We start from the raw sequence: 56,561 nt of genomic DNA, 5'->3' as shown, positions 1-56,561 counted from the left end.
GGACCAGAAGGGCCTGATGGTGGCCACGCCGGTGCTGGCCGGCGCGTTGTTGCGGGTGCTCAACGGCGTACTGATCGGCCAGTGGAAGGCGCGCCGGGTCGGTATCGCGATGCAACTGGTGGTGATCGTCGGACTGCTGCTGGCGTGGTGGCTGGGCCTGCACTCGTTCGGCCAGGTGCTGACGCTGGGCATCGTGCTGGGCGTGGCCGGCGCTTCGTTCGCCATCGCCTTGCCGATGGTGTCGTACTGGTATCCGCCGGAACGCCAGGGCGTGGTGTTGGGGCTGGCCGGCGCGGGCAACTCCGGCACCGTGTTCGCCGCGTTGTTCGCACCCGCGCTGGCGCTGGCGATCGGCTGGCGCAACACCCTGGGTCTGGCGGCCTTGCCGTTGCTGGTGGTGTTGCTGGCGTTCGTGTTGTTCGCCCGGGACAGCCCCAACTCGCCGCCGCCGAAAACGCTGGCGGATTACCGGCGCGTGCTGCGCACGGCCGATGCATGGTGGCTGATGTTTTTCTATGGCATCAGCTTCGGCGGCTTCGTCGGCCTGTCCTCGTTCCTGCCGATCTACTTCAACGACCAGTACGGCCTGTCCGCGGTGACCGCGGGTTACTTCACGGCGGGCTGCGTTTTCGTGGGCTCGTTCGTGCGGCCGCTGGGCGGCGCGCTGGCCGACCACATCGGTGGCACCCGCGCGCTGTCCATGGTCTACGCGTTTGTGGCCTTGATGCTGGCGATCATCACCTTCAGCCACCAGCCGGCCTTCGGCGCGCTGGCTGCGCTGGCGCTGGCGATGACGGCGCTGGGCATGGGCAACGGCGCCGTGTTCCAGCTGGTGCCGCAACGCTTCCGTGGCGACGTCGGCCTGCTCACCGGCCTGGTCGGCATGACCGGCGGCGTCGGTGGCTTCTGCCTGGCCGCGGGGCTGGGTTACGCCCGGCAATTCACCGGCAACTACGACTACGGCTTCGGCACCTTCGCGCTGCTGGCGCTGCTGGCCTGGGGCGGCATTGCCAGCGTGCGGCTGCGCTGGCGCGGCGCCGCGGCACTCAGCGGCGTGCGCGTCTGAGCATGCACGCCATGGCCGACAACACCTCCTCTCCCACACCCCACCGGAGCGACTCCATGTACATCAACGACGATCTCGCCCGCATCCCACCCATCGCGCAACTGGTGGTGATCGGCAATGGCATGGCCGCCATGCGCACGGTGGAGGAACTGCTCAAGCATGAAGGCGGCAAGCGCTATCGCATCACCGTGTTCGGCGCCGAGCCCCACGTCAATTACAACCGCATCATGTTGTCCAGCGTGCTGGCCGGCGACAAGCAACTCGACGAGATCGTCATCAACCCGCGCGAGTGGTACGAGGAAAACGGCATCCGCCTGATCACCGGCGACGAGGTCACCGCCATCGATCGGGATGCGCGCACGGTGACATCGGCGAATGGCATCTGCGTGCCTTACGACCGCCTGCTGATCGCGACCGGCTCCAAGCCATTGGCGCCGCGCATTCCGGGGCTGGAGCTGCCCGGCGTGTGTGCGTTCCGCGACATTGCCGATGTCGACAAGATGCTGGCCGCGGCGCGCACGCACAGGCATGCGGTGGTCATCGGTGGCGGGTTGCTGGGGCTGGAGGCGGCGTGGGGTTTGCGCCAGCGCGGCATGTCGGTGGCGCTGGTGCACTTGATGCCGACCTTGATGGAACGCCAGCTCGACGCCGCCGCCGGCCAGTTGCTGCAGCGTGATCTCGATCGTCGCGGCATTGCCTTCTTCACCGAGGGCCAGACCAAGGAGATCACCGGTGTCGATCACGCCGAAAGCGTTCTGCTGGAAGACGGGCGCGAGATTCCCGCCGACCTGGTGGTGCTGGCGATCGGCATTCGTCCGCGCATCGAACTGGCCGTTGCCGCCGGGCTGGAGATCAACCGCGGCATCGTGGTGGGCGATGACATGCGCACCAGCGACCCGCTCATTTTTGCGGTGGGCGAGTGCGTCGAGCATCGGGGACAGGTGTTCGGCCTGGTGGCGCCCATCTGGGATCAGGCCAAGGTGTGCGGTGCGCGGCTGGCAGGCGACCAGGCGGCCATCTTCGCCAGCAAGGCCTTGTCGACCAGCCTCAAGATCACCGGCGTGGAAGTGTTTTCCGCCGGCGCGCTGATGGCGGCGGACGAGTCCGATGAAGAGATCATGCTGCGCGACGAGTCCAGCGGCGTCTACAAGAAGATCGTGTTGCGCGATGGACGCCTGGTCGGCGTGGTGCTGTACGGGCACGTCGTCGATGGCCAGTGGTACCTGAAATTGATGCGCGACAAGGAAGACGTTTCCGCCTTGCGCGAACGGCTGGTATTCGGCAAGGCCTTCGCCGAGGCGGAAAGCGGCGGCGCGCAAGCGGTCGATTACGAGGCCATGCGCGATGACACCCAGATCTGCGGCTGCAACGGCGTGTGCAAGGGCGACATCGTCAAGGCGATCCGCACGCTCAAGCTGACCACGCTGTCCGAAGTGCGCGCGCACACCAAGGCCTCGGCCTCCTGCGGGCAGTGCACCGGCCAGGTCGAGGAGATCCTGGCGTACGCCGCCGGCGTGGATGCCAAGGCAACGAAGAAGACCGTATGCGACTGCACCGAGGCGGATCACGACGAGGTGCGCGCCGCCATCCGTACGCAGCAGCTCAAGAGCATGGATGCAGTGCGCGCCGCACTGGCGTGGAAGAAACCCGAGGGCTGCCACAAGTGTCGCCCCGCTTTGAACTACTACCTGTTGTGCGAATGGCCGGGCGAATACCAGGACGACGCCAGCTCGCGCTTCGTCAACGAGCGCCTGCACGCCAACATCCAGAAGGACGGCACCTACAGTGTGGTGCCGCGCATGTGGGGCGGCCTGACCACGCCGGCCGAGCTGCACGCGATCGCCGACGTGGCGGAAAAATTCAAGATCCCCACGGTCAAGGTCACCGGCGGCCAGCGCATCGACCTGCTGGGCGTGAAGAAGGAAGACCTGCCCGCCGTGTGGAGCGACCTGGGCCAGGCCGGGCTGGTCTCAGGCCATGCCTACGCCAAGGGGCTGCGCACGGTGAAGACCTGCGTCGGCAAGGAATGGTGCCGCTTCGGCACGCAGGATTCGACCGGTCTGGGCGTGAAGCTGGAAAAGATGTGCTGGGGTTCTTGGACGCCGCACAAGGTGAAGTTCGCCGTCTCCGGCTGCCCGCGCAACTGCGCTGAAGCCAGCATCAAGGACCTGGGCGTGATCTGCATCGACGCGGGCTACGACCTCCTGGTCGGCGGCAACGGCGGCGTCGACGTGCGCGTCACCGACCTGCTGGTGCGTGTATCCACCGAGGACGAGGTGCTGCAGTACGCCGGCGCCTTCATGCAGCTGTATCGCGAGGAGGCGCATTACATGGAACGCAGCGCGCCATGGATCGCCCGCGTCGGCATCGACTACGTCAAGCGGCGCCTGGTGGAGGACGCCGAAGGACGCGAGCAGTTGTGCCAGCGCTTCCTGTATTCGCAAACCTTCGCCCGCGTCGACCCCTGGCACGAACGCGCCAGCGGCGTGGCGGCCGAAGCCTTTCAACCCCTGCCGGAACTCGCGGGAGCCTTGGCATGAGCGCACACGACTGGAAAAACATCGGCCCGCTGGAAAGCATCCCGCGCAGCGGCAGCCGCCGCCTGTGCCTGCGCCAGGCCGGCCGGCCGATCGCGGTGTTCCGCACCCGCGACGACGAGGTGTTCGCCCTCATCGACGAATGCCCGCACAAGCGCGGGCCGCTGTCCGAGGGCCTCGTCTCGGGCAAGACCGTCACCTGTCCCTTGCACAACTGGGGCATAGCGCTGGACTCCGGCGAAGCCGTGGCGCCGGACGAGGGCAGGGCAGGGCCGATACCGCTACGCGTGGTGGACGGCAACATCCACGTCTACCTGCCCGAGCCGGCGGTTGAGGCCATCGCGTGAGCACCATCCGCTCCACCTGTCCTTATTGCGGCGTGGGCTGCGGCGTGACGGTGGAGGGCGGCGTGCCGCGCGGCGATCGCGAGCACCCGTCCAATTTCGGGCGGCTGTGCTCCAAGGGCGCGGCGCTGAAAGATGCGTTGAACCTGCCGGACCGGCTGCAGCAACCCACCATCGGCGGACGCATTGCCGGTTGGGACGAGGCGCTGGATCGCATCGCCGCCGAGTTCACCCGCATCCGTGATGAGCACGGGCCGGACGCCATCGGCTTCTACGTCTCCGGCCAGTTCCTCACCGAGGACTATTACGTCGCCAACAAGCTGATGAAGGGTTTCATCGGCGCGGGCAATATCGACACCAATTCGCGGCTGTGCATGTCATCCACCGTGGCCGGCCACGTGCGTGCGTTTGGCGAAGACGTGGTGCCCGGTTGCTACGAGGACCTGGAGGAAGCCGACCTGGTGGTGCTGGTGGGAAGCAACATGGCGTGGTGCCATCCCGTGCTGTACCAGCGCCTGATGGCCGCGCGCGAGAAGCGCGGCACGCAGTTGATCAACGTCGACCCGCGCCGCACCGCCACCGCCGACATGGCCGACCTGCATCTGCCGCTGGCCCCCGGCGGCGACGTGATGCTGTTCAACGGCTTGCTGGTGCATCTGGTGGATGCGGGGAAGGTCGATCGCGACTGGGTGAGCGAGCATGTAGCCGGTTTCGACGAGGCCGTCACCGCTGCCCGCGCCACAGCCGGCTCGGTGGAGCTGGTGGCCGCGGCCACCGATCTCGACCCTACCGACGTGCTGCGTTTCTACGACAGCTTTGCGCGCACCGAGCGCGTGATGACGCTTTACTCGCAAGGCGTGAACCAGTCCGCCAATGGCGCCGACAAGGTCAACGCCATCCTCAACTGCCACCTGGCCACGGCACGCATCGGCCGCGCCGGCATGGGACCGTTTTCGCTCACCGGGCAACCCAACGCCATGGGCGGCCGCGAAGTTGGTGGGCTGGCAAACCAGCTGGCTGCGCACATGGGTTTCGAGCCGGAAAGCGTGGATCGCGTCGGCCGCTTCTGGAACGCGCCGCAGGTAGCCCGCACGCCCGGCTACAAGGCGGTGGACCTGTTTGAGGCCGCCGCCGATGGCCGGCTGAAGGCGATCTGGATCGCTGCCACCAACCCGGCCAACAGCATGCCGCGCGCGGATCTCGTGCGCGAGGCCTTGCGCGCCTGTCCGCTGGTGATCGTCTCCGACGCGTGGCCCACCGACACCACGGCGCTGGCCGACATCGTGCTGCCTGCCGCCGGTTGGGCCGAGAAGGACGGCACCGTGACCAACTCGGAACGCCGCATCTCGCGCCAGCGCCGCTTTCGCGCGGCGCCCGGTGAGGCGCGCCCGGACTGGTGGATGTTTGCCGAAGTCGGCAAGCGCATGGGTTGGCGCGAGGCGTTTGCGTTCGAGACGCCGGCGGCGATCTTTCGCGAGCATGCCGCGCTCACCGCGTTCGAGAACAACGGCCAACGCCGGCTCGACCTGGGTGCGCTGGCCACGCTGGACAACGACGCCTACGAGGCGCTCGATCCCGTGCAGTGGCCGTGTCCCGCATCAGGGCAGGGCGCCAGCCACGCGCGGCTGTTCGCACGCGGCCGCTTTTCCACCGCCGACGGACGCGCGCGCATGCTGCCGCTGGCGATCCGCGCCGACGCGAAACTGGCCGGCTTTCCGCTGATTCTCAACACCGGTCGCGTGCGCGACCAGTGGCACACCATGACCCGCACCGGGCGCATCCCCCACCTGATGACGCACAGCCCCGGCCCGCGACTCGCGCTGCATCCGCGCGACGCGATGCTGCGTGGCATCGTCGACGGTGGCCTGGCGCGGGTCAGCAGTGCGCAAGGGCAGACCAGCCTGCGGGTGGAAATCGATCCGGGCCTGCGCCAGGGCCAGGTGTTCGCGCCGATGCACTGGACCGACCAGTTCGCCTCCAGCGGTCCCACCGACCGGCTGGTGCATGCGCTGACCGATCCGGTATCGGGCCAGCCGGATCTCAAGGGCACACCGGTGCAGGTCACCGCATTGAGCGAAACCTGGCGTGGCGTGCTGCTGCGACGTCGCGACGGGCAACTGTCGCTGGGTGACGACGGGCTGTGGAGCAAGGCGCCGATCGCCACGGGTTCCCGCTACGAGCTGTCCGGCCTCACCGCATTGCAGGCGCTGATCGATTCCGAACAGACGCTTCGCCACCTGCTGCAGATCGATGCCACGGCCGAGCTGATCTCCTACGCCGACCCCAGGAAATCCGTCTTCCGCTACGCCGGCCTGGTCGATGGAAAGCTCGACGCCTGCGTGTTCTTCGCCGCGCCGCAAGCCACGTTTCCCGAAGCCGAAGCCGCCAGCGCCTTGCTCGGCCAGCCGCTCGACGCATTGAAGCGACTGGGCCTGCTGGCCGGCCTGGAAGCAGGGCCGCAAACATCAGGCAACATCGTCTGCTCGTGCATGTCGGTCAGCGAGGCCAGCATCCGCAAGGCCATCCGCGAACATGGCTTGACCAGCACGGCCGAGATCGGCGCGCTGCTGGGCGCCGGCACCAACTGCGGTTCGTGCCTGCCCGAGCTGAAGAAAATGCTGGCGTTGAACGTCATCGAGACCGGAGTGCAGGCATGACCAGCGGACCGCTCGACCAGTTGCGCATCCTCGTGCCGGAAAGCCGCGAGCTGGATCTGTTCGCCGGCATGCTGGAGAAAAAGGGCGCCACCACGCGCCGCTGTCCGCTGGTGCAGATCCTCGATCTCGAGGACAGCACCGAGGCCGAGACGTGGATCGGGCAGCTGCTGGCCGGCGATTTTCGCGACGTGATCTGGATGACCGGCGACGGGCTTCACCGGCTGGTCGGCATCGCCGAGAGAATCGGCCGGCGCGATGTGGTGATCGCCGCGCTCAAACGCAGCCGCGCCATCACCCGCGGTCCCAAGCCCACGCGCGCCCTGCGCGAACTGGGCCTGCCTGCACCGTGGCTGCCGGCACCGGAACCGACCTCGCAAGGTGTGTTGCAGGCGTTTGCCGCCGAGGATCTGAGCGGCCGCCGGCTCGGCCTGCAGCTTTATCCGGGTGATGGGGGCCTGCCGCTGCTCGACGGTTTGCGCGCGCGCGGCGCCATCGTGTTTCCGGTAACGCCCTACCGTTACGCCTCGGACAGCGACACCACCGAGGTGCTGCAAGCCATCGAGGAACTGGTCGGCGGGCAACTGGACATGGTGGCGTTCACCAGCTCGGCCCAGCTCACCCGGCTGCTCGGCGTGGCCAGGGACGCTGGCCTGCGCGACACGCTGCTGCACGCGCTCACCCGCATGCCGATCGCCGCCATCGGCCCGGTGATCGAGACGACGCTGCGCGAGCTGGGTGTCCGCACCATCCTGCGCCCCGAGCGCAATTTCCACCTGAAACCGCTGGTCAACGTGATCGCTGCGGCATGGCAGGCATCGCGCTTGCCGCACGGCGGTTCAGCTTGATGAAGAGCCTGCTGAGCGTTGCCGAAGCGGAGCAGCGCATTCACGCGCACATGCCGTCGTTCGGCACCGAGCGCGTGGCGCTGGATGCAGCGACGGGTCGGGTGTTGCGCCAGAGCGTGCAGGCCGAGCGCGACCAGCCGCCGTTCGACCGGGTGATGATGGATGGCATCGCGATCGCTGCCGGTACGGGCACCTTGTGCAGCTTCCGGCGCGCCGGACTGGCGCTGGCGGGCATGGCCGAGCAGGTGCTGGACGATCCCGCCGCCTGCATCGAAGTGACCACGGGCGCGATGCTTCCGCGCGGCTGCGACAGCGTGGTTCCCATCGAGCAGACGCGGCGCGAGGGCGAACGATTCGTGCTGAGCGATGGTTATGAACCCACACCCGGCCAGTTCATCCATCCGCGCGGTGCCGACTGTCGCGAAGGCGAACTCCTGCTGCGATCGGGCACGCGCATCCGCTCGCCCGAGGTCGCCGTGCTGGCAGCCAATGGCGTGGCCCAGGTCGAGGTGGCGAAGCGGCCGTCGGTGACGATCGTCGCTACCGGCGACGAATTGCGTGAGGTCGATCAGGCGCTGGCGCCGGGGCAGATTCGTCGCTCCAACGACCGCGCCCTGGCCGCGGCTTTGGCGACGCGAGGCTTCGACGACGTGGGGCGCACCTGGCTGCCGGACGATCTGAAGATCGCCACGCAGGTGCTTGCCGGTTTGCTGGCAACCCGACAGGTGCTGGTATTGAGCGGCGGCGTCTCGGTCGGCCAGCGCGACTTCGTGCCCGCCGCGCTGCACGCGCTTGGCGTGCAGGAAGTGCTGCACGGCATCGCACAGCGGCCGGGCAAGCCGATGTGGTTTGGTATCGGGCCACAGGGGCAGGTGATCTTCGCGTTGCCGGGCAACCCGGTGTCGGCGCTGGTGTGTGCCGTGCGTTACCTGCTGCCGGCGCTGGAGCACGCCATCGGCCTGACCGCGGCTGCGCCGGTCAAGGTCGTGCTGGCGGCCGCGGCCGCCACGCATCCGTCCCTCACCTGTTTCGTTCCGGTGGACGTACAACACGACGACCACGGCCGGACCATGGCGCGGCCGCAACCCAGCCTCACTTCGGGCGACTTTTCCTCGTTGCCGCAAACCCACGGCGTGGTCGAGTTGGCGCCCGCAGCTGGCGCCGCGCCCGTCGGGACCATAGCCGTTCTGCATAGGTGGTGACATGAGCGTTCCACTCGCCCGCACCGATATCTTCCCCGCGTCGCCCGCGCTGAGGGATCAGCGTGGCCGGCCGCTGCACGATCTGCGCATATCGGTGATGGACCGCTGCAACTTTCGCTGTACCTATTGCATGCCCGAGTCGATCTATGGCGACCACTACACCTTCCTGGACAACCAGCAACGGTTGAGCTTCGACGAGATCGAGCGGCTGTGCCGCATCGCCGCGTCGCTCGGCGTCAGCAAGCTGCGACTGACCGGCGGCGAACCGCTGCTGCGCCCGAAGCTGCACGAGCTGGTGGCGCGCCTGCGCGGGATCGACGGCATCACCGACCTGGCGATGACCACCAACGGCGTACTGCTGGGACGCCATGCCACCTCGCTGCGCGAGGCCGGGCTGGACCGGGTGACGGTGAGCCTGGATACGCTGGACCCGGCGCTGTTCCACCGCATGAGCGGTGGTCGTGGCGCACTGGACGAGGTGCTGGCAGGCATCGAAGCGGCGCAGGCGGCCCGTTTTCCCGGCGGGATCAAGTTGAACACGGTGGTGCAGCGCGGCGTCAACGACCACACGGTGCTCGACCTGGTGCAGCGTTTCCGTGGCAGCGGCATCGTGCCGCGCCTGATCGAATACATGGACACCGGCAACCGCAACGGCTGGCGCCGCGATGCGGTGGTGCCATCGGCCGAGCTGATCGCGGCCATCGACGCGCGCTGGCCACTGGATCCGCTGCCGCCCCGTTGCGAAGGCGAGGTGGCCACACGCTTCCGCTTCCGCGACGGGCAGGGCGAGATCGGCGTGATCTCCTCGATCAGCGAACCGTTCTGCGGCGATTGCTCGCGGGCACGGTTGTCGTCCGAAGGCTCGCTCTACACCTGCCTGTTCGCGGCACAAGGCACCGACCTGCGCCGCCTGCTGCGCGACGCCAGCAACGACGAGGCCTTGCGCGAACGCCTGCGCCACACCTGGCTTCGCCGCAACGACCGTTACAGCGAGGAACGCAGGGAGCACCGCCTGCGCGCCGTGCGCAAGATTGAAATGCATTACATCGGTGGCTGACTTCCCCCCACGCACTCCTGTCCGAGGACGCCCATGACCGTTGCCGCACAAACGCTTTCCCACGTCGATGACGCGAACCGGCCGGCGATGGTCGATGTCGGTGCCAAGGCGGTGACCCGGCGCACCGCGCAGGCGTTGGCGCGGGTGCGGTTTCCGCCCGAGGTCGCCGCGCAATTGCATCGCGCCGGCCATGTCACGGCCAAGGGCGCGGTGCTCACCGTGGCCAACATCGCCGGCGTGATGGGCGCCAAGGCCACCGCGCAGCTGATACCGCTTTGCCACCCGCTGGCGCTGGACCGCTGCCACATCGACATCACCATGCAGGGCGACGACGCACTGATTGCGTGCTCCGTGGCCTGCCAGGGGCGAACCGGCGTGGAGATGGAGGCGCTCACCGGCGCCAGCGTCGCCGCGCTCACCATCTACGACATGTGCAAGGCGCTGTCGCACGACATCGTGATCGCCGAGATCCGCCTGCTGGCCAAGACCGGCGGCAAGCGCGATGTCGACCACAGCGCGGAAACATCCGCATGAGCGCCGCGCCACTCCACGGCCTGTTGTTGTGCGGCGGTGCCAGCCGTCGCATGCGGCGCGACAAGGCGCAACTGCACTACAGCGGCGAGCCGCAACTGCTGCGCGCATGGCGCTTGCTGACGGCGTTCACCGAACGCGCCTTCGTTTCCGTGCGCGACAGCCAGCACGACGAGCCATTGCGCGCCAGCCTGCCGCAACTGATCGATACGTACGACGCGGTCGGCCCGGTGGCCGGCATCCTTTCGGCGCACGATGCCTTCCCGGAAGCCGCCTGGCTGGTGATCGCCTGCGACCTGCCATTGCTGGATGAAACCACGCTGCGCACGCTGATCGCCGCACGCGATCCGGCGAAGGAAGCCACCGCCTTCGCCAGCCGCTTCGACGGCCTGCCCGAGCCGCTGTGCACGCTGTGGGAGCCACCGATCCACCAGCGGCTCAAACAACGCCATGAGGCCGGCAGCTATTGCCCGCGCAAGGTGCTGATCCAGGCCGACATTCGCTTGCTGCCGCCGCCTGGCAACACGCTGGACAACATCAACACGCCGCAGGAATTCGAACAGATGCAACGCCAGTTGGAGGTGCTTTCATGAGCCGGATCACCGTGCAGTACTACGCCCAGTTGCGCGAACAGGCGGGCGCCAGCATCGAACAGATCGATACCGCGGCGGCCACGCTGCGCGACCTCTACGACGAACTGTGCGGCCGGCACGGCTTCACGCTTCCTACCGACGCGCTCAAGGTGGCGGTGAATGTCCGCTTCAGCGATTGGGGCAGGGCGGTCGACGACGGCGACACCATCGTCTTCATTCCACCGGTGGCCGGCGGATGACGCGCTTCACGCTCGCCACCGAACCCGTCGACGTCGCCACCTTGCGTGACGCCCTCAAGCATTCCGGCAGCGGCGGCTTTTGTTCTTTCGAAGGCTGGGTACGCAACAACAACGAAGGGCGCGAAGTCAGCGGCCTGGCCTATGAGGCCTATGCCGAGCTGGCCATCAGCGAAGGCGAACGCGTGGTGGACGAGGCCGTGGCACGCTACGGCGTGCTGGCCGCCCACTGCGTGCACCGGGTGGGCGACCTGAAGATCGGCGACCTGGCGGTGTGGATCGGCGTGTCCGCCGCGCATCGCGACGAAGCGTTCCGGGCCTGCCGCTACATCATCGACGAGATCAAGCACCGGTTGCCGATCTGGAAGAAAGAGCACTACATCGATGGCGATACCGCCTGGGTTGCCTGCACGCACGCGGCACATGTCGAAGCAGACGACCATCCAGACGGCCACTCGCACGAGGGTCACCTACGCGTGCCATCCACCTTCATGCCCGACTATTCGCGCCAGACCCGGCTGCGCGAGGTTGGCGATACCGGCCAGGGGAAACTCGCCGCGGCCCGCGTGCTGGTGATCGGTGCGGGTGGGCTGGGTTGCCCGGTCATCAGCTACCTCGCCGGCGCGGGCGTGGGCACGCTGGGGATCGTCGACGACGATGTACTGGAGGCCAGCAACCTGCATCGCCAGGTGATGTACGACGCGCGCGATATCGGTCAGCGCAAGGTCGATCTGGCGGCGCGCCGGGTGGCGGCGCTCAATCCTGTCGTGAAAGTGCAGACCTTCGCCGAGCCCCTGCGTGCGGACACCATTGCGGACGTGTTCGCGCAGTTCGACCTGGTGGTCGAATGCACCGATGACCTGGGCAGCCGCTATCTCGCCAACGATGCCGCCGTGCTCACCGGCACGCCCCTGATCCTCGCCAGCGTCTACCAGTACGAGGGCCAGCTCCAGGTGGTCAGCGCGCTCCCCGGCCACGCCTGCCTGCGCTGCCTGTGGCCCGAGCCACCCTCACCAGCCCTGGCCGGGAGCTGCGCCGAGACCGGTGTACTGGGTCCGGTGCCCGGAGTGCTCGGCACCCTGCAGGCGATGGAGGCGCTGAAGCTGCTGCTTGGTCTGCCTGGCGCCGGCGATCCGTCACTGCAACTGGTCGACCTGCTCGAAGGCACCCGCCAACGCCTGCCCGTCGATGTGGGCAGCGGCTGCTCCCTGCATGGTGGCTGCACGGTCGTGGCACAACGGGCACTCGATACCGCCATGGTGGATATCGATCGCCGTTTCGACGAGCTGGCTGATGCGGTGGCCCGTGGTTTCGTGGTCGTCGACGTGCGCGACGCGGACGAAATCGATGCGTCACCGCTACCGGTCGCGTCGCCATGCATCCCCGCCAGCGAGATCGCCAGGTGTCCGCTCGGTCCCTTCCACGGCGACGTGCTGCTGGTATGCGCCAGTGGCAAGCGCAGCCACCATGCCGCGCGGCAACTGCGTCAGCGCGGCGTCGAAGCGTACTCGCTGGTTGGCGGCCTGAACGCGCTGCGCGACAGCGCCGTATGCGCATGATCGGAGCGTTTGGACGGCCATGATCTCCTACCGCGACGCCATCGAACGCCTGCTCGCGCCGCTGTCGGTCCTGCCATCGGAAACCTGCGCGCTCACCGATGCCACCGGCCGCGTGCTTGCCGATACGGTAACCAGCCCGTTGGCCTTGCCGTCCTTCGATCACGCAGCCATGGACGGCTACGCGCTGAAGGCGGGCGCGTCGTCGCACGGCGGTTCCGAGCATCACGTCCACGGTTCGCAGGCGGCGGGCGACGGCGGCCACATCGCGGGATCGGGTGTCTGCGAAATCATGACCGGCGCCCGACTGCCGCAGGGATTCGACGCGGTGATCGCGGTGGAGCGCACCGAGATGCTGCAGGCGCGGCCTGATGGCGCGCCACATCGCATCCGGCTGCTCGATGACATCGCGCACGGTCGGAACGTGCGGCGGATGGGCACGGACGTGCCGCGTGGTGCGAACGTGCTGGCCGCGGGGACGTGCATCGAGCCGGCGCAGATCATGTTGCTGGCGGCGCTGGGTGTCGCCCACGTCGCCGTGGTCCGTCGTCCGCGCGTGGCGATCATCTGCACTGGCAAGGAATTGCAGACCGGTCCGCCCGCACCCTTGCGCGATGGCCAGATCCACAACTCCAACGGCCCGTACCTGACGGCGGCGCTCCAGCGCGCGGGCGCCGACGTGGTGTCTTGCGAAACGGTCGACGACACGGTGCACCCGTACCTGGAAGCCTTGCAGCGCGCCGTCGAGGCGGGCGTCGACCTGGTGATCAGCACCGGTGCGGTATCCATGGGCCGATACGACTTCGTGCCTGCAGCACTGCGCCACTTTGGCGCGCAGGTGCTGTTCCACAAGGTCGCAATGCGTCCGGGCAAACCCCTGCTCGCTGCGCGCCTGCACACCGGCCCACTGGTGCTTGGCTTGCCGGGCACGCCGATGGCGGTGGCCGTCGGCGCCCGTTTCTTCGTGGCGCCCGTGCTGCGTGCGATGGGCGGGCAGGGCAGTGAGCCAACCCTTCGCGCCGTGCTGGCTTCGCCGCAGCACCCCAAACCCGGGTTGCGCCATTTCCTGCGCGCCACGCTGTGGCTGGACGATCGCGGCCAGCTGCAGGCACGCCCCGTCGAGCGACAGGAGCCGTTTCGCATCCAGCCTTTTGCAAACGCCGACGCCTGGATCGTGCTGGATGAGCAGGCCGGCGACTGCGCTGCCGGCATGCCGGTGAAGATCGCCAGTCTTGAGCTGGCGACACCGCTGTGCCTGAGCGCCGGACCAGACTTCAGCCCGTAACGTCTGCTGTTCGCGAGTCCGCGTGGATGCGCCCTTCGCGGATCTCCAGCACGTGTTCGCCCAGTGCCTCCACGTCGGATGGGTCGTGGGTAATCATCAGCATCTGCAGGCCCAGCCGCGATTGCAGCGCGAGCAGATGCTCGCGCATGCGTGCGCGCAACGGTGGGTCCAGCGCGGCGAAGGGTTCGTCCAGCAACAGCAGCTGAGGGTCCGGCGCCAGCGCGCGCGCCAATGCCACGCGCTGCTGCTGTCCGCCGGAAATCTGCCAGGGGTAGCGATCGGTGAGGTCATCCAGCTCGAACGCCGCCAGCCAATGCCGCGCCGCGTCGGGCAAGGAACGACGCGACGGATTGCGCCAGCCCGCGCCAAGGCCGAACGCCACGTTCTGGCCCACGGTGAGATGGGGAAACAGCGCGTAGTCCTGAAACAGATAGCCCACCCGACGCGCCGGGGCGGGCAGGCAGATGTGTTGGTCGGTATCGAACCAGGTCTGGCCATGCACCGCGATGCGGCCTTGATCGGGCGTGATCAGTCCCGCGATGGCGCGCAGGGTGAGACTCTTGCCCGAGCCGGACGGTCCGTACAGAACGATGCGCGCATGCTCCGAGCGAAACCGCACGTCCAGCGAAAACGGTCGATGCGGGCCAGCCAGCGTGTGGCGAATGTCGACGTCGATCACCATGCTCAAACCACCCGCTGCGGGGCATGCCCCCGGGTGAGTCGACCGGCCAGCAACAGCACCACGATGCAGGTGAGCGAGGCGACGACCACCAGGGTATTGGCGCCGGCTTCATCACCGGCTTCGATCGCCGAATAGATCGCCACCGACAACGTCTGCGTGCGTCCGGGCAGATTGCCGGCGATCATCAAGGTGGCGCCGAACTCGCCCAGCGCCCGCGCAAAAGCCAACAGGGCGCCGGCCACGATGCCGCGCGATGCCAACGGCAGCGAGACCCGGAAGAACACCGCCAGTCGCGACAAACCCAACACCCGCGCCGCGCTTTCCAGCTGCGGATCGACACTCTCGAACGCCGCCCTGGCAGCCTTGTGCACCAGTGGAAACGCCGCCAGGGTGGAGGCGATCACCGCGCCCTGCCAGGTGAACACGGGGTTGATCCCCCAATGCTCCAGCCACGCGCCGAACGCCCCGCGCCGGCCCAGCAGCACCAGCAGGTAGTAACCCAGCACGGTCGGCGGCAACACCAGCGGCAGGGTGAACATCGCATCCAGCAGAGGGCTCAGTCGCGATCGCCAGCGCGACAGGGCGAACGCGGTGGCCACGCCCAGCAGCAGGTTCAGGCCGGTCGCCCACAGCGCCACTTTCAGCGACAGCAACAACGGCTGCCAGATATCCGGTGCCATCAGTGCGGTTTCAGGAAACCGTACTTCGCCAACAGGGCCTGCCCGTCAGCGGAAAGTACGAAGTGCTGGAACGATCGCGCTGCGGACGCATGCGCGGCCTGCGCCACGATCGCCATGGGATAGGTGATCGGCGTGGGCGAATCCAGCCGCAAGGCGATCCGCACCCGCTCGCGCGCCATCGCCGCATCGGTGGCATAGACGAAACCCGCATCCACTTCGCCACGGCGGACGTAGTCGAGGCATTGGCGCACGTTCTGCGCCAGTACCGCCCGCGACTCAAGCGCACCGGCAAGCCCCGCATCTTCAAGGACGCGCCGCGCGTAACGTCCCGCCGGCACCGAGGCGGGGTTGCCCCAGGCGACGCGCTTGAACGTTGGCCCGAGCAGATCCTTCAGCGCGTCGACGCGTGCGTGGCTGGAGGAGGGCACGATCAACACCAGCTGGTTGGCCGCGAAATCGACGCGGCTGCCGGCGCTCAGCACACCCTGCGCCTGCGCGCGATCCATCGCCGTCTGGTCCGCCGAGGCGAACACGTCCACCGGCGCGCCCTGCACGATCTGGCGCATCAAGGTATCGGACGAGGCAAAGTTCAACACCACATGCGTTTCGGGATGGACGGCCTCGTAGGCGCGCGCCACCTCCTGGAAGGCGTTGGTGAGGCTGGACGCCGCGGAAACCACCAGATCCGCTGCGAAGGCGGTAGCGCTGATGCACGCCATCGGCAGCACGAAAAGCAGCGCGAGGCATCGACGCCTGGTTTGTTTCATGCGGCCATCCCGTTTGAATGTCGTTGAATATATATCCCCCGGAATGTGCGGTCATCCGCGCTCGCGATGGCATGCATGTCGCGGCGGCGGCGGTGTGGCGCGTTGTCACGCCGGCCGCTTTTTTCGTGCGGATTTGACGGCCGTCAAACGGCATCACCCGGACCGCGCAGAGACTGCTCCCCATCCACAAGGGAGCATGGTGATGAAGGTGAAGCACAAGGTTCTTTCGGCAAGCTGCCTGCTGGCAGTGGGCATGCTGACGTTGCCCGCGCACGCGGCAACAACCGATGCAGCAGCGACCCCACTGCAACTGGAATGGGATATGCGCGCCCGCCACGAGCAGGTCGACAACGACGCCTTCAGTCGTGACGCACGCGCCGATACGCTGCGCCTGCGGTTGGGCCTGCGCGCCAGTTTCGGCGATGGCTGGAGCGCACTGCTGGAAGGAGCCGGCGTGGCCAGCGCGGGCAACGACTACAACAGCGGTGCAAACGGACGCACGCGTTATCCCGGCATCACCGATCCTCGCGGCAGCGAGCTCAACCAGGCCTGGCTTGCCTGGCAGGGTGACACTTTCGGTGTGACCGCCGGGCGCCGCCGCCTGCTGCTGGACAACCAGCGCTGGGTGGGCAACAGCGGCTGGCGTCAGCACGAACAAACCTTCGACGGCATCGGCGTGCAATGGCAACCGGCCAGCGGCTGGACCCTGCGCTACGACTGGCTCGATCGCGTGCATCGCGTGGCCGGTCGCGACGCGTTGAACCCGCAGGCCCGCGAACGCCGGCTCGACACCCATCTGCTCAACGCCGGTTACGTGCACGGCAAACAACAGTGGAGCGGCTACACCTACCTGCATGACGACCGCGATGTGGCCGCTGCCTCCAGCGTGACCTCGGGTCTGCGCTGGACCGGCAAGCCCGCCGCGACCGATGGCGGTTTCGGCTGGGCACTGGAAGCGGCGCAGCAACGCGATTACGCCAACAACCCGCAATCGTTTGTCCACACCTACTGGCTGGCGGAGCCGTCGTGGACGCAGTACGGCGTCACCGCGAAGCTGGGCTGGGAGCACCTCGGTGGCAACGGTCACCACGCCTTGCAAACGCCGCTGGGGACGCTGCATGCGTTCAACGGCTGGGCCGACCAGTTCAACGTGACGCCGGCCGGCGGGCTGGATGATCGCTACGTCGCGTTCAACGGCAACCTCGGCCAGCACGGCGTTGCGGCGCGGCTCGGTTGGGTGGTGGGCTGGCATGACTATCGCGCCACGCATCGCACGGACGGCGACAGGCATTACGGCAGCGAGTGGAATGCGTCGCTGTCCGCGCCTTTGACAGACGGGCTCAGTGCGCTGGTGAAGGTGTCCGATTACCGTGCCGATGGTTTCGGTCGCGACGATGCGCGGCTGTGGTTGCAGCTGGAATGGCATGGGAGGCAACCCCTGCTGCGTTGACCCAGATCAACGCGCGGCCGTGGCCATGCCGTTGCAATGACGGCATGGCTTTCTTCCCGAACCGATCCGCTGTCGCCTCGCCGGTTGCCGCGCCTGTCGACGAACTCGACCTGCGCGCGCTGCCCATGCCCGAACCGATGGAACGCGCGCTGGCCGCCGCCGACGCGCTGCCACCCGGCGGCGCGCTAAGCGTGCTCACCCCGTTCATGCCGCTGCCGTTGCTGGAGGTGTTGGCCGAACGTGGCCTGCACGCCGAGGCGGAGCTGCTGCCCGACCAAGGTGCGCGCGTGTGGATTCGTCGCCCCGATCCGCATGGCCCGGCTGACGATTGAGCGGGCGCCTGCGCCCGCCTTGCCGCGACGTTTCCTGCTTTGCATGCCGTGGTGGGGCATGTTCGCGGGGCTGTTGCTGATCCTCGATGGCGACGCGCTGCTGCGCTCACGCTGGAACCCGGGCACGCTGGCGCTGGTGCATGTGTTCACGCTCGGCGTGCTGGGCAACGCGATGTTCGGCAGCGTGCTGCAGTTCCTGCCCGCAGCCGCCGGCGTGCAAGTGCGCGGGCTGCGCTGGGGCAGGTGGCTGCACGGCTTGTTCAATCTCGGCAGCGTGTTGCTGGTGGTCGGTCTGCATCATCACTGGCGCTTTGCGCTGGGTGCTGCCGGCGTGGTGTTGCCCGCAAGTTTCCTGCTGCTGGCCGGCATGACCTTGCCCGGTTTGCTGACCGCGGCTGCACAACATTTGTTGCGGGCGGGTTTCGTCGTGGCTTTGTTTGGCGCGGTCTTTACGGCACTACTGGGCGGCGGCCTCACGCTGGCGTTGGGCGGCTGGCTGACATGGCCGGCGTTGGCGCTGACCGACGTGCATGCCAGTTGGGGTGTGCTGGGTTGGGTGGTGGTGCTGATCGCCACGGTATCGCGCGTGGTGATGCCGATGTTCCAGGGCACCGGCACGCTGCCTTCGGCCGTCCAGACGGCCTGGCTGGTCGGCGTGGTGATCGGCCTGCCGCTGGCGGCTGCATGGCGCCTGCAGCAGGGCGACAACATTGGCCTGCGGCTGATGCTTGGCGTGTTCGGCGCGCTGCTGGCGGCGGCGCTGCTGTGGTTGCAATGGCGTGCGCCGCGACCGCGACGCGGCCCCTTGCTGCATGGCTGGCGCGCGGGACTGAGCGTACTGCTGCTGGCATCGCTGGCACTGCTGCTTGGCGACGGCCGCCTTGCCGCGGCGCTAGGCGTGGGTATCGCGTTGCCGCTGCTGGTGGCGTGCATGGCGATGGAGATCGTGGCGTTCATCGGCTGGATCGAGTTGCACCGCCACTGCGGCCGCGGCGTGCAGGTGCCCGGCGTGCAACGGCTGCTGCCGGACAGCGACAAGCACCGGGCGCTGCTGGCGCATGTGCCGTTGCTGCTGTTGCCGGCGGTGGTGCTGTGGCCGTCGCCATGGCTGGCACGGCTTGCCGGCGCGGCGGTCGTGCTGGCGTGGCTGGGTGTGTGGCTGGCGATGCGTGGCGTACACCGCCGTGCCCGCGGTTTCGTGTCGAGTCGAGAGGTGTCAACGATGGAGAACAATGCATGAGTACTTCAATGCCGCTGGTCTATTCCTGCTCGGGCTGTTCCAGCGCCGCGCAGATGGCCAACGATCTTGCGCTGAAACTGGATCGCGAAGGCGTTGCGGAAATGTCCTGCATCGCCGGCGTCGGTGGCGGCGTCACCGGGCTGGTGCGCACCGCGCAAAGCGGCCGCCGCATCCTGGCGCTGGATGGCTGCGTACTTAAATGCGCCTCGGCCTGCCTGGCCAATGCTGGCGTGGTGGCCGATACGCATCTGGTGCTGTCCGACTATGGCGTCAAGAAGCGCAAGCACGCCGACTTCGATCCGGGGGAAGCGCAACACGTCTACGTCAACAACGTATTGCCGGCGGCGCATGCGTTGGCCGTGGCGGCGGGGCACGTCATCGACGCCACCGATTGACGCAGGGCGCGCATGCTTGCCGCGTTGTTGATGTGGGTCAAGGCAACACCCTGCGAATCGCGGCGATGATGCGCGCCATCATGCCCACTGCCAATTTTTTGCCACAGCCATCCAAACGCTTCGCGCCGCGACTGCTGCGCTTGCTGCCGCCGCCACGGCGTCTGCAGCCGGTGCTGCGCATCGTCGTGCCACAACGCTGGCAACGCGCATGGCTGGAGGCGGCCATGGCGCGCGTGCTGGCCACGCCGATACACGACGGTTCACTCGACTTCATGCGCGGGCGCAAACTCGCCATCGAAGTGACCGACCTGGGCCTGCGCTGGGTGCTGACCCTGCGTGGCGATCGCCTGGGCGTCGTCGATGAAGAGCCCGAGGCCAGCGTGCGCGGCAGCGCCACCGATCTGTTGCTGCTGGCCAGCCGACTGGAAGACGCCGATACGCTGTTCTTCCAGCGCGCATTGGTGCTTACCGGTGATACCGAACTGGGCCTCACCGCGCGCAATCTGCTCGAACGGCTGCCGTGGGAATCGGTGCCGCTGGGCCTGCGTATCGCGCTGAACCGGGGCGCGCGATTTGCCCGCAGCGCCCGCGCCGCCCATCGCTGCGAAGCTGTCTGACATCCACCGTTCCCCCTGTTGGCGAAACGCATGACCGTGACTGACACCTTGCCCGTGCCCGCCTGGCGCGATGACTTGCCACTCGAATACGCAGCATTGGTCGAACGCCTGGAACCCTTGCTGCCGTGTCTGGAGGTGCCGATGCACCTGCCGTGGATCGACGCCATCAACGCGCTGAAACAGCAGCGTGGCGCAGTGATCATGGCGCACAGCTACCAGTCGCCGGAGATCTTCCACGGCGTGGCCGACATCACCGGCGACTCGCTGGGCCTGGCCCAGGCGGCGGCCGATTGCGATGCGGAGCTGATCGTGGTGTGCGGCGTGCACTTCATGGCCGAGAGCGCCAAGATCCTGGCGCCCGGCAAGACCGTGCTGATTCCGGATCTGGAAGCCGGCTGCTCGCTGGCCTCGTCGATCACCGCTGCCGATGTGCTGGCCTTGCGTGCGCAGCATCCGGGCGTGCCGGTGGTCAGCTACGCCAACACCTCCGCCGCGGTGAAGGCGGAGTCCGATGTCATCTGCACCTCGGCCAATGCGGTGCAGGTGGTGGAATCGCTGGGCGTGCCCAAGGTGATCTTCCTGCCCGATGAATTCCTCGGGCGTCATGTCGCCGGCCAGACCAAGGTCGAGCTGGTGCTGTGGCATGGCCGCTGCGAGGTGCACGAGAAGTTCACCGCGCAGCAGGCGCGGCATGCACGCGAGCAATTCGATGCGAAGCTGGTGGCGCACCCGGAATGCCCGCCCGAGGTGCTGGCCGAAGCGGATTTCGTCGGCTCCACCACGGCGATGGGCAAGTGGCTGGAACGCGAGAAGCCAGCGCGGGTGGCGATGATCACCGAGTGCTCCATGGCCGACAACCTGCGCGCGCAGTTTCCCACCACGCAGTTCATCAAGCCGTGCAACCTGTGCCCGCACATGCAGCGGATCACCCTGCAGAACATCTACGCCTGCCTGCGCGACCTGCAACACGCCATCGAGATTCCCGCCGATGTCAGCGCACGAGCGCGCGCCGCGCTGCAACGCATGCTGGCGGTGGGTCGGCGCGAAAGCGTGTGAAACATCCGCGCGCACCCATCGTGGTGATCGGCGGCGGCGTGGCCGGGCTGGCCACGGCGCTGGCGGCGGCGCCGGCGCCGGTGCGCCTGTTGTGCCGCGCCATCGACGGCACCGGCAGTGCCAGCGCGCTGGCCCAAGGCGGCATCGCGGCCGCGCTCGACCCGGCCGACAGCCCGCTGGCGCACACCGAGGACACGCTGGTAGCCGGTGCCCATCACAACAACGTGGCCATGGTCCGCTGGCTGTGCGCGCAGGCGCCCGAAGCGATCGCCTGGTTGCAGGCGCAAGGCGTGGCGTTCGACCGTGACGCGGGCGGCGCGCTGAAACTGGGCCGCGAGGGTGGTCATCGGGTGGCGCGCATCGTCCATGCCGGTGGCGATGCCAGCGGTGCGGTGCTGTTGCGGGCCTTGCTGGCCAAGGCGCAATGCGCCGCACATATCCAGTGGCGCGGTGGGCTCGATGCCGATGCCTTGCTGCTGCGCGACGGCGCGGTGTGTGGCGTGCGCGCCATCGACGGGCAGGGGAGGCAGCACGTGATCGAGGCCTCGGCGGTGGTGCTGGCCACCGGCGGCATCGGTGCGCTGTTCGCATGCACCAGCAATCCATCCGGCGCCGATGGCAGCGGGTTGGCACTGGGCATGGCGGCCGGCGCGCGTACACGCGACCTGGAGTTCGTGCAGTTCCATCCCACCGCGCTGGACGTGCCCGGCGCACATTGCCTGCCGCTGATCACCGAAGCCCTGCGCGGCGCCGGCGCGCGCCTGCGCGATGCCGGCGGCCGCTTGCTGATGGAAGGCCTGCATCCGCTGGGCGACCTTGCGCCGCGTGACGTGGTGGCGCGGCGCGTGTGGCAGGCCCGGCGCGATGACGGCCGCGTATGGCTTGACGCCAGTACGATCACGGCCGAGTGGGAGAGCGCTTTCCCCACCGTGCTGGCGGCCTGCCTGAGACACGGCATCGACCCGCGTCGACAACCGATTCCGGTGACGCCTGCCGCCCACTTCCACATGGGTGGCCTGGTGGTGGATGGCGATGGCCGCACCAGTGTCCCCGGCTTGTACGCGGCGGGTGAGGTGGCCTGCAACGGCGTGCACGGCGCCAACCGCCTGGCCAGCAACTCGCTGCTGGAAGGCATCCTCTGCGGCCGCCGTCTCGGTGCCGTGCTGGCGGCAACGCCGGCGGTCGTCGGACGCGGGGAACACCGCTGGGCGGAACGCGGCAGCGCGCTGGCGGCAACCGATCTGTCCCGTCTGCGCGACCTGTTGTGGCAAGCCGCCGGGCCGGTGCGTCGAACCGAGTCGCTGCGCCATTACCTGTTGCAGCTGATGGCATGGCAAGGACAGGGCTGGCAGGCGCGGCTGGCGCAATCGCTGCTGGACGCGGCCCTGCAACGCCATGAAAGCCTCGGCGCCCACTACATCGCAGCACCCGAAATGGACGTCTGAACGTCCAGTCGTTGACCTCCCACACCCACAGGCCTGCCCATGTCGACACCTGCCACACCCGCATCGCGCCCCTCGACCATGGGCGAGGAAATCGCCAACAGCATCAGCCACGGGCTGGGCGTGCTGCTGGCGATCGTGGGTTTGCCGATCCTGGTGGTCAACGCGGTGCGCATCGGCAGCACGGCGGCGATGGTGGGAGCGGCGGTATTCGGCGGCAGCGCCATCCTGCTGTACATGGCCTCGACCCTTTATCACGCGGTCTCCCACGTGCGTGCCAAGGCCTGGCTGCAACGCCTCGACTACGGCGCCATCTACCTGCTGATCGCCGGCACCTACACCCCCATTGCGCTGGGCGTATTGCGCAACAGCTGGGGACTGGCGCTGCTGGCGGTGATCTGGAGCCTGGCCTTGCTGGGGCTGGTATTCAAACTGCTGGTGGGCGCGCGCTTCGAGCGGCTGTCCACCGCGCTGTACGTGGGCATGGGCTGGATGGCCCTGATCGCCATCCGCCCGCTATGGCAAAACATGCCCGCTGCCGGGTTGACGTTGCTGTTCGCTGGCGGTGCCGCCTACACGCTGGGCGTGGTGTTCTTCCTGCTGCACGAACGGCTGCGCTACAGCCACTTCATCTGGCACCTGTTCGTACTCGCCGGCACCGGCTGCCACTATTTCACGGTGCTGGGTTATGCGTTTTAAGTAGGGTGCTGGCTCAAGCAGGCAGGTACCGGCAAAACTGGCATCATCCAGCATCGAGCCACACCATTGACCGAGAAGATCCCATGAAACATCGCTTGCCCCGTTTGCTGCGTACCCTCGTCCTGGGCGCGGCCCTGTCACCTGTTGCCGCCGTGGCCATGACCAGCGCCATCGAGGTCTACCACGACCCCTCGTGCGGCTGCTGCGTCAACTGGATTCGCTACATGGAATCGCAGGGCTACACCGTCAACTCGCACGAAGATCCGGCCATGGCCGCCGTCAAGACCCGTCTGGGCGTGCCGGCCGACGCTGCGTCCTGCCACACCGCGAAAATCGGCGGCTACGTGATCGAAGGCCACGTCCCCGCGGAAGACATCCAGCGCCTGCTCACCGAACACCCCGACGCGCGCGGCCTGGCCGCACCCGGCATGCCGATGGGTTCACCCGGCATGGAAATGGGCGCGCCGCAGCACTACGACGTGATGCTGATCGGCAAGGATGGAACCACGCGGGTGTTTGCCAGCCACGGGCCGAAGGCTTGAGCGCCGGCCAGCGCGCGGTTATTGGTGTATCGGGACAGAGAAGTGATGTTCGCATCACGCGGAACTAACTCGGTGTTCTCCGTGCAAAATGACCCCGGCCCTTCAGCTATGTCGGGGGCTTGGACTTAAGCAGAAGGAATCCGCACAGCGGGTTTACATCCGGTTGAGCGAGCAGTCATGCCAAATTGCACGGGCGCAGCGTACCGGGCAGGCTCGCGGGCAGCCAACGACCACGACGAATGCGCTGCTGGACGAATTGTTTGTACGCCTCAGGCTCGGGAGCAGTGAGCCGTGCGTGACGCTTGTGATTGCAGAATGCGCAGGCTGCAACGATATTGACTGAAGACGCAGTACCACCCATAGACCTTGGGATAAGGTGCTCCGCTGTGCATTGGAGTTGAAGCGCTTGTCTTCGCGAAAGGCCGTATTTGGCGGCAAACGACACTACGTTGTTTGACCACATTGGGAGGCCGCAGTAGAAGCAGCGGAAGCTTTGGTGGTACGCAGCGATTGCTCGCGCGCGAGCAAGTGACTTGCACATGGCATGGACTCCAGAGGAAAAATGAAGTCCCGCATGTCTTTAGGATCAGAGGCGGGCACCGGCCGGTATTGGCATCGGTGACTGACCGAATTGCTCGGACCAGCTCTGCTCTCGCAGCGACTCGACGTTAGTGCAACGACACGCTCGCATCAAGCGCTTTGCTTCGAAGGCACGACGTTTGGGTTGATCGGCGGCGTAACCATCCGCTTGGACAAGTAGCTCGACGGTTGCGACACGCTCGCGCGGGTGACAACGACAACCAAGACAAATGCGCCACGCGAAACTGCTCTGCTTGGCGTGTCCGGACCCCGTCGTGCCCGGCCTGGCGCAACACGCCTTGCCACATACGGCCAACCTTCAACTAATGGAAACAGCCTGCTCAGCCACCACCGGCCGCATCCCCGGCTCGCCATGCCAGTAGCCATTGCGGGCGCCGATGCGCGGTGGTGGCGATGGGGAGCGACGGACGAGGTGGTAGTGGTCGACGATGTCGGCCATGCCTTCGGCCTGGGGATACAAGCGCAGCACGTCGACGCCGAGTTCGCGCAGTTGCAGGATTTCGGGGCCGAGGTCGGTCACTTCCTCGCCCTGGATCTGGATGCCGTTGATGCGCAGGAAGGGGCGTCCCTCGCGGGTGGCCAGCGGCATGCCGTCGGGGTATTCGATGCAGCGGAAGTCGCATTGGTCCTTGGCCACGTCCAGGGCGCGGGCGGTGAAGCAGCGTGCGGAATAGGCCAGGGGCAGGCGGCCGAACGCGATCACCTCGAGTTCGGGCATGGGTTGTTCCTCGGTCTGCATCGCGTCGCGCAGTTCGCGCAGCAGGGTGTAGCCCTGTTCCACGCCGGGCACCCAGCGGCGCAGGCCGTCGTCCATCAGCATGGTCAGCGCGTGGTGGTTGTAGATGTTGAGCGTGGGGCCGGCCACGAACGGCATGCCGCGCTCGCGGCACAACTGCACGGCGGAGAGATCGTTCGCCTCGATCCAGCAGCCGCCCTCGTCGATCAGCCGCTGCAGCACGCCCAGTTCGGACTCGGCCTCGATCAATGCCAGCGACGACAGCACGATCTGCTTGCCGCTTTCGGCCAGCTCCGCGGCCAGCGCAATCCAGTCGCGCGTGCCCAGCTCGCGGCGTTTGCTGCACACCGTCTCGCCCAGATAGATGATGTCCAGTGGCCAGCCGGCGGCTTCGCGATAGAACGCCAGCGTGCGTTCGCGTGGCCAGAAATATTGCAGCGGGCCCAGGCTCAGTTTCATCGTCGTCATCGGTTCAATGCCAGGAGCGGTGATAGGGGCCGAGCGTGGTCTGGTGACCCTCGGCGTGGCGGGACAGTGACGATTGCCACTCCGACTGCAGTTTCCACGCGGCGGGCGCGGCGCCGTGGCGGTCCAGCGCCTCGCGCCAGGTGCGGGTGACGGATGCCACATAGGCGACGCCACGTTGGCGGCCTTCGATCTTCAATGCGGCGACGCCGGCCTGCGCCAGGCGCGGCAGCAGCTCCAGCGTGTTGAGGCTGGTGGGCTCCTCCAGCGCGTGGAAGATCTCGCCGCCGACGTCGAAGCGGCCCTTGCACACGGTCGGGTAGCCGGCCGGTTCGGCGGGCTCGAACTTGTCCATCAGCACCTGGTTCAGGCGCACGCTGCGGCGGCCGTCGTCGTGCTCCTCCCAGCGCACGAAACTGGCGGGCGAACACACGCCGTGCCGGTTCGGCGAGGCGCCGGTGACATAGCTGGAGAGCTGGCAGCGACCCTCGACCATGATGCAGAGGCTGCCAAACGCGAACACCTCGATCGGCACCGGCGAGCCTTCGCACAGGCGCTCCACCTGCTGGATCGACAGCACCCGCGGCAGCACCGCGCGACTGATGCCGAAGCGCTCGTACGCGTAGCGCAACGCCGGCGCGGTGGTGGCCGAACCCTGCACGGACAGATGCCGCTTCAGCGACGGATGCCTGCGCGTGGCGTAATCGAGCACCGCCATCTCGGCCGCGATGATCGCGTCGCAACCGAACTCCGCCGCCTTGTCCACCGCCGTGTACCACTGCTGCAGCCGCGCGCTGTCGGGGTAGGTATTCAATGCGAGGTACACCTGTCGCCCGCGCTGGTGCGCGTAGGCGATGCCCGCGCGCAGTTCCTCGTCGCTGAAGTTGAGGCCGGGGAAGGCACGCGCGTTGGTCTGGTCGCGGAAACCCGCGTAGACCGCATCGGCGCCGGCATCGATTGCCGCTTGCAGCGCGGGCAGGTTGCCGGCAGGACAGACCAGTTGCATAAGCACCTCGATACCGTGAATTCGGCGCGCATCGTGGCGGTTGTTCCGGATGGCTGTGTTGATGTGGATCAGCTCAACGCGTGTCCGCGCCATCCCGCCTGCATCGAATTGATCAGAATCAACTCCTCGCCGATACCTGCAGACCATGCTTTCAACACCCACCAGGCGGGAGTCCATCATGCGTGGCATCTTTTCCATGGAGGCGGGCCGGACTGGCACAGGCCGGGGGACCGCATATCGCACGCGATGTGGTTGCATCCGGTCAGGGTTGCCATCAAGGATGATTTGATCCACAAGAACCGTATAAGCGAAGCTGCTCAAATCAACGGGGGAAATACCCGTAGCCGTCGCGTCACCACTTGAACGTCGCCCTGAAACCCCTTGCCAAAGAGCATCCCGATGAACTGGAACAACACCACCCACCGCTACGGCTCGCTGTCGATCAGCCTGCACTGGCTGATGCTGGCGCTGCTGATCGGCGTATACGCCTGCATCAACCTGCACGAACTGGCGCCGCGCGGCAGCGACTTGCGCGCGGATCTCAAGACCTGGCATTTCATGCTTGGGCTGACGGTGTTTGCGCTGGTGTTCCTGCGCCTGGCGGTTCGCTTCGTCACACCGTCGCCGCAGATGAATCCGCAGATAGCGGCGTGGCAGCGACATTTCGCGCACCTGATGCACGGCGCCTTGTACGCGTTCCTGATCCTGATGCCGGTGCTTGGCTGGCTCACGTTGAGTGCCGAGGGCAAGGTGATCCCGTTCTTCGGACTGGAGCTGCCTGCGCTGATCGGGCCGGACAAGGCGTTGGGCAAATCGATCGAGGACATCCACACCACGATCGGCACCGTCGGCTACTACCTCATCGGCCTGCACGCGGCGGCGGCGCTGTATCACCACTATTTCGTGCAGGACGACACCTTGCGCCGGATGCTGCCGCTGCGCAAAAGATCCTGAGGTATATGTCCGCGCGTCCAGGCGACGTTCGACCGCAGCCAGCAACATTCCTGCATGGTGCCGAAAATGTGCGGCATGGTGTCGCGGTGGATGTCAGCGTGCGCGACGGGAACGGCGCCACACTGCATGCCAGCGGCGGTTCCTGAACACGCGCGCCGCCACGGGGCGAGGGCATTGACGTGGGTCAGCCGTCATCCGCGCCTGGTGCACTAGCATCATTTCATCCGCGGCATTCATGCCGCATGCCGGAGTACTCCACATGAAACTCGTGAAGTCGGTTCTTGCGTTGGCCTGTGGCCTCGGCCTCGCTGTTTCGGTACAGGCAACACCGCAGCACGCGCATGGCGATGTTGCGCACGCGGCTGCACATGGCGCCGCACACGACACCGTGCCGGTGCCGGCGCAACGCTGGACACCCGATGCGCCATTGCGCGAAGGCATCCGGCGGGCACACGTTGCGGTCGACCAGCTGAGTCATCATGAAAAAGGCCACATGAGCGATTCGATGGCCGTCGATCGTGCGACGGAGGTGGAGCAGGCGGTGATATTCATGTTTGCCAATTGCAAACTGAGCGCCGAGCCTGACGCTGCCTTGCACGGCATCCTGGTGCCCTTGCTCGCCGCCGCCCAGTCGCTGAAGGCCGACCCGAAGAACGTCGGGTCGGTGGCGGAAATGCGCGAAGCGCTCTCCAGCTATCCGCGCTATTTCAACGACCCGGGTTGGGACAAGCCGGCGGCGGCCGATACGCAGGACTAGCGGTGAGGCCGTTGCGTCAGCGCGGCGGAACAGTCGCCTGCAATGCCGCCCACAGCGCATCCACGCGCGCCTCCACGGCGGCATCCGGCACGATCGGCCGGCTCCAGGCGCGCGTGGTTTCAGACGGCCATTTGTTGGTGGCGTCAATGCCGAGCTTGGAGCCGAGCCCCGCCACCGGGCTGGCGAAATCGAGATAGTCGATGGGGGTGTTTTCCACCAGCATCGCATCGCGCGCCGGGTCCACCCGCGTCGACACCGCCCAGATCACCTGCGACCAGTCGCGCACATCGATGTCGTCATCCACCACGATCACGAACTTGGTGTAGGTGAACTGGCGCAGATACGACCACACGCCCATCATGATGCGCCGCGCATGGCCGGCGTACTGCTTGCGGATGCTGACCACGGCAATGCGGTACGAGCACGCCTCCGGCGGCAGGAAGAAGTCGACGATCTCGGGAAACACCTTCTGCAGGATCGGCACGAAAACATCGTTCAAGGCCATCGCCAGCACCGACGGTTCGTCGTGCGGCGCGCGGCCCATGTAGCTGCCGTGGTAGATCGCATCGCGGCGCAAACGCATGCGTTCGATGGTGAATACCGGGAAATGATCCTGCGCGTTGTAGTAGCCGGTGTGGTCGCCGAACGGGCCTTCCAGCGCGGTGTCGTCTGGATGGATGAAACCTTCCAGCAGGATCTCCGCGCCAGCCGGCGCGTCGAGCCCCGTCAATTCGCTATGCCATACCTGGGTGCGTTGACCGCGCAGCAGTCCCGCGAATTCGTACTCGGACAAGGTATCGGGCACCGGCGCCACGGCAGCGAGCAGGGTGGCCGGGTCCGCACCGATCGCCACCAGCACGGGGAAGGGTTGTTGTGGATGCGCGGCGCGCCAGTCGGCGTAATCCAGCGCGCCGCCGCGATGCGGCAGCCAGCGCATGATCACCCGGTTCGGCCCGATCACCTGCTGGCGGTAGATCGCCACGTTCTGCCGCGGCTTCCCGGTGCCGCGCGTCACCACCAGACCGAAGGTGATCAGCTTGCCGGCGTCGCCGGGCCAGCAATGCTGGATCGGCAGACGCGAGAGGTCGATGTCGGCACCGCGCAAGGTCTCCTCCTCGAACGCGGCGTCGCGAACCCGTCGCGGTGCCACGTGGGCGAGTTGCGCCAGCTCCGGCCAGGTGGACAAGGCCTGGCGCAGGCTGGATGGCCAGCGCGGCTCCTTGATCGCGGCAAGCAACTGGCCCAATTCGCGCAGCGAGGCCAGCGGCCGCCCGGCCAGTGCCAGCTCGATCCGTCGACGATGGCCAAACAGGTTGCCGAGCAGGGCGTGGTTCGATCCTGTCGGTTGCGTCATCAGCAGGGCAGGGCCGCCTTCGCGCAAGGCACGCAATGAGAGTGCGGTGGATTCCAGGTGCGGGTTCACCGGCGCGTCCACACGCTGCAGCAGACGCTCGCGTTCAAGCCTGCCAAGAAACGCGCGCAGGTCGTGGAAGCTCAACTCGGCACGCTCTGCGTCATGTCAACCATGCAACCAACCCAACGGGTGATGCATGCGCGCCACGCCCAGCATGAAGATGTAGGTAGCAAGCGCCAGGACGAAGCAGACTGTCCGCGCACGTTGGCTGTTCGCGCGCTTGAGCGCCAGGGTACCCAGCACCACGTAAACGACCAGCAACACCATCTTGGTAGTGAGCCAGCCATTGGCGAACAGCGCGCCTGGCAGGATGGTCAGCAGCATCAACGCCGCAGTGAGCAAAGTGGTGTCGATGCTGTAGCTGAGATAGCGCACCGGCGCCCATTGCGCGGCACCGTTGCGGCCCGCCAGCACCAGCGTGCCGCGCAGCGCGAACAAGGCGCCGCTGAGCAGGACGCAGAGGATGTGTACGGCCTTGATCTGGGGGTAGAACTCAAGCATGGGAATCGGTACTCGGGGTCTGGGGTTTACTCACTCGCTTGGGAGCCTCGAATAGCCACATCACGCAGAGGGAAAAACGCACGAGATCTGCTCCTCCCCCTGCTCGCAGGGGGAGGTTGGGAGGGGGTAAAGCTCTTGCCGCGCACTTGCCACCAAGAGCGACCCCACCCCAACCCTCCCCTGCGAGCAGGGGAGGGGGCACAAGCGCACGGCTTCGTCGCCAGGCGCAGGCCCATTCCGAACAATAGCGAGCGAACGCTGGAATGACGGAGCCTTTCGAGATCCCAGGACATCAGGCTTCTTCAAGCACCTTGCGCTCGACCGCTACCAGCACTGGCTGCCCGTACACCTGCGGTTCGATCGGCCGGCGGCGGTCCTTCAGCAGCCATAGCGAGGCGACGAAGACCGCAATCAACACCGCGCCCACCGCGAACAAGGTGTCGCCCGGCACGCGCATCCACACCAGCATGTGGATCAGCGGGCGATCCATGAACTCGGCCGAGCGGGCGAACCAGTAGCCGTGCTCCAGCACCGCCTTCAGCTGCAGGATGCCCAGCGGCAGCAGGGTCAGCACCGCCATCAGCGAGAGGCCGATGTTGAGGCACCAGAACGAGCCGCGCAGCCAGCCTTCGCGCCACGGTGCCTCCGGCTTGATGCCGCGCAGGCAGAACAGCATCAGGCCCAGGCCGAGCATGCCGTACACGCCGAACAGCGCGGTATGACCGTGCGTGGCGGTGAGGTTGAGGCCTTGCATGTAGTACAGCGCCAGCGGCGTGTTGACCAGGAAACCGAACATGCCCGCGCCGACCAGGTTCCAGAAGCTCACCGCCACGAAGAACATGATCGGCCAGCGGTAGCGCGCCATCCACGGCGCGACGTGCTGCTTCTTCCAGGTGTCGTAGGCCTCCAGTCCGATCAACGCCAGTGGCACCACTTCCAGCACCGAGAAGCTGGCGCCCAGCGCGATCACCGCGGTGGTGGTGCCGGTGAAGTACAGGTGGTGCAAGGTGCCCAGCACGCCGCCGGCCATGAACACGATGGTGGCGAACAGCACGCCGACGGTGGCGGTAAGCGGGCGGATCAGGCCGAGTTTCAGGAACAGGTAGCTGATGACCGCCGTGGCGAACACTTCGAAGAAGCCTTCCACCCACAGGTGCACCACCCACCAGCGCCAGTATTCGACCATCGCGATGTGGGTGTGCTCACCCCACATCAGGCCGGCGCCGTAGAGCAGGCCGATCGCCACGGTGGAGAGGAACAGCAGGCCCACGATCGACGACGTCGCCGTCTTGCTGCGCATCACCGGCCACAGCGCGCGCCCCACCAGGAACACCCACAGCATCAATCCGATGAACAGGAAGATCTGCCAGAAGCGGCCGATGTCGGTGTATTCCCAACCCTGGTGACCGAACCAGAAGTTGTGTTCCAGGCCCAGCTTGTCCATCACCGCCAGCCACTGGCCGGCGAACGAACCGACCACGATCACCAGCAGGCACACCCACAGGAAATTCACCCCGAAGCGCTGGAATTTCGGCTCGTAGCCGGAAATCATCGGCGCGATATACAAGCCGGTGGCCAGCCATGCGGTGGCGATCCACAACACCGCCAGCTCGGTATGCCAGGTGCGCGTCAAAGAGTAGGGCAGGTAGTTGGCCAGCGCGAAACCGTAGGCCTCCTGTCCTTCCACCTGGTAATGCGCCGTGGTAGCGCCCAACAGGATCTGCGCCAGGAACAACGCCAGCACGGTCCAGAAATATTTCGCCGTGGCCTTCATCGACGGCGTCGGCTTGAGATCGGCCAACGGATCGCGCGCGGGAATGGGCGGCAGTGGTTCATCACTGACATGACGCGCGTGGTGCCATGCCAGCAGGCCGATGCCCATGATCATGAACAGCACGCTGAAGATCGACCACATGAAGCTGGTCGGCGTGGCCACGTTGCCCACCACCGGGTCGAACGGCCAATTCTGCGTATAGCTGATGGTGCTGCCCGGACGCTCGGCGGCGGCCGCCCAACTGGTCCACCAGAAGAACGCGGTGACCATGCGGCGGTGTTCCATCTCCGCGATGGTGTTGTCGCGCATCGCATAGTTTTCGCGCAGCTTGGCGGTGGCCGGATCATTGCTGAACAGGCTCATGTAGTGCGCGCCAACGATGGCCATGGCCTGCGCGCGCAGCGGCGACACGGTAATGGTGTCGGTGGCCGCGTCGTAGGTGTTGTGTCGAAGCTCCGGCTGGATGCGCGCCTTCAATGCGGCCTGTTGTGCCGCATCGAGGGACGCGAACGAGGCGGCGCCTTCGTCGCGCGCCAGCAGCTCCAGCATCGCCATCGCTTCGCGATGCAGCCAGTCGGCGCTCCAGTCCGGCGCGAGCAGGGCGCCGTGGCCCCAGATTGAACCCAGTTGCTGGCCGCCGATGCTTTGCCACACCTGACGGCCTTCCTGCAGGTCGGCGCGGGTATAAAGCGTTTGGCCTTCGCTGGTGACAACCGCTGCCGGCAGCGGCGGCGCCTCCTGGTGCACCACATCGCCAACCCACAGCAATACGGCAAAAGACGATATCAGCAAGGCCGCAAGGCCCAGCCAGAGTTTTCGAGTGGTACTCATCGCGCATCTCCCTGTGATGCGCGCATGCTGGCGGCAAGCCCCGTCGGCATTCTTGATTCAAGTCAGGTTGCGCGGGCCGGTCGCTGTGAGAAATTGTCGCAGGCCGTGATCGGCAGACAGGCGCCATGACGACAGGCATCGCTGCTGCAGATTGCCGCATACGCTTTCACGGCGACGCTCTGCCAGCCGCGAACCCGATAGCATGATTGCGCGATCGACGAGCGAAGCCACCCGATGCAGCAACGTGCGGTGACAGGGGAGTGGGTGCACCTTGAGGCGGAGGCAAGGCACTCTCGGTCACGAAACAACAACACGCAAACAAGAGTCCGAGCAACGATGAACCGTCCGCTGATATCCAGGTGGCTGCCGTTGGCAGTGCTTGCCTTCGCACCACTGGCACATGCCCAACTGCTGACCGACACGCAACCGAAAACCGTGCAGTCGGTGCTGGAATCGGTGAATCGCTACTGCAGTGGCTGCCACAAGGTCCCGTCCCCCAGCGTCATGCCTAAGAGCGGCTGGCCGCGCGTCGTGCAAGGCATGGCGGACATGGCCGCTTCAAAAGCCGGCCATGAAGCGATCCCCGCGGACGTGGTCAGGGACATCACCGCCTTGTATGTGGGCAGCAGCCCGGCGAGCCTGCCGCGGCTTCCCTATTTCACCCGCGAAGGCAGCCCGCTGACATTCGGCATGACGGAGCTGGGGGAAAAATCGGCGGTGCCGCTGATTCTCAACATCAACGCAACGCCGCTGCACGACGACACGACCCCCGGGTTCATCATCTGCGACGGCGCCGGCAAGAAGGTGGTGCTCTTGCAGAAAAAGGGGCGCGCCTGGCACGAAACCGCGCTCGCGGATATCGACATTCCCTTGCATACCGATGTCGCGGACATCGATGGCGACGGATACAAGGACATCATCGTGGCGGACCTGGGCACGTTCCCGCCGTCACCGGCGCTGACCGGAAAAGTCGTCCTGCTGCGACAGCTGCCGTCGGGGAAATTCGAGAAGCAGGTGTTGCTGGACAAGGTGGGCCGGGTGACCGATGCGCGCGCGATGGACATCGACAACGACGGCGACCTCGACATCGGCGTGGCCATCTTCGGCGGCGGCGACGTGGGCGAACTGGCGTGGTTGGAGAATCTTGGTGACGGCAAGCTCGGCGGCGGCAAGTTCGTGCCGCACCGGATACTGAAGGTCACCGGCGCGCTGAACCTTTCCCCGGTCGATCTGGACAACGACGGCAAGATCGACTTCGTGAGCCTTATCGCGCAACAGCACGAGGCGGTCGTGGCCTTCATGAACAAGGGGCAGGGCAGTTTCGCCTACACCGCGCTGTACCGCGGGCCGCACCCCATGTTCGGATCGACCAGCATGAAGGTGATCGACATGGATGGCGACCAGGACCCCGACATCCTGTTCACCAATGGCGACGCGCTCGACTACCAACCCGATCCCAAGCCGTATCACGGTGTGGAATGGCTGGAAAACAAGGGCAACCTCACGTTCGAATTCCGCGACATCGGCCGCTTCTACGGCACCGCCATCGCCGATGCCGGCGATCTCGATGGCGATGGCGACATGGACGTCGTGGCCGGCAGCTGGCTCAACTATTGGGACGACCCGCAACGCCAAAGCCTGGTGTGGTTTGAAAACGACGGCGCCCAGAACTTCACGCCGCACGCCATCATCAGCCGGCCCGCCGGCGTCGTCTCGCTGGCGCTGGCCGACGTCAACCACGACCACCGCCCGGATATCGTGGCCGGCATCTTCGAGCTGGATCTGCTGGGTGAATTCGTGAAAAAGGATGGCGCGGATGAGGGCGCCCAAGACATGGCCCAGAACACCGCCAAGCCCGCCAAATCCGCATTGAAGCCGCGACTGATCCTGCTGCAGGGCGAACTCGCCAAGCCAGCGCATTGACCTGAAGCGAGTGGCGTCGGCGCAACTGATCCGGATCAATGAGCTGCTGTCCGTGACTCCGCATCATGCGCGCTGCGCATGATGCGGCAACGCTTTCGAACCACACACATCAAGCCACCACGTTCACCGCGGGCCGAACGGGTGGCCGCTATCCTCATCCGAGTAAACGCATGAAGTTCAGCCTATTGCCGGTGCTGGTGAGCCTGATGGCCACCCAGGCCATCGCCGCCACCGACGAAGTCATCGTGACCGGTACCTACAGCCCCGTAACCGCCGAGCAGATCGCCTCCTCCGTCACGGTCATCGATCACCAGCAACTGCTCGCCCTGAGCAACCACAGCCTTGCCGATGCCTTGCGGCAAGTACCCGGCGTATGGGTCGCGGCGCAAGGCGGCCCCGGTGGCCTCACCACCATCAGCCTGCGCGGCGCCGAGGCCAATCACACCCTGGTGCTGGTCGATGGCATCGAGATGAATGACCCCACCAACACGCGCGGCGGCGCGTTCGATGTCAACGACATCAACATCGCCTCGATCCAGCGCGTGGAGATCATCCGCGGCGCCCAATCCGCCATCTACGGATCGGACGCCCTGGCCGGCGTCATCCACATCATCACCGCCGAACCCACGCCGACCATTCAACAGCATCTTTCCCTGTCCGGCGGCGAGCATGGTTACCGAACCGGCAGCTTCAGCAGCACCGGCACGGTGGACAACACCGGCTACGTGTTGCGACTGCAAAACAAGCATGCCGGTACGCCCATTGAAGGCAGCAGCGCCAACAACCGGGAAGCGCTGATAAAACTCGACTCGGCTCTCGGCGCGCATCAACTGGACTTCACCTATCGCCACACGAAGGGGGAAAAAACCACCTTCCCCGAACAAAGCGGCGGTCCGCTGTTTGCACGCAACCGTGACCTGGATCGAAGCCACTACACCGACCAGAACGCCGCCGCTTCATGGGCCTGGGCGATCAGCGACGGCTGGACCAGCACACTCGCCGCGACATGGTTCAACCGCGATCAGGACATCGACTCCCCCGGCATCATCCCTTTCGACGCCGTGCCACCCAACGGCGCCCGGACGGATTTCACCCGCACCGACATCAAGTGGATCAACACCCTGGGCGACAGGCAGGGCACCTGGGCCAACATCGGTTTCGAAGGCAGACACGAGGCCGGGGAGAGCAGGGGATACCTCGTCTACGGCGAGCGGATGCCCACGGACTTCCGCCTCAGCCGCTCCACCCGAAGCGCCTTCCTCAACCTCAACAGCTACCTCACCGGGAAGTTGTTCGTGGGCGCAAGCCTCCGTTCGGACAGCAATGCCCATTTCGGCACACGACAAAGCGTGCAGGGCGGTTTCCGCTATCAGCTGAGCGACAACGTCAGCTGGTTCGTCAACGCCGGCACCGGCTACAAACTCCCAAGCTTCTTCGCCCTGGGCCATCCGCTCACCGGCAACAAGGACTTGCAGCCCGAACGGTCGACCACCCGCGACACCGGCATCGAATGGACGGCCAGCAACACCGTCCTCAACCTCAGCTACTTCGTGAACGACTACAAGGACCTGATCGACTTCGACAGCGAGCTGTTCCGCAACGTCAACCGCGCCCACACCCGAATGAAAGGCGTCGACATCGACGCCCGCTGGCACTCCAACGACCAGAAATGGACCTTGGGCGCCCACGGCAGCTACACCGACATCGACGCGGAAAGCCCCCTGCTGGGCCGGCCGCGAATCAAGGCCGGCGCCACCGCCGCTTATGCACCCAACGACCACTGGCAATTCGACCTCAACTACCTCTGGACCGGCCACCGCTTCGAAGCCAGCCGCTACCGCGGCGACGTCGTCAACGAAACCATGCCCGAATACGACCGCCTGGATGCCCGCGTGAACTACCGCGTCAACCCGCAACTGGCCATCAACCTCAGCGTCGAGAACGTCACCGACAGGAAGTACATGGACGACATCGGCTTCCCGGCCGTCGGCACGACCGGCTTCGTCGGCATCGATTTCGATTTCTGACGATGCAGACCGAAGCCGGGAATCGACCCGGCGGCACAGCTCGCCGACCGCGTCCAGCAGAAGCTGGAACACCACGGACGCAAAACTCCACAACGAAATAGCAGGTCGCTCGCAAGCAGGGCATCGATCTGTCGAGACCCAGTTTCTGGCCGCCACGCGGGCTGTAGTCCCATAGGAGCCATTTTCGTAATTTGACATAATATACATTATGCGAAGTCGCGGAAGGTGCCGATGAAGGACCACGAACCGCCGTGGCTCGGCCCGTGGGCCGTCTTGCTGGTCGCCCTGTTGGCGGTGGTCGCCGTCCACGGCGTCGGCTCTGGCATATCAGCCCGGACGGCTTCCGCGAACTGCGGCACGCTTGCCTGCTGAACCGTAAGGCCTGCGCGGAGTATCTGGGTGTGAGCCTTCGCACCGTGCGGTATTGGGACGCCGGCCGCAGCCGTGTGCCGTGGTCGGCCGTGCGGTTGCTGCGCCTGCTGCGTACCGGTGACCTCGGTGCATTGTGCGACGAGTGGGCCGGCTGGACGATCAACCGGCTGGGTCTGCACGCTCCGGCAGGACGGACCTACCGCGAGGGCGACATGCGCCGATGGTGGCTGACCATCGAGCAGGCCCATCTGTTCCTCAAGCACTACGACGCCGCAACCCGGCCGGCGGCCGGCCGTACCGTGCCAGCCGCCGCGAAGGTCGCGGCCGGTGACCTGCTTCAACCCGAAGCCGGTATGGGGGCCAAGCAAGCCGAAGCCGCGCCCTCCCATCCGATCGAAGCCGTATCCACGTCGACCGCTCTTGCTCGCCGCCGCAGGTCGGCAACGCCGGCGGCGGTGAGCATGGCGGGCGACCTGGCCACGGGTGCCGAACGGTTCGGCAGAGCGGCGGCGGCGCGCAGCGGCGCGGGGCTTGTCAGCTCTTCTAAACAAGTGGAACGCCACTTTGGTCAGAGCCGCTTCCAGCGCCGTTTGGCGGGGGTGTGGCATGCAGGCTGACGTGGTGGTGATCGACCCGCGCAAGGCCCGTTGTCAGCGGCTACGCCGCACGATCACGGAAGCGGCCAAGCTCCACGAGCGTGAAGCCCGCTGGGCCTCGGACCGTCTCGGTCGCTCGGCCTACCGCAAGACCTTCATCACCCTGACCTATCGACCGGGCGAAACGTGGGAACCGCGGCACGTGTCCCGCTTCGTGCGATTGATGCGCCAATGGTTCCAGCGTCGTGGGCACGCCTGCCGCTTTGCATGGGTCGGCGAGTTGCAGAAGCGCGGTGCGTTGCACTACCACGTGCTGGTGTGGGTGCCGCGCCGGTTGCGCCTGCCCCGCCCAGATCAGTGTGGCTGGTGGCCGTACGGGATGAGCAACATCGAGACGGCCCGCAACCCCGTGGGCTACATGGTCAAGTACGCCACCAAGACCCGCCCCGAGGACGTCAAGCGCCTGCCCAAAGGTGTGCGCCTGCATGGAAACGGAGGCCACGACCCTGCCCGCCGCGTGGAGCTGCGCGAACGCCTGTGGCCCATGTGGGTGGCCAAGGCGTGGGACCAGCGTCGGGGCGAAGCATGCTTCGCCGACCTGGAAGCGCAGGAAGCATGGAACGCCCGCCGCATCGAGGTGCGCACGCCGCAACCCGACGGCTCCGTGTGGCTTCGTTACGTCGACCCAGTACGCCCGCCCGAAGGTAGCGCCGCATGGTGGGATCTGCGCGTCGCCGAAGAAGAACGCCGGATCGCTGAGGAAGAACAGTGGTGCATGTACGCCCGCCGCTACGAGCGGCGGGGCTTCCCCAAGTTGCAACGGGTGGCCGGGGGCTTCGTGGACCTTGTCACCGGTGAGCTGATCCCTACCCCTTGGTGCGTCGATGTGTCTCGCGGCGTGGTGAGGGCTTACCTCAAGACGGAGACGATGCAGTGAATTTTCCAGTGGACGAAGGCGACTGGGTGATGAGTGGCAGCAAGGAGCCGGGGCTGCTGGCCTACGGCGTGAGCGAACCCGACGTGATCATGTGTGCTGTCGACGGCATCCATTACGCCATGGACAAGGCCGAAGGGAACCGGGACCGCTTCGTGGTCGAGCTGGTGGGCGAGTTTGAGATGGCACTGCGCGAACGCATGGGGGTGGACCTGCCGCCCGAGGAGTGACACCCGTGGTGCCTGCTGGGCTTCCGGCGCCGCGCCGGAACCCCAGCCACCACGGCGCACAAAAGGCGAGGCCCCTGCAAGCCGGCAAGCTGTTCAGGGGCCTCTGGTACAACACACCGGGGCCGAAGCCCCAAGGAATAATCGCATGAAAATCGACTATGCGGCGCAATGCCGCTTCTTCTCGGCCGAGGACGCGTGCCGCGTCGCGCTTCAGTCTTACTACGCTGCCTCCCGCCACCTGGAGCCACCACCCGGCGAGCCGTGGATGGTCGACGGCGACCCGTATGCCTCGGCCACCGACTTCGCCGAAGCCTTCAACGGTGAAGTACAGGCCCGCCTCGGCTTGCTCGCGCTGGACCGCCTCGGGGACTTCCACCGGTGCAGCGTGGAATGGAATATCTGGAAGATCGCGGCGGACGCTGCCCCGGAGAAAATGGCCCCGATAATCGCCGAACGCGAGGCCGATCACGCCCGCAGGATGGTCGAAATTTTTGGCGATGAATTGAACGGTTTGCCACCGGGAGATAATCAGGTTAATAATCACCAATCCAACGGTGTACAAAATGCCTGAGTCAGCCAAAACCTATACATTATGCGAAATTACGTAGGATGGATGAGCCAGGCCACCAGCGGCCACACCCCGACCTGAAATAAGGAAACATTGTTGTCTAAGGACGACGAACTGCCGCCGCAGAGCCGAAGAAACCGCCTCCTGGCGACCAACAAGCTTCCGCCAAAAACGATACGGGCCAGCAACCAGCCGCATTCTCACCGTAGACGCTGACAAACTGCCGCGAATATGGTCCTTAAAACACACACGGCTGAACCCTATTAAGTGGCGCCCGATTCGCGTTTGGCCGTGCGTACACATGTGTAGCGAATTCTGCATATTCGAGATTGCTTGCCATAGTTAGTCTCCTAAATCCGCTTTACGAGAGATCACAGAAATTCGCTTCCGCACGGCCCCACTTGCGCAGAACTAGCTGATACATCCTTCCAGATGATCGCTCGCGAAACTCTTTGTCCGCGATCGTCACAAGGTCCGGCTCGCCATCCGTGCGAGGCCCCGTCAACAAGTTTGCTTCCCGACCGATGAGTCTTTCTTCCAATGGCACGCGCTTCCACGGGGAACCCTGGACCGACTGGTACTCGATATAGGGCGGTATCGGCCTTCCCAGCGCGTACCACGTCTCGCAGTAGTAATACGTCGCCACCATTGACCAGGACTTTGCCGGGGCGTCGTAATCCAGAAGCATTGCCACATAGCCATCGCGCCACTCGGGCGGCGGTTTGATGCCGTCCGGTGCCCGGGTGATCGATACTGACATGTTCACGGGGTCCTTCCAGCCCCCCATCCCGCCAAGCTCCGAGAACGTCCGGCCTTGCGCGGTGCGCTCGACTCTGATCATTTGCCCGTCTTGCAGACGAACCTCTTCAGCCCATTGAATCGTTGTTGGGCCGCACCCAGCCAGCGCGATGGCACCCACCACAACCCATCCGTGCATCAGCCACGGAGCCCTCCGGGAAGTTGGTATCAGAGGTCTCCGGCATGGCCCTTTTGTACAACGCACGTCCGTTCTCCCCATGGCTTTGGTTCTGGCCAATACCATGCGCCTGCTGGTAGATGTAGCGATACATGGGCAGGGTCGCCAGCAGCAGGGCACCGGCAACAGCGTAGTAGGTTCCAGCACGCATGGAATCCCCTTCAGGCTTTCTGTTTTGTCACAACAGCAATACCACCCACCCCACTCTGCTTCCGTTCTGCAACATGACCTGGCCGATGCCGCGCATGACGGTGTCGAGGAAACGCAGCAGGTTCTGCATCGGCTGCTGGCCGTCCAGCACCAGGCCGGTCGAGGAAAGCCGTACAGGCATGGAGGAAGGTACGTGGATGGGATGTCACATCCTAAAGCGGATATCCACCAACCGCCCCTTCCGTCGCAGCTCCACGCGGTACCGCCCTACCCCAAACCCCTTTGGCCGTTACACGCGGCGACTCCAGCGAGCCGGCGCGTTCGAGGACAAAAGCCTAGGCCACGGCTGCGTCGTCGGATTCTGCATTGGGGTGCGCGTAGTGCCCCAGGCGGGTCGTAACTTCCGGGCTGACCAGATCCACGGAAGCGGTCAAGCCGGTCAGCCAGTGATGATCCCGTGCCAGCTTGCGGGCCTCGGTGATGGCTCGCGCCAGGGTGAGGCGATTCATCACGCAGACCTGCCCGCGATGGATGCGCCACATGCCAGCCTCATCTTCCCGGATCGCGAACAGGACGGTCATCGACAGGTGCCTCGGTTTGAGTCGAAAGAATGCCTCGGTCAACGGATGCCGTGGATCGCAGGCCTGTCGCCAAAACTGCAGGACAGACGCAAGAGTGCACCAACGGCAAAAGGGTCGATGTCAGCCTTCCCTGACAGAGTTGTCAGGTAGCTCTGCGCCAACCTGTGCGTTCCAGGAACTGACGCACACAGTGCATACGTATGCACCTACAGCACCTGGTGGCCCGATCGGCGGGCACGCCCCTTACCTGCGCCTGCCGTTGATGCCCGGATGTACCCTCAGCCCGGCAACAACTCGTCGTGGATATGCAGGCTGCCGGTGAGCGTGCGGTGGACCGGGCATCTTTCGGCGACGGCGAGCAGGCGGTCGCGTTGTGCGGGGGTGAGGTTGCCGGTCAGTTTCAGGCGGCGGTAGATGGCCTGCACGCGCGCATCGTCCTGCTCGCAGTGATCGCAGTCCTTGGCGTGGTTGCGTTGATGCGAAAGCGTCACCTCGACCTCGTCCAGCGGGATCGATTCGCGGCCGGCCACCATCCGCAGGGTCATCGCGGTGCAGGCGCCGAGTGAGGCCAGCAGCAGATCGTAAGGTGTGGGGCCGGCGTCGTCGCCGCCGACTTCGCGCGGTTCGTCCGCGATCAGCTGGTGATGACGCGCATCGATCGCCACGGCAAGTCCGGAGGCGTTGTTGGCGACGCGTACCGTGCCGGGTTCGAGTGCTTCCGCAGCCGGCACCGTTTCGAGGAAGCGGTCGGCCCAGCAGGCGATCATGCGCGCCGCGTAGCGTGCGTCGGCCTCTTTCGACAACAGGTGGCCGGCCTGATCGAGACTGAGGAAGGTCTTGGGGTGTCGGGCCGCTTCGAACAACCGGCGTGCGTGGTCGATGCCGACCACGGTATCGCCCGGCGCGTGGGCGATCAGGATGGGGTGATGCAATTGCTTCACGGCGGCGAGCACGTCGGCTTCGCGCGCCGAACGCACGAAGGCGGCGCTCAACGGAAAGCGGCGGCCGGCAATGGACACTTCGCCGCTGCCCTGTGCCTCGATCGCCTGCAGGTCGCCGTCGATGCTGTCCAGCACATGGCTGACATCGGACGGCGCGCCGATGGTGGCCACCGCGCGCGCCGATGGAATGCGTGCGGCCGCCGCGAGTACGGCCGCGCCACCCAGGCTGTGGCCGATCAGCAACTGCGGCGCACCGATAGTGGCGGCCAGGTGCTCGGCCGCGTCGACCAGGTCATCCACGTCACCGGGAAAACCCACACTGGCGAAATCGCCTTCGCTCGATCCCAGCCCGGTGAAGTCGAAGCGCAAGGTGGCGATGCCCAGACGTGCCAGCTCGTCGGTGATCCTCACCGCAGCCAGGCTGGCGCGAGTGCAGGTGAAGCAGTGCGCGAACAACGCCACCGCGCGAACCGGCCCCACCGGCTGCACCACGGTGCCGCTCAGCACGTGCCCGGAACGGGTGGTAAAGCTGCTGTCGGTGCGGGACATGGGCGATCTCCTGGGGTTGAGGGAAGGCCGGCAGATCGCTGCGCCGTTTCGGCAGGAGCAACCTGCCCTGGTTGTGCGCCATGGCTTGCGCGCCAGCATCATCCTAACGTGCAATGGCCCCCTCACACGGCTTCTGGTGTGATGGCGTCTGCGGCACGAAGGTCTGATGACACAACCCGAACGATCGGGCGAGCACACTGGCAAGCCCACTGACCCAGGAGCGACTCATGAGCAGTTCCAGCAACCCGCCCCGGAATGATTCGTCCGCCGCCGGCTCGACCACCGGCACGGGCGCACCCGCGATCAGTGATCGCAACTCGCTGACCCTGGGGCCCAACGGCCCCATCCTGCTGCATGACGTGCACCTGCTGGAGCAGCTGGCGCACTTCAACCGCGAGAAGGTTCCCGAACGGCAACCGCATGCCAAGGGTGCAGGCGCGTTCGGTGTGCTGGAAATCACCGAGGATGTCACGCGCTACACCTGCGCGGCGCTGTTCCGGAAAGGCGCGCAGACCGACATGCTGGCGCGCTTCTCCACCGTTGCCGGCGAATCGGGCAGCCCGGATACCTGGCGCGACGTGCGCGGCTTCTCGCTGAAGTTCTATACCGACGAGGGCAACTACGACCTGGTCGGCAACAACACGCCGGTATTCTTCCTGCGCGACCCGATCAAGTTTCCGCATTTCATCCGCAGCCAGAAGCGGCTGCCGGATTCCGGCCTGCGCGACAACCACATGCAGTGGGATTTCTGGACGTCCAACCCGGAAACCGCGCATCAGGTCACCTACGTCATGGGCGAACGCGGCCTGCCGCGCACATGGCGGCACATGAACGGTTACGGCTCGCACACGTACATGTGGATCAACGCCGCGGGCGAGAAGTTTTGGGTGAAGTACCACTTCCACACCCGCCAGGGCATGGCGTTTTTCAACAATGCCGAAGCCGCCGCGATGGCCGGAGCGGACTCGGATTTCCACCGCCGCGACCTGTTCGAAGCCATCGCCCGCGGCGAGCACCCCGCGTGGGATCTCTCGGTGCAGGTAATGCCGTATGCCGAGGCAAAAAACTACCGCTTCAATCCGTTCGACCTGACCAAGGTATGGCCGCACAAGGATTACCCGCTGATCAAGGTCGGCACGATGACGTTGAACCGCAACCCGGAAAACTTTTTCGCGCAAATCGAGCAGGCGGCGTTCTCCCCCGGCAACACGGTGCCGGGCATCGGCTTGTCGCCGGACAAGATGCTGCTCGGCCGCGCGTTTGCCTACGCCGACGCACAGCGCAACCGCATCGGCACCAACTTCCACCAACTGCCGGTAAACCAGCCCAAGGTGCCGGTGAACACCTATATGTTCGACGGCCAGATGGCGTATCAGCACCAGGGCAACGCGCCGGTGTACGCACCCAACAGCGGTGGCCACAGCTGGTCCGACCAGACCGGCCCGGTGGCCGATGGCTGGGAGGTCGATGGCGAGATGACCCGCAGCGCCTACACCTTGCATGCGGAAGACGATGACTTCGGCCAGGCAGGCACGATGGTTCGCGATGTGTGGAATGACGCCCAACGCACGCAGTTCGTGGAACAGGTGGCCGGCAGCCTGCTAGCCGGCGTGCGCAGCCCCGTGCTGGAGCGCGCGTTCGATTACTGGAAACGCGTCGACAGCGATATCGGCCAGCGGATCGAAGCCAGGGTGAAAGCCGGCAGCGCACCGGAGCCGGTCCAGGGCATGGGCGACGGTTGACGTAGCCCTTCGCAGCATGACGACCGCCGGGCGTGGACCTGGCGGTCGTCGACCCGGTGCTTCATGGCTGGGGCTTGGATGCGTGACTGCAAGAAGGCCGTGACGTCCTCCATCAGCGTTTGCGTGCGCCCCCGACGGCGTCGATCTCGTCAGGCCCGGAGGGAATGCCGACGCGATCTTCGTTGGCGCCCTCGTTCTCACCGCTCCCACCTGGCGCGTTACCGGCGTGGCCGGGCTGGCTACCGAGATGCGGTTGGCTACCTCGTTGGCTGGGCGTGCTGGTCGCTTCGCCGCTGGCGATACCGCCGGTGCCCTGTTGTCCATCGCCCGAACTCTGCCTGCCTGCCAATTCCTGCGCGCTCGCCTGCTTGCCGTCTGACGGGCTTGATGGCTTTGGCATGTCGACGTCGGTGCGCGCGCTGGCACCTTCGTCACGATGGTTGGTGCGCAGATGCCCGTGTTCGTTGTCACCCATGGTGGTCGCTCCGGTTCGGTGAGCCGAAAGCATCCGCTCCAGCACGTCAGCGCGATGAGAACGCAGCGACACATCCCGGGCGAGCAGCACCTCGTTGATCATCGGCCGGTTGCTTTGACACTTCGCACACCTTTTGTTGAACGGGCCCCGTGCAGTCTCGCCAGACACGACGCGGTCGATCGATCCGCGCCTTTTGCGAAGCAGCCAGGAGAAAGCATGAACGTTCAGAGCATCATGACGCCGCGTCCACGCGTGTGTTCCGCCGACGCCCCGCTGGCCCATGCCGCCCGGCTGATGCTGGAACAGGATGTGGGCGAGATCCCTGTCACCGACGGCGAGATGCGCCCGATCGGTGTGATCACCGACCGCGACATCGTGCTGCGCTGCGTGGCCGTAGGCGGCAATGCGCAGAACGATACGGTCGACAGCTGCATGACCGCGCCGGCGCAGACGGTTCGCGACGATGCCACGCTGGAGGAATGCGCCCAACTGATGGCCAGGCATCGCATTCGCCGAGTGCCCATCGTCGACGCGAATGGTGCGATTTGCGGCATCGTGGCACAGGCTGACCTGGAGGCAACCGACGCCCGCTCGTTGAAACAACAGGTGGCTGAACGCGTCTCGACCCCGCACTGACCCGCGAACTGCCGAGGTCAGCGACCGCAACCCGCCGATGGCCCTGCCCGCGCGTCGGGCAGCAGAAGCCCTCGCCGGATATGCCTTTCGTGCTGACTGCCCGACGTGGTGCAGCACGCCAGCACGCAAGGATCCCCGATGGGCTTTACTGCATGGTCTGCGTTGATTGGCGGCTTGCTGTTGCTGATGTCCCTGGCTTCTGGCTGGATCCGTCGTTTGCCAGTGACGTCATTCAGCCTTTACCTGCTGGCGGGCGTTATCACCGGGCCATGGGTGCTTGATCTGCTGGACGTGGATTTCGCCGGCCATGCGGTGCTCACGGCACAGCTGACCGAAGTTGCGCTGGTGGTGTCACTCTTTCTGGCGGGTTTGAAGTTGCGGGTGGGCTTCAAGGGTGCCATGTGGCGCACGGCGGCGCGGCTGGCATTGCCGGCCATGGTGCTGACGGTTCTTGGCGTATGCGTGATGGCGCATTGCATGTTCGCCGTGCCGTGGCCGCTGGCGCTTCTGCTGGGCGCCATCGCCGCGCCTACGGATCCCGTGCTCGCCAGCATGGTGGCCGTGGACGACGCCCGCGACAGGGACGCCATGCGCCTGGCGTTGTCCGGCGAAGCGGGATTGAACGACGGCACCGCACTACCCTTCCTGATGCTGGCACTACTGTTGCTGGACGGTCCGCATTCCACAACGGATCTCGGCTCGTGGGCTTGGCGCGATTTCGGCTGGCCGCTGCTGGGTGGATTGGGCGTCGGTTTCGCGCTGGGCTGGGCCATCGGCTTGCTCGGCGTGCGTTTGAAGTCCACCAGCCGGGACACCAGCCCCAGCGATTTTCTGGCGTTGGGGTTGATGGCGCTGGCCTACGCCGCCGCCCAGGCGTTGTCTGCGTCCAGCTTCCTGGCGGCCTTCGCAGCGGGGCTGGGATTGCGCCACGCCGAAATACGCGTGGTCGCGCAACATCCGCATCCACGCTTCGATCGCGACCGGGCGCCACGCGACCACCCACCTGCCGAGATGCTCATCAACCCCAACCGGGTGGGGCCGGACGAGATCAGCGAGCCGGCCACGTCTGCCGGCATGGTGATGTCGGATGCACTCTCCTTCGGCGCGACCCTGGAGCGCCTGATGGCCGCAGGGCTGGTCGTCTTGCTTGGCACCGCTTTCGCCCGCTATTGGCATGCGCAAGGCGCGGTGTTGGCGCTGGTCCTGTTTGTCGGCGTGCGACCGCTGTCCGTTTACCTGGCCACCATCGGCAGCGGTCTGCCGCGGACACGTCGGTTGTTGATTGGCTGGCTTGGCGTGCGCGGTATTGGCAGCCTGAACTACCTGGCATTCGCACTCGCCCACGGAATCGAGGGCAAAGCCGCCGCCCTGGTGGCGGATTTCGCCATCACGATCGTCGTGCTCAGCATCATCGTCCATGGCATCTCCACACCACCGTTATTGGCATGGCGCCAACGGCGTATCGCCCGTGCGGCGTCGGGGACGAACGCCTGAGCCGCGATCGGCAGATGTAGCCGCCTGCTCGACGAAAAGGTCACGCGTTGTTACTGCCCGATGGGTTCTGCTCGCATGACGCCAACGGGTTACGCCGCACCAGCGCGCCGGCCTGCGGGCAGTCGGTGAACACGCAATCTGGCCGACGCCCTGCCCCGCCCCAAAGGCCATGGGAATACCGCAGGCTCACCGGCACCACCATGACCATGACAAGGACACCTCGATGAACGCAAACGCCAACCACCAATGCGCCCACCCGGCTTGCCATTGCAGCGTCCCGCTCGGTGAGGCTTATTGCAGTGAACACTGCCGCAAGCGGGTCGAATCACCGGTGTCGGATCAGCCTGACGGCTGTCATTGCGGACACCCTGCCTGCGAGCTGCCCGGCGGTGCGGACATGGTCGCCCCGACGTAGCATCCGCATCCCAGTCCAGCCGGTGAGTTGAGCGGATGCACGACGGTGGTGGCACCACCATCCGTTTGACAACCCGTGACGCGGCCACTCAAGTGTCGACACTGCCCCGCCACGGGTATCCATCAGCCGCGGCTGGGAATCTTCAGGCCGCGCTGCACCGCGGGGCGTTCCAGCGCCCGATTGAGCCAGCGCCCCACGCTGGCAAACGCGTCGTAACCGACCAGCTCGCGCGCCTCGTAGAAGGTGATCAGGTTGTTGACCCAGCCCACGGTGGCGATGTCGGCAATGCTGTAATCGTCGCCCATGATCCAGTCACGGCCGTCCAGACGTCCATTCAGCACACCGAGCAGGCGCTTGGACTCATCCACGTAACGCTGCAGCGGGCGCTTGTCGGCGTACTCCTTGCCGGCAAACTTGTTGAAGAAACCCACCTGGCCGAACATCGGGCCGATCGACGCCATCTGGAAGAACACCCACTGGATCGTGTGCCAGCGCTGGGCCGGGTCGGTGGAAATGAACTTGCCCGTCTTGTCGGCCAGATACATCAGGATGGCGCCGGACTCGAACAATGCCAGTGGCTCGCCGCGCGGGCCATCGGGGTCGATGATCGCGGGAATCTTGCCGTTGGGGTTCAGCGAAAGAAACTCCGGCGTGTGGCTTTCGTTGCGGGTGATGTCGACCAGGTGCGGCTCGTATGGCAGGCCTGTCTCCTCCAGCATGATCGACGCCTTTACGCCATTGGGCGTGTTCAGCGAATACAACTGGATCCGATCGGGATGTTGCGCCGGCCAGCGGCTGGCGATCGGGAAACGTGAGGGGTCTGACATGGTTGCTCCTGAGTGACAGCCCGCGAGTATCCGCACCGCGAGCATGAAGATCGGATGATCCTAACGCCAACATGCAGCCAGGCGAAGCGCGGTCCGCGCAAGCCTCGCTTCGCCGTGCAAATCCGTTGCGGAACGTGTGCCTTACGGGCGGGTTCGCGCCGTCGGCGGCTGGGTGTTATCCATGCCTGCGGTGGTCGCCGGCGGTGGATAGGTCGGGGCTGACGATGCGGTTGCCGGCGGCATCGGCGCCGGCGCGGGAGCCGCCGGTGTGGTCGGTGGATAAGCCGTAGTCGCGGTGCTGGGCACCGTGTCGGAGTTGTTCGCGGTGTCGTCGTGCTTGCCGCACGCCGACAGCGCCACCGTGGACGCAACGACCAACCCTGCAACGATCAATATTTTCATGGGAGTTCCTCGGTGCAAGAAGGTGCGAGCGCGGCAATCACGATAGTCACAGCTCACGTTCCACGGCAAAACCATGACACCGCGCCCGCGCCGCAGAACCTAATCCGCCCCTTGTTGCGCTCGCGACTGCACGACATGAAGACGCCTTCACGCGTTCAATACACGGGTATCCACCGATTACAACGCCGTTCGCCTCAACCGCAACGCGTTGCTCACCACCGATACCGAACTCAAGCTCATGGCCAGCGCCGCGAACATCGGTGACAACACGATACCGAACCATGGATACAGCACGCCCGCCGCCACGGGCACGCCGACGGCGTTGTAGATGAAGGCGAAAAACAGGTTCTGGTGGATATTGCGCACAGTGGCCTGCGACAGCGCCCGGGCCCGCACGATCGCACTCAGTTCGCCCTTCACCAGCGTGACGCCGGCACTCTCCATCGCCACGTCGGTGCCGCTACCCATGGCGATGCCGATGTCGGCCGCCGCCAGCGCGGGCGCGTCGTTGATGCCGTCACCAGCCATCGCCACGCGGCGACCCTCGGCACGCAATGCGTTCACCACTTCCGCCTTGCGGGCCGGCGAAACCTCGGCATGAACCTCATCGATACCCAGCTCGCGCGCCACCTTCTGCGCGGTGGTGGCGCTGTCACCGGTCAGCATGACCAGATGCAAGCCGGCGGCGTGCAACGCGTTGATTGCCGCTGGCGTGTCGGGCTTGATGCGATCGGCCACCGCCAGCAAGGCGGTGAGCTCGCCTTCGATGGCCAGAAACATCACGGTGGCGCCGACGGCACGCAGTGTCTCGGCGCGAACCATCGCACGTTCGTCCACCGTGATGCGCAACTCGCTCATGAGTTTTGCGTTGCCGAGCGCAGCGGCATGACCGACCGCCGACAAGTCGGCCCCGGCGACCACGGCACTGACGCCACGGCCGGTCAGCGAGCGGAAATCCGTGACCTTGAGCGCCGGCGCGTTCTCGCCGTCTGCCGCCGCCACGATCGCCCGCGCCAGCGGATGTTCGCTGGGACGCTCCAGCGCCGCTGCCATCGCCAACAGTTGTTCGCGCGACCGCCCCGCCAGACTCACCAGTTCGGTCAGCACGGGCTTGCCCAGGGTCAGTGTGCCGGTCTTGTCCACCACCAGCGTGTCGATATCGCGCAGGGTCTCGATGGCGCCGGCGTCCTTGAACAGTACGCCGTGCTGCGCACCGCGGCCGCTGGCCACCATGATCGAAATCGGCGTGGCCAGCCCCAGCGCGCAAGGGCACGCGATGATCAGCACGGACACTGCCGCGATCAGCGCGTGCGTCAACGCCGGCGCGGGCCCGAAGGCTGCCCAGGCGACAAACGCCAGCACCGCGACCGCCACCACCGCCGGTACGAACCACGCCGCCACGCGATCCGCCACGCGCTGCAACGGCGCCTTGCTGCGCTGCGCCTGCGCCACCAGCGTCACGATTTGTGCCAGCATGGTTTCGCTGCCGATCCGCTGCGCGCGCATCGTGAGCCCACCGTCCTGGTTGACAGTGCCGCCGACCAGCGGATCGCCCGCTGCCTTGACCACCGGCATCGGCTCGCCGGTGAGCATGGATTCGTCGACGTGGCTTTCGCCTTCCAGCACCACGCCGTCCACCGGCACTTTCTCGCCAGGACGCACGCGCAGCATGTCGCCCACCTTGAGCGCGTCCAGCGGCACGTCGCTTTCGCCGCCGTCGCTGGCAATCCGTCGCGCGCTTTTCGGCGCCAATCCCAGCAAGGCCTTCAACGCTGCCCCCGTACGCCGCCGTGCACGCAGCTCCAGGAAATCGCCCAGGGTCACCAGGGTGACGATTACCGCCGCGGATTCGAAATACACCGCCACCCGGCCGTGCGCGTCGCGGAAACCGGCCGGAAACAGACCGGGCCACAGAAACGCCACCGCGCTGTAGATCCACGCCACGCCGGTACCCAGTGCGATCAGCGTGTACATGTTCGGCTGCCACGGCTTCAGCGAATGCCACCCGCGCCGGAAGAACGGCGCCCCGCCCCACAGCACCACCACCGTCGCCAGCACGGCCTCGACCCAAGCCGCGATGCCACCCCACGGCGACGGCAGGTGCCAGCCGAACAGATGCGGCCCCATCGCCACGACAAACACGGGCAAGGTCAGCGCCAGCAGCGTCCAGAACCGCCGCGCCATGCCGTCCAGTTCGCCCGCGTCGTCTTCGTCCAGGCTCGGCATCATCGGCTCCAGCGCCATGCCGCACTTGGGGCATTCACCCGGGCCGACCTGCTGCACTTCCGGATGCATCGGACAGGTGTAGATCGTGCCCGCGGGCGCCGCCACGGGAGCCACTTTCTCTTCCAGATACGCCGACGGATCGGCCACGAACTTCTCGCGGCAACGGGCTGCGCAGAAGTAGTAAGTGTGGCCCTCGTGCTCGGCGTGGTGTTTGGCCGTCGCCGGGTCGACGGTCATGCCGCAGACCGGATCCTTCTCCGCAGCAGCCGCTGCGCCACCACAACACGACGCACTCATGCCTTCACCTCGTCATCGGCCAACGCACGCAGGATCGGGCAATCCTCCGGTTTGCCATGGCCCGGGCACGAGGCCACCAGTTGCGCCAGGCCGTCGCGCACGCGCTGCAGCTCCACAATGCGTTGCTCGATCGCAGCCAACCGCTGCTGCGCCCGCCGCTTCACCGCTTTCACGCCCCGCTGGCGATCCGCCGACAACGCCAGCAGCTCGCGGATTTCCTCCAGCGTAAAACCCAGATCCTTGGCCCGCCGGATAAAGCGCAACTGCGCGATCGCGCCCTCGTCGTAACTGCGATACCCGGACGCCCTCCGCTGCGGCTCAGGCAACAGCCCTTCGCGCTCGTAATAACGGATCGTGTCGATCGCCACACCGACGCGCTTGGCGACGGCACCGATGGTCAGGGAAGCGGGTTGGATGTTCATGCCCACAGTCTAGACCATTGATCAAGGTCTAGGGTCAAGTGCACAGGAGTGTCCCTTCGACTCGGGCCCGCGCTCAGAGGGAACGGCTGGGGCCGCTGTGCGAGCGGCGGTGAGGCAGGGGTGACGAGGCTGTGACGCGGGCGAGTCCATGGGGGCTCGGCTGCCGTAGGCAGACAGATGAAAGCGCTTGCTCCAAGGCTGCATTCGAGCGCAAAAGCGTCGCGACTGAAGTCGCTCCTACAGACGTCAATGCATCAAGGCTGAAAAGGCATCGCGACTGAAGTCGCTCCCGCAGATGTTTCCGGAGACGGGGGGCAAGAGCATCGCGCACCGGGTGCGCTCCTACAGCGGGTTGTACGTGCTCAGCGACCGAAGATGATTTCCTGGCCTTCGTGTTCGCGATCCCATCCGCGCAGTTCGTCGCGGATGTGGGCGACGCGCTGGCGGCCGAGTGCGTTGCGTTCCTCGTCCAGCACCTGACCATCGAGCAGTTCGGCCAGTCGTTGTGCGGTGGGCAGCATGGCGTCCCACGCGTCGAGTGCGGAGAGCGGCGCCGGCAGGGTCATGAAGAAGCTCACGCCCAGGGTGCGCAGGTTGTCGAGTCGGGCCAGGTCGAAATTGCCCGGCTTCAGCATGTTGGCGACGCTGAAGATCGGCCCCAGCTCGCGCTTGCCGTCCACCAGACGGTGATAGATGCCCATGTCGCCGTATTCGAGGCCGGCCTTTTCGGCGGCAACCACCAGGTCGGAGCCGTTGAAATGACCGCCGTCGCGGGCCACCACGAACAGCGTCACGATGCGCTCCACCGGGAACTGGGCCGGGCGCTTGCCCAACTCGGAGCGCGGTGGCGGTGCAGCGGCGGCTGGCGGCGGCACGGGTACACTGGCAACCGGTGCTGCGGGTGCGGGTGTGATGGAAGCTTCGACGACCGGCTCTGCTGCCGCGGCTTCGTCACGCGGGCTGGGTGCGCGCAGCACATCGACGATGGATGCCACGTGGTCGGCCAGTTTCGGCTGCGGTTTCGACACCGGCGGGGCGGAGTTGCGTTCGCCGGACAACGTGGCGCCCAGCCGTTCGAGCTCCTCGCGCAGGCCGATATCGAGTTCGCCCTGCTGCGCGCCCGAACCGCGCGGGCCGGAGATGTTGAACGCGGGATCGAAGGCGGCATCGTCGGCCAGGCTGGGCTCGCGCCGTTCGCCGGGATTCGGATGGCTGGACGCACGGCGCGCGCCGGGCTCCTTCTTCGGCTGGCCGAACAGCCAGATCAGCGCCAGCACGATCAGGCCCACGATCAGCATGGGAATGCCGACGGCGGGATTCCAGGCAAAGGCGAGCACGGGTTGCAGCGTCATCATGATGTGTCCTCAGGCGGCCCCCGCCAGTTTAGCTGCTTCCGCCAGATCGACCTGCACCAGGCGCGAAACGCCCGGCTCGCGCATGGTCACACCGCACAACTGCGATGCCGCTTCCATGGTGGCCTTGTTGTGGCTGATGAAGATGAACTGCACCTTCTCGCTCATCTCGCGCACCATCGAGGAGAAGCGGCCCACGTTGGCCTCGTCCAGCGGCGCGTCCACCTCGTCGAGCAGGCAGAACGGCGCGGGGTTCAGGCCGAAGATGGAGAACACCAGCGCCACCGCGGTGAGCGCCTTCTCGCCGCCGGAGAGCAGCGAGATGTTGGACGGCCGTTTGCCCGGCGGGCGCGCCATGATCGACACGCCGGTGTTGAGCAGGTCGTCGCCGGTAAGTTCCAGGTACGCGTGACCGCCGCCGAACAGGCGCGGGAACAGCTCCTGCACGCCGGCATTGACCTTGTCGAAGGTTTCCTTGAAGCGCTGGCGGGTTTCGCGGTCGATCTTCTTGATCGCGCCCTCCAGCGTCTCCATCGCGCTGACCAGGTCGGCCAGCTGGTTGTCGAGGTAGGTCTTGCGCTCGCTCTGCTCGGCATGTTCCTGGATCGCGGCCAGGTTGACCGGCTCCAGCCGGGCGATCTTGTGGCCGATATCGGTGAGCTGCGCGCGCCACTGGTTGGCGTCGATATCCTCGGCCAGTTCGGCCAGCAGGGTTTCCAGCTCCAGGCCGGACTCGGCGATCGCCTGCGCCAGTTGTTCGGCGCGCAAGTGCAGCGCCTGCGCGGCGAGGCGCTTCTCGGACAGGCTTTCACGCAACGCGGCCAGGCCTTGTTCGGCCAGGTGGCGTTGCTGCTCCAGTTGGCGGAACGCGATGTCGCATTCCTCCAGCGCGCGGCGGGCTTCCACCAATTGCTTGTCCACCAGCAGGCGCTGGTCGAGATAGGTCTGGCGCTCGGCCTCGAGTTCGGCGATCGGGTCGGAGCCGGCCGCCAGTTGCTCGTTGATCTGGTCGCGGCGCGATTCGATCTGGCGCAGTTGCGCATCCATGCGGCTCAGCGACTGATCCAGCGAGGCCAGCGATGAGCGCTTGGATTCCAGTGACAGTGCCAGCGAGTGCGACTGGTCGGCCGCTTCGCGCGCGTTCATGCGAGCTTCCTCGCGTGCTTCGAGCAGCGCCCGGCGTTCGTTTTCCAGTTCGCGCCGCTGGTCTTCCATGTCGCCCATCAGGCCGACCGATTCGTCCAGCCGGGCGCGGGCGTCGCGGGTCTGGGTTTGCAGCTCTTCAATCTGCGCGGCCAGGTCGTTCAGTTCGCCGCTGACCTTGTCGGCGCGGGCGCGGGCGGCTTCCAGCTTGCCGCGGTGGCTCTGCAGCTGGCCGGCCAATTCGGACTGGCGACGGTGCGCGTTGTACAGCTCGCGCTGGGCGTCGTCGCGGGCGCGCTCGGCTTCGAACTTGCGCGTGCGCAGGTCATCGAGCTGGCCAGCGGCTTCTTCCAGCTGGCCTTCCAGCAGCGCGATCTGCTCGGTGAGCAGGCGCAGGTCGCGCTCGCGCGCCAGCACGCCCACCTGGTTGCCCTGCGCGCGGCGCACGCGCGCCCATTGCGGCGCCAGCCAATCGCCGTCGCGGGTGATGATGGACTGCTGCGGTGCCAGCGCGCCCACACGGTTGCGCGCTTCGTCCAGGGTTTCGGCCGTCTGTACGTTGGACAGCAATTGCAGGGCCGCGGCGGGGCCGCGCACGCGGGCCGCCAGCGTGCCATTGGCGCCCTGCCCGCCGTCGACGGCATTGAGCAGCGCCAGGTCGGCTTCGCCCAGGCTGTCGAATTCGGAGACCAGGCCCAGCGGATCATCCACCAGCACGCCGTCCAGCAAGCCGGCCAGCACGGTTTCGACGGCCGATTCCCAGCCGTTGTCCACCTGCAACGCGGCGCCCAGGCGGCGCGCCTTGTCCAGACCCAGCCGCGCCAGCCAGCCGCTGGCCGCACTTTCCTCCTGGCCCAACGCGGCATTCTGCAGCGCTTCCAGCGAGGCGTGACGACCGCGGGCGGATTGCAGTTGCTGGCGCGCCTCGTTCAGGGCGGACTGCAGCTGGCGCTCTTCCTCCTGCACCTTTTCGTGGCTGGTCTTGTGCTGGTCGAGCAGGCTGCCCAGCGTTTCCACGCGTTCGCGCTGGGTGTCGTGCTCGGTATGCAACTGCTCGCCGGCGGCGTCCAGTGCGGCCACGTCGGTGGCTTTCTGTTCGGTTTCCAGCGCCTCGCGACGGCGCGACAGGTCGACCGCCTGGCGGTCCAGGTAATTGAGTTTGGTGCGCTCCACTTCGGCGGCGCGGTTGGATTCGCCGGCGCTGCGCGTATGGCTGTCCCAACGCTGCTGCCAGTCGCCCAGTTTCGCCTCGGTGCTGCGCTGGGCTTCGGCGGTTTCGTCCTGCATCTGCTGCAGGGCTTCGAGTTTTGGTTCGCCCTCGGCCAGCGCCATGCGCAGGGTTTCGATCTGTTCGCGGTCGGTGGCGATGTGGGCCGCCAGTTCGGCGTGTTCGCGCTCGGCCTCGCCCTGGGCGCGCTGCAGGCGCTCGGCGGTTTCGCGATTGTGGTGCACCTGCTGCTCGACGCGGGCGATCTCGGCGCCGACCTTGTAGACGTCGGCCTGCACGGCGTTCAGATGCTCACTGGCATCGGTGTGACGCTCGCGCACGGTTTCCAGTTGCGCCTCGATCTCGCGCTGGCCGGCCAGCTGTTTCTCGATCTCGATCTCGGCGGCGGACAGGCCCGCGCCTTCGCCCTCGTGCTGGCTTTTCAGGCCGCGGTATTCCAGCGCGCGCAGCTCGGCTTCCTTGCGCGTCTGCTCTTCCTTCAGCGCCTTCCAGCGCTCGGCGGCACGGGCCTGGCGGTTCAGGTGTTCGAGCTGCTTGTCCACCTCGTCGCGTACGTCACGCACGCGGTCGAGGTTTTCGCGGGTGGCCTTGATGCGGCTTTCGGTTTCCTTGCGGCGCTCCTTGTATTTGGAGATGCCGGCCGCCTCCTCCAGATGCGTGCGCAGCTCTTCCGGGTGCGCCTCGATGATCTGGCTGATCATGCCCTGCTCGATGATCGAGTAGCTACGGGGGCCCAAGCCCGTACCCAGGAACAGGTCGGTGATGTCGCGCCGGCGGCAGCGTGAGCCGTTGAGGTAATAGGAGGATTGGCCGTCGCGGGTGACCTGACGCTTCACCGAGATCTCGGCGTACTGGCCGTATTCGCCCTGGATGGTGCCGTCGGCGTTGTCGAAGATCAGCTCGACCGTGGCCTGCCCCACCGGCTTGCGCGAGTTGGAGCCGGAGAAGATCACGTCGGTCAGCGAATCGCCGCGCAGGCGGCTGGCCGCGCTTTCGCCCATCACCCAGCGGATCGCGTCGATGATGTTGGATTTGCCGCAGCCGTTGGGGCCGACCACGCCGATCATGTTGCTGGGCAGGTGCAGGGTGGTCGGGTCCACGAAGGACTTGAAACCGGCGAGTTTGATGGTGCTCAGGCGCATGCGGTCATCGGTGGATCATCGGGTGGTGCCCATGCAGCGGGCGACAGGGCACTGTGCCAAACGG

The 56,561-nt window shown here is 66.2% G+C and carries 54 protein-coding genes (1 of these 54 running past the window's edge); 33 read left to right on the top strand and 21 right to left on the bottom strand.

The genetic code is table 11. The annotated features are described in order from the left end of the window. The 12 genes in view from ASD22_RS03600 to glp are tightly spaced (at most 56 nt apart) and all read left to right on the top strand, a layout consistent with a single transcriptional unit that may run on beyond the window. A protein-coding gene (locus ASD22_RS03600; protein WP_056078995.1) for an MFS transporter crosses the window boundary here: on the top strand, window positions 1-1,066 show its 3' portion. It extends 137 nt beyond the left edge of the window; the window shows 1,066 of its 1,203 coding nt (coding positions 138-1,203); its start codon lies beyond the left edge, outside the window; its stop codon occupies window positions 1,064-1,066. A gap of 56 nt (window positions 1,067-1,122) precedes the next feature. Continuing rightward, window positions 1,123-3,606, top strand: coding sequence for a nitrite reductase large subunit NirB (gene nirB, locus ASD22_RS03595; RefSeq protein ID WP_056078993.1), 2,484 nt, complete (start codon window positions 1,123-1,125; stop codon window positions 3,604-3,606). Continuing rightward, a complete protein-coding gene (gene nirD, locus ASD22_RS03590; RefSeq protein WP_056078989.1) occupies window positions 3,603-3,950 on the top strand; it encodes a nitrite reductase small subunit NirD in 348 nt (115 codons plus the stop codon). Before nirB ends, nirD begins: the two co-directional genes overlap by 4 nt. Continuing rightward, window positions 3,947-6,604: a nitrate reductase gene (locus tag ASD22_RS03585; RefSeq protein ID WP_056078986.1), complete on the top strand. Its 2,658-nt coding sequence runs from the start codon at window positions 3,947-3,949 to the stop codon at window positions 6,602-6,604. Before nirD ends, ASD22_RS03585 begins: the two co-directional genes overlap by 4 nt. Next, window positions 6,601-7,449 (top strand): uroporphyrinogen-III synthase, encoded by an 849-nt coding sequence (locus tag ASD22_RS03580; protein ID WP_056078985.1) that lies wholly within the window; start codon window positions 6,601-6,603, stop codon window positions 7,447-7,449. Before ASD22_RS03585 ends, ASD22_RS03580 begins: the two co-directional genes overlap by 4 nt. Then, window positions 7,449-8,651, top strand: a complete 1,203-nt coding sequence (locus ASD22_RS03575) for a molybdopterin molybdotransferase MoeA (RefSeq protein WP_056078982.1) — start codon at window positions 7,449-7,451, stop codon at window positions 8,649-8,651. Before ASD22_RS03580 ends, ASD22_RS03575 begins: the two co-directional genes overlap by 1 nt. Before the next feature lies 1 nt (window position 8,652). Then, window positions 8,653-9,708 carry a GTP 3',8-cyclase MoaA gene (gene moaA, locus ASD22_RS03570; RefSeq protein ID WP_056078979.1) on the top strand — a complete coding sequence of 352 codons (1,056 nt, stop codon included), beginning with the start codon at window positions 8,653-8,655 and terminating at the stop codon, window positions 9,706-9,708. Window positions 9,709-9,741: 33 nt separating this feature from the next. Beyond that, a complete protein-coding gene (gene moaC / locus ASD22_RS03565) occupies window positions 9,742-10,242 on the top strand; it encodes a cyclic pyranopterin monophosphate synthase MoaC (protein ID WP_056078974.1) in 501 nt (166 codons plus the stop codon). Continuing rightward, on the top strand, window positions 10,239-10,832 hold the full coding sequence (locus ASD22_RS03560) for an NTP transferase domain-containing protein (protein ID WP_056078971.1): 594 nt from the start codon (window positions 10,239-10,241) through the stop codon (window positions 10,830-10,832). The genes moaC and ASD22_RS03560 overlap by 4 nt, the downstream gene beginning before the upstream one ends. After that, on the top strand, window positions 10,829-11,071 hold the full coding sequence (locus ASD22_RS16905) for a MoaD/ThiS family protein (protein ID WP_007080896.1): 243 nt from the start codon (window positions 10,829-10,831) through the stop codon (window positions 11,069-11,071). Before ASD22_RS03560 ends, ASD22_RS16905 begins: the two co-directional genes overlap by 4 nt. Beyond that, entirely contained in the window at window positions 11,068-12,627 is a 1,560-nt protein-coding gene (locus ASD22_RS03550; protein ID WP_056078968.1) for a ThiF family adenylyltransferase, read from the top strand. The genes ASD22_RS16905 and ASD22_RS03550 overlap by 4 nt, the downstream gene beginning before the upstream one ends. 19 nt (window positions 12,628-12,646) lie before the next feature. Further along, window positions 12,647-13,909, top strand: coding sequence for a gephyrin-like molybdotransferase Glp (glp, locus tag ASD22_RS03545; RefSeq protein ID WP_056078965.1), 1,263 nt, complete (start codon window positions 12,647-12,649; stop codon window positions 13,907-13,909). On the opposite strand, the gene ASD22_RS03540 is transcribed toward glp, so the two are convergent. Genes ASD22_RS03540 through modA form a run of 3 tightly spaced genes read right to left on the bottom strand, consistent with a single transcriptional unit; the run spans window position 13,899 to window position 15,990 of the window. After that, window positions 13,899-14,591, bottom strand: a complete 693-nt coding sequence (locus tag ASD22_RS03540; protein WP_056078961.1) for an ATP-binding cassette domain-containing protein — start codon at window positions 14,589-14,591, stop codon at window positions 13,899-13,901. The two genes, glp and ASD22_RS03540, sit on opposite strands and share 11 nt — an antisense overlap. Window positions 14,592-14,593: 2 nt before the next feature. After that, the gene (modB, locus tag ASD22_RS03535; RefSeq protein WP_056078958.1) at window positions 14,594-15,271 is read right to left on the bottom strand and encodes a molybdate ABC transporter permease subunit; all 678 of its coding nucleotides are present in this window, start codon (window positions 15,269-15,271) and stop codon (window positions 14,594-14,596) included. After that, entirely contained in the window at window positions 15,271-15,990 is a 720-nt protein-coding gene (gene modA, locus ASD22_RS03530) for a molybdate ABC transporter substrate-binding protein (RefSeq protein WP_200946335.1), read from the bottom strand. Before modA ends, modB begins: the two co-directional genes overlap by 1 nt. Window positions 15,991-16,240: 250 nt before the next feature. Here modA and ASD22_RS03525 point away from each other — a divergent pair, with 250 nt between their 5' ends. The 9 genes from ASD22_RS03525 to ASD22_RS03485 all read left to right on the top strand — a co-directional run bounded on the left by ASD22_RS03525 (window position 16,241) and on the right by ASD22_RS03485 (window position 23,811). Next, entirely contained in the window at window positions 16,241-17,488 is a 1,248-nt protein-coding gene (locus ASD22_RS03525) for an alginate export family protein (RefSeq protein WP_056080898.1), read from the top strand. Window positions 17,489-17,532: 44 nt separating this feature from the next. Further along, window positions 17,533-17,820, top strand: coding sequence for a DUF2249 domain-containing protein (locus tag ASD22_RS03520; protein WP_056080895.1), 288 nt, complete (start codon window positions 17,533-17,535; stop codon window positions 17,818-17,820). Further along, on the top strand, window positions 17,801-19,060 hold the full coding sequence (locus ASD22_RS03515; RefSeq protein WP_056078952.1) for a hypothetical protein: 1,260 nt from the start codon (window positions 17,801-17,803) through the stop codon (window positions 19,058-19,060). Before ASD22_RS03520 ends, ASD22_RS03515 begins: the two co-directional genes overlap by 20 nt. Continuing rightward, entirely contained in the window at window positions 19,057-19,455 is a 399-nt protein-coding gene (locus ASD22_RS03510; RefSeq protein ID WP_056078949.1) for a putative zinc-binding protein, read from the top strand. Before ASD22_RS03515 ends, ASD22_RS03510 begins: the two co-directional genes overlap by 4 nt. An 80-nt stretch (window positions 19,456-19,535) precedes the next feature. Then, window positions 19,536-20,072: an SCP2 sterol-binding domain-containing protein gene (locus tag ASD22_RS03505; protein WP_235577498.1), complete on the top strand. Its 537-nt coding sequence runs from the start codon at window positions 19,536-19,538 to the stop codon at window positions 20,070-20,072. 30 nt (window positions 20,073-20,102) lie between these two features. After that, window positions 20,103-21,128, top strand: a complete 1,026-nt coding sequence (nadA, locus tag ASD22_RS03500) for a quinolinate synthase NadA (protein ID WP_056078947.1) — start codon at window positions 20,103-20,105, stop codon at window positions 21,126-21,128. Further along, window positions 21,125-22,573 carry an L-aspartate oxidase gene (nadB, locus tag ASD22_RS03495; protein WP_056078944.1) on the top strand — a complete coding sequence of 483 codons (1,449 nt, stop codon included), beginning with the start codon at window positions 21,125-21,127 and terminating at the stop codon, window positions 22,571-22,573. Before nadA ends, nadB begins: the two co-directional genes overlap by 4 nt. A 39-nt stretch (window positions 22,574-22,612) precedes the next feature. Further along, window positions 22,613-23,269 carry a hemolysin III family protein gene (locus ASD22_RS03490; RefSeq protein ID WP_056078941.1) on the top strand — a complete coding sequence of 219 codons (657 nt, stop codon included), beginning with the start codon at window positions 22,613-22,615 and terminating at the stop codon, window positions 23,267-23,269. Between the two features lie 83 nt (window positions 23,270-23,352). Further along, entirely contained in the window at window positions 23,353-23,811 is a 459-nt protein-coding gene (locus tag ASD22_RS03485; RefSeq protein WP_056078936.1) for a DUF411 domain-containing protein, read from the top strand. A gap of 175 nt (window positions 23,812-23,986) precedes the next feature. On the opposite strand, the gene ASD22_RS17080 is transcribed toward ASD22_RS03485, so the two are convergent. The 3 genes from ASD22_RS17080 to ASD22_RS03475 form a co-directional block, all read right to left on the bottom strand. Beyond that, window positions 23,987-24,274 (bottom strand): HNH endonuclease, encoded by a 288-nt coding sequence (locus ASD22_RS17080; RefSeq protein WP_255357411.1) that lies wholly within the window; start codon window positions 24,272-24,274, stop codon window positions 23,987-23,989. 435 nt (window positions 24,275-24,709) lie between these two features. Further along, complete coding sequence (locus tag ASD22_RS03480; protein ID WP_056080893.1) at window positions 24,710-25,606, bottom strand: U32 family peptidase; 897 nt, start codon at window positions 25,604-25,606, stop codon at window positions 24,710-24,712. A gap of 13 nt (window positions 25,607-25,619) precedes the next feature. Then, a complete protein-coding gene (locus ASD22_RS03475; RefSeq protein ID WP_056080890.1) occupies window positions 25,620-26,618 on the bottom strand; it encodes a peptidase U32 family protein in 999 nt (332 codons plus the stop codon). Here ASD22_RS03475 and ASD22_RS16595 point away from each other — a divergent pair. The 3 genes from ASD22_RS16595 (at window position 26,613) to ASD22_RS03465 (ending at window position 28,329) form a co-directional block, all read left to right on the top strand. Next, complete coding sequence (locus ASD22_RS16595) at window positions 26,613-26,981, top strand: hypothetical protein (RefSeq protein WP_156458932.1); 369 nt, start codon at window positions 26,613-26,615, stop codon at window positions 26,979-26,981. The two genes, ASD22_RS03475 and ASD22_RS16595, sit on opposite strands and share 6 nt — an antisense overlap. A gap of 36 nt (window positions 26,982-27,017) precedes the next feature. After that, window positions 27,018-27,572, top strand: coding sequence for a cytochrome b (locus ASD22_RS03470; RefSeq protein WP_056078935.1), 555 nt, complete (start codon window positions 27,018-27,020; stop codon window positions 27,570-27,572). Between the two features lie 259 nt (window positions 27,573-27,831). Next, window positions 27,832-28,329: a hypothetical protein gene (locus ASD22_RS03465; protein ID WP_056078932.1), complete on the top strand. Its 498-nt coding sequence runs from the start codon at window positions 27,832-27,834 to the stop codon at window positions 28,327-28,329. A gap of 16 nt (window positions 28,330-28,345) precedes the next feature. Here the strand turns inward: ASD22_RS03465 and ASD22_RS03460 are convergent, their stop codons facing one another. The 3 genes from ASD22_RS03460 to ASD22_RS03450 all read right to left on the bottom strand — a co-directional run bounded on the left by ASD22_RS03460 (window position 28,346) and on the right by ASD22_RS03450 (window position 32,849). After that, window positions 28,346-29,827 carry a UbiD family decarboxylase gene (locus ASD22_RS03460; protein ID WP_056078929.1) on the bottom strand — a complete coding sequence of 494 codons (1,482 nt, stop codon included), beginning with the start codon at window positions 29,825-29,827 and terminating at the stop codon, window positions 28,346-28,348. Window positions 29,828-29,848: 21 nt separating this feature from the next. After that, window positions 29,849-30,244 (bottom strand): SirB2 family protein, encoded by a 396-nt coding sequence (locus ASD22_RS03455; protein WP_056078926.1) that lies wholly within the window; start codon window positions 30,242-30,244, stop codon window positions 29,849-29,851. Window positions 30,245-30,536: 292 nt separating this feature from the next. Continuing rightward, window positions 30,537-32,849 carry a nitric-oxide reductase large subunit gene (locus ASD22_RS03450; protein WP_056078923.1) on the bottom strand — a complete coding sequence of 771 codons (2,313 nt, stop codon included), beginning with the start codon at window positions 32,847-32,849 and terminating at the stop codon, window positions 30,537-30,539. A gap of 375 nt (window positions 32,850-33,224) precedes the next feature. Here ASD22_RS03450 and ASD22_RS03445 point away from each other — a divergent pair, with 375 nt between their 5' ends. From ASD22_RS03445 to ASD22_RS03420, 6 genes are all read left to right on the top strand, one after another. Further along, window positions 33,225-34,772, top strand: coding sequence for a VCBS repeat-containing protein (locus ASD22_RS03445; protein ID WP_235577575.1), 1,548 nt, complete (start codon window positions 33,225-33,227; stop codon window positions 34,770-34,772). A gap of 170 nt (window positions 34,773-34,942) precedes the next feature. Further along, window positions 34,943-36,799, top strand: a complete 1,857-nt coding sequence (locus ASD22_RS03440; RefSeq protein WP_056078917.1) for a TonB-dependent receptor — start codon at window positions 34,943-34,945, stop codon at window positions 36,797-36,799. Between the two features lie 251 nt (window positions 36,800-37,050). Next, the gene (locus tag ASD22_RS03435) at window positions 37,051-37,788 is read left to right on the top strand and encodes a VC1465 family Xer recombination activation factor (RefSeq protein ID WP_082520102.1); all 738 of its coding nucleotides are present in this window, start codon (window positions 37,051-37,053) and stop codon (window positions 37,786-37,788) included. After that, window positions 37,778-38,704 (top strand): hypothetical protein, encoded by a 927-nt coding sequence (locus ASD22_RS03430; protein ID WP_056078911.1) that lies wholly within the window; start codon window positions 37,778-37,780, stop codon window positions 38,702-38,704. Before ASD22_RS03435 ends, ASD22_RS03430 begins: the two co-directional genes overlap by 11 nt. Next, entirely contained in the window at window positions 38,701-38,931 is a 231-nt protein-coding gene (locus tag ASD22_RS03425; protein WP_056078908.1) for a hypothetical protein, read from the top strand. The genes ASD22_RS03430 and ASD22_RS03425 overlap by 4 nt, the downstream gene beginning before the upstream one ends. A 145-nt stretch (window positions 38,932-39,076) precedes the next feature. After that, a complete protein-coding gene (locus tag ASD22_RS03420; protein ID WP_056078905.1) occupies window positions 39,077-39,502 on the top strand; it encodes a hypothetical protein in 426 nt (141 codons plus the stop codon). Window positions 39,503-39,860: 358 nt separating this feature from the next. On the opposite strand, the gene ASD22_RS03415 is transcribed toward ASD22_RS03420, so the two are convergent. The 5 genes from ASD22_RS03415 to ASD22_RS03400 all read right to left on the bottom strand — a co-directional run bounded on the left by ASD22_RS03415 (window position 39,861) and on the right by ASD22_RS03400 (window position 42,696). Further along, entirely contained in the window at window positions 39,861-40,259 is a 399-nt protein-coding gene (locus ASD22_RS03415; protein WP_156458931.1) for a hypothetical protein, read from the bottom strand. A 106-nt stretch (window positions 40,260-40,365) separates the two neighbouring features. Next, window positions 40,366-40,626, bottom strand: a complete 261-nt coding sequence (locus ASD22_RS03410) for a hypothetical protein (protein ID WP_056078899.1) — start codon at window positions 40,624-40,626, stop codon at window positions 40,366-40,368. 27 nt (window positions 40,627-40,653) lie between these two features. Beyond that, the gene (locus ASD22_RS16590; RefSeq protein WP_200946313.1) at window positions 40,654-40,806 is read right to left on the bottom strand and encodes a hypothetical protein; all 153 of its coding nucleotides are present in this window, start codon (window positions 40,804-40,806) and stop codon (window positions 40,654-40,656) included. A 154-nt stretch (window positions 40,807-40,960) separates the two neighbouring features. Continuing rightward, complete coding sequence (locus tag ASD22_RS03405; RefSeq protein ID WP_056078896.1) at window positions 40,961-41,206, bottom strand: hypothetical protein; 246 nt, start codon at window positions 41,204-41,206, stop codon at window positions 40,961-40,963. Window positions 41,207-41,484: 278 nt separating this feature from the next. Further along, window positions 41,485-42,696 (bottom strand): bifunctional alpha/beta hydrolase/OsmC family protein, encoded by a 1,212-nt coding sequence (locus ASD22_RS03400; protein WP_056078893.1) that lies wholly within the window; start codon window positions 42,694-42,696, stop codon window positions 41,485-41,487. Window positions 42,697-42,923: 227 nt separating this feature from the next. Between ASD22_RS03400 and ASD22_RS03395 the strand changes: the two genes are divergently transcribed. Then, a complete protein-coding gene (locus ASD22_RS03395) occupies window positions 42,924-44,438 on the top strand; it encodes a catalase (RefSeq protein WP_056078890.1) in 1,515 nt (504 codons plus the stop codon). Window positions 44,439-44,550: 112 nt separating this feature from the next. Here the strand turns inward: ASD22_RS03395 and ASD22_RS03390 are convergent, their stop codons facing one another. Further along, window positions 44,551-45,015 carry a hypothetical protein gene (locus ASD22_RS03390; RefSeq protein WP_162245056.1) on the bottom strand — a complete coding sequence of 155 codons (465 nt, stop codon included), beginning with the start codon at window positions 45,013-45,015 and terminating at the stop codon, window positions 44,551-44,553. 114 nt (window positions 45,016-45,129) lie between these two features. On the opposite strand from ASD22_RS03390, the gene ASD22_RS16855 reads away from it, so the two are divergent. Then, window positions 45,130-45,549 (top strand): CBS domain-containing protein, encoded by a 420-nt coding sequence (locus tag ASD22_RS16855; RefSeq protein ID WP_056078886.1) that lies wholly within the window; start codon window positions 45,130-45,132, stop codon window positions 45,547-45,549. Between the two features lie 138 nt (window positions 45,550-45,687). After that, window positions 45,688-47,043 carry a cation:proton antiporter gene (locus tag ASD22_RS03380; protein ID WP_056078882.1) on the top strand — a complete coding sequence of 452 codons (1,356 nt, stop codon included), beginning with the start codon at window positions 45,688-45,690 and terminating at the stop codon, window positions 47,041-47,043. A 537-nt stretch (window positions 47,044-47,580) separates the two neighbouring features. On the opposite strand, the gene ASD22_RS03375 is transcribed toward ASD22_RS03380, so the two are convergent. From ASD22_RS03375 to smc, 6 genes are all read right to left on the bottom strand, one after another. Then, window positions 47,581-48,285 carry a glutathione S-transferase N-terminal domain-containing protein gene (locus ASD22_RS03375; protein WP_056078881.1) on the bottom strand — a complete coding sequence of 235 codons (705 nt, stop codon included), beginning with the start codon at window positions 48,283-48,285 and terminating at the stop codon, window positions 47,581-47,583. Window positions 48,286-48,426: 141 nt separating this feature from the next. Next, entirely contained in the window at window positions 48,427-48,687 is a 261-nt protein-coding gene (locus tag ASD22_RS16585) for a hypothetical protein (RefSeq protein ID WP_156458930.1), read from the bottom strand. A 177-nt stretch (window positions 48,688-48,864) separates the two neighbouring features. Then, window positions 48,865-51,210 carry a heavy metal translocating P-type ATPase gene (locus ASD22_RS03370; RefSeq protein ID WP_056078878.1) on the bottom strand — a complete coding sequence of 782 codons (2,346 nt, stop codon included), beginning with the start codon at window positions 51,208-51,210 and terminating at the stop codon, window positions 48,865-48,867. Further along, the gene (locus ASD22_RS03365) at window positions 51,207-51,632 is read right to left on the bottom strand and encodes a MerR family transcriptional regulator (protein ID WP_056078875.1); all 426 of its coding nucleotides are present in this window, start codon (window positions 51,630-51,632) and stop codon (window positions 51,207-51,209) included. The genes ASD22_RS03370 and ASD22_RS03365 overlap by 4 nt, the downstream gene beginning before the upstream one ends. 362 nt (window positions 51,633-51,994) lie before the next feature. Continuing rightward, the gene (gene zipA, locus ASD22_RS03360) at window positions 51,995-52,984 is read right to left on the bottom strand and encodes a cell division protein ZipA (protein ID WP_056078872.1); all 990 of its coding nucleotides are present in this window, start codon (window positions 52,982-52,984) and stop codon (window positions 51,995-51,997) included. Between the two features lie 12 nt (window positions 52,985-52,996). Next, window positions 52,997-56,497 carry a chromosome segregation protein SMC gene (smc, locus tag ASD22_RS03355; RefSeq protein ID WP_056078869.1) on the bottom strand — a complete coding sequence of 1,167 codons (3,501 nt, stop codon included), beginning with the start codon at window positions 56,495-56,497 and terminating at the stop codon, window positions 52,997-52,999. Window positions 56,498-56,561 lie beyond the last annotated feature (64 nt).

Source organism: Rhodanobacter sp. Root480 (assembly GCF_001426645.1).
Lineage (GTDB): Bacteria > Pseudomonadota > Gammaproteobacteria > Xanthomonadales > Rhodanobacteraceae > Rhodanobacter > Rhodanobacter ginsenosidimutans.
Note: the sequence above shows the minus strand (reverse complement) of the source record. Positions and strands in the feature narration are given on the sequence as shown.

Bases quoted from the DNA above. Each gene is read 5' to 3' on its own strand.
- nirB (WP_056078993.1), top strand. From the start codon at position 1,123: ATGTACATCAACGACGATCTCGCCCGCATCCCACCCATCGCGCAACTG.
- nirD (WP_056078989.1), top strand. From the start codon at position 3,603: ATGAGCGCACACGACTGGAAAAACATCGGCCCGCTGGAAAGCATCCCG.
- ASD22_RS03580 (WP_056078985.1), top strand. From the start codon at position 6,601: ATGACCAGCGGACCGCTCGACCAGTTGCGCATCCTCGTGCCGGAAAGC.
- ASD22_RS03575 (WP_056078982.1), top strand. From the start codon at position 7,449: ATGAAGAGCCTGCTGAGCGTTGCCGAAGCGGAGCAGCGCATTCACGCG.
- moaA (WP_056078979.1), top strand. From the start codon at position 8,653: ATGAGCGTTCCACTCGCCCGCACCGATATCTTCCCCGCGTCGCCCGCG.
- moaC (WP_056078974.1), top strand. From the start codon at position 9,742: ATGACCGTTGCCGCACAAACGCTTTCCCACGTCGATGACGCGAACCGG.
- ASD22_RS03560 (WP_056078971.1), top strand. From the start codon at position 10,239: ATGAGCGCCGCGCCACTCCACGGCCTGTTGTTGTGCGGCGGTGCCAGC.
- ASD22_RS16905 (WP_007080896.1), top strand. From the start codon at position 10,829: ATGAGCCGGATCACCGTGCAGTACTACGCCCAGTTGCGCGAACAGGCG.
- ASD22_RS03550 (WP_056078968.1), top strand. From the start codon at position 11,068: ATGACGCGCTTCACGCTCGCCACCGAACCCGTCGACGTCGCCACCTTG.
- glp (WP_056078965.1), top strand. From the start codon at position 12,647: ATGATCTCCTACCGCGACGCCATCGAACGCCTGCTCGCGCCGCTGTCG.
- ASD22_RS03540 (WP_056078961.1), bottom strand. From the start codon at position 14,591: ATGGTGATCGACGTCGACATTCGCCACACGCTGGCTGGCCCGCATCGA.
- modB (WP_056078958.1), bottom strand. From the start codon at position 15,271: ATGGCACCGGATATCTGGCAGCCGTTGTTGCTGTCGCTGAAAGTGGCG.
- modA (WP_200946335.1), bottom strand. From the start codon at position 15,990: ATGGCGTGCATCAGCGCTACCGCCTTCGCAGCGGATCTGGTGGTTTCC.
- ASD22_RS03525 (WP_056080898.1), top strand. From the start codon at position 16,241: ATGAAGGTGAAGCACAAGGTTCTTTCGGCAAGCTGCCTGCTGGCAGTG.
- ASD22_RS03520 (WP_056080895.1), top strand. From the start codon at position 17,533: ATGGCTTTCTTCCCGAACCGATCCGCTGTCGCCTCGCCGGTTGCCGCG.
- ASD22_RS03515 (WP_056078952.1), top strand. From the start codon at position 17,801: ATGGCCCGGCTGACGATTGAGCGGGCGCCTGCGCCCGCCTTGCCGCGA.
- ASD22_RS03510 (WP_056078949.1), top strand. From the start codon at position 19,057: ATGAGTACTTCAATGCCGCTGGTCTATTCCTGCTCGGGCTGTTCCAGC.
- ASD22_RS03505 (WP_235577498.1), top strand. From the start codon at position 19,536: ATGCCCACTGCCAATTTTTTGCCACAGCCATCCAAACGCTTCGCGCCG.
- nadA (WP_056078947.1), top strand. From the start codon at position 20,103: ATGACCGTGACTGACACCTTGCCCGTGCCCGCCTGGCGCGATGACTTG.
- ASD22_RS03490 (WP_056078941.1), top strand. From the start codon at position 22,613: ATGTCGACACCTGCCACACCCGCATCGCGCCCCTCGACCATGGGCGAG.
- ASD22_RS03485 (WP_056078936.1), top strand. From the start codon at position 23,353: ATGAAACATCGCTTGCCCCGTTTGCTGCGTACCCTCGTCCTGGGCGCG.
- ASD22_RS17080 (WP_255357411.1), bottom strand. From the start codon at position 24,274: ATGTGGTCAAACAACGTAGTGTCGTTTGCCGCCAAATACGGCCTTTCG.
- ASD22_RS03480 (WP_056080893.1), bottom strand. From the start codon at position 25,606: ATGAAACTGAGCCTGGGCCCGCTGCAATATTTCTGGCCACGCGAACGC.
- ASD22_RS03475 (WP_056080890.1), bottom strand. From the start codon at position 26,618: ATGCAACTGGTCTGTCCTGCCGGCAACCTGCCCGCGCTGCAAGCGGCA.
- ASD22_RS03470 (WP_056078935.1), top strand. From the start codon at position 27,018: ATGAACTGGAACAACACCACCCACCGCTACGGCTCGCTGTCGATCAGC.
- ASD22_RS03465 (WP_056078932.1), top strand. From the start codon at position 27,832: ATGAAACTCGTGAAGTCGGTTCTTGCGTTGGCCTGTGGCCTCGGCCTC.
- ASD22_RS03455 (WP_056078926.1), bottom strand. From the start codon at position 30,244: ATGCTTGAGTTCTACCCCCAGATCAAGGCCGTACACATCCTCTGCGTC.
- ASD22_RS03450 (WP_056078923.1), bottom strand. From the start codon at position 32,849: ATGAGTACCACTCGAAAACTCTGGCTGGGCCTTGCGGCCTTGCTGATA.
- ASD22_RS03440 (WP_056078917.1), top strand. From the start codon at position 34,943: ATGAAGTTCAGCCTATTGCCGGTGCTGGTGAGCCTGATGGCCACCCAG.
- ASD22_RS03430 (WP_056078911.1), top strand. From the start codon at position 37,778: ATGCAGGCTGACGTGGTGGTGATCGACCCGCGCAAGGCCCGTTGTCAG.
- ASD22_RS03420 (WP_056078905.1), top strand. From the start codon at position 39,077: ATGAAAATCGACTATGCGGCGCAATGCCGCTTCTTCTCGGCCGAGGAC.
- ASD22_RS03415 (WP_156458931.1), bottom strand. From the start codon at position 40,259: ATGTCAGTATCGATCACCCGGGCACCGGACGGCATCAAACCGCCGCCC.
- ASD22_RS03410 (WP_056078899.1), bottom strand. From the start codon at position 40,626: ATGCGTGCTGGAACCTACTACGCTGTTGCCGGTGCCCTGCTGCTGGCG.
- ASD22_RS16590 (WP_200946313.1), bottom strand. From the start codon at position 40,806: ATGCCTGTACGGCTTTCCTCGACCGGCCTGGTGCTGGACGGCCAGCAG.
- ASD22_RS03405 (WP_056078896.1), bottom strand. From the start codon at position 41,206: ATGACCGTCCTGTTCGCGATCCGGGAAGATGAGGCTGGCATGTGGCGC.
- ASD22_RS03400 (WP_056078893.1), bottom strand. From the start codon at position 42,696: ATGTCCCGCACCGACAGCAGCTTTACCACCCGTTCCGGGCACGTGCTG.
- ASD22_RS03395 (WP_056078890.1), top strand. From the start codon at position 42,924: ATGAGCAGTTCCAGCAACCCGCCCCGGAATGATTCGTCCGCCGCCGGC.
- ASD22_RS03390 (WP_162245056.1), bottom strand. From the start codon at position 45,015: ATGATCAACGAGGTGCTGCTCGCCCGGGATGTGTCGCTGCGTTCTCAT.
- ASD22_RS16855 (WP_056078886.1), top strand. From the start codon at position 45,130: ATGAACGTTCAGAGCATCATGACGCCGCGTCCACGCGTGTGTTCCGCC.
- ASD22_RS03380 (WP_056078882.1), top strand. From the start codon at position 45,688: ATGGGCTTTACTGCATGGTCTGCGTTGATTGGCGGCTTGCTGTTGCTG.
- ASD22_RS03375 (WP_056078881.1), bottom strand. From the start codon at position 48,285: ATGTCAGACCCCTCACGTTTCCCGATCGCCAGCCGCTGGCCGGCGCAA.
- ASD22_RS16585 (WP_156458930.1), bottom strand. From the start codon at position 48,687: ATGAAAATATTGATCGTTGCAGGGTTGGTCGTTGCGTCCACGGTGGCG.
- ASD22_RS03370 (WP_056078878.1), bottom strand. From the start codon at position 51,210: ATGAGTGCGTCGTGTTGTGGTGGCGCAGCGGCTGCTGCGGAGAAGGAT.
- ASD22_RS03365 (WP_056078875.1), bottom strand. From the start codon at position 51,632: ATGAACATCCAACCCGCTTCCCTGACCATCGGTGCCGTCGCCAAGCGC.
- zipA (WP_056078872.1), bottom strand. From the start codon at position 52,984: ATGACGCTGCAACCCGTGCTCGCCTTTGCCTGGAATCCCGCCGTCGGC.
- smc (WP_056078869.1), bottom strand. From the start codon at position 56,497: ATGCGCCTGAGCACCATCAAACTCGCCGGTTTCAAGTCCTTCGTGGAC.